This window comes from Mesorhizobium sp. WSM4846, from assembly GCF_055811415.1.
In genome coordinates this window covers 1-57,671 of sequence record NZ_JBVVPZ010000042.1, presented here as the reverse complement: position 1 = coordinate 57,671, position 57,671 = coordinate 1, and the positions used below count along the sequence as shown (strand labels likewise).

General features: G+C 61.8%; 48 protein-coding genes and 3 pseudogenes. 17 read left to right on the top strand and 34 right to left on the bottom strand.

Annotated elements, in window-relative coordinates; genetic code table 11:
• Window positions 1-138 precede the first annotated feature (138 nt).
• Both AC0L15_RS26740 and AC0L15_RS26735 read right to left on the bottom strand, forming a co-directional pair.
• On the bottom strand, window positions 139-438 hold the full coding sequence (locus tag AC0L15_RS26740) for a DUF1236 domain-containing protein (RefSeq protein WP_287066064.1): 300 nt from the start codon (window positions 436-438) through the stop codon (window positions 139-141).
• 504 nt (window positions 439-942) lie between these two features.
• Window positions 943-1,227: a DUF982 domain-containing protein gene (locus AC0L15_RS26735; protein ID WP_051505740.1), complete on the bottom strand. Its 285-nt coding sequence runs from the start codon at window positions 1,225-1,227 to the stop codon at window positions 943-945.
• A 99-nt stretch (window positions 1,228-1,326) separates the two neighbouring features.
• Between AC0L15_RS26735 and AC0L15_RS26730 the strand changes: the two genes are divergently transcribed.
• The gene (locus tag AC0L15_RS26730) at window positions 1,327-1,674 is read left to right on the top strand and encodes a hypothetical protein (protein WP_473497619.1); all 348 of its coding nucleotides are present in this window, start codon (window positions 1,327-1,329) and stop codon (window positions 1,672-1,674) included.
• A gap of 226 nt (window positions 1,675-1,900) precedes the next feature.
• Here AC0L15_RS26730 and AC0L15_RS26725 read toward each other — a convergent pair whose 3' ends face one another.
• Window positions 1,901-2,260, bottom strand: coding sequence for a hypothetical protein (locus AC0L15_RS26725; RefSeq protein ID WP_473497617.1), 360 nt, complete (start codon window positions 2,258-2,260; stop codon window positions 1,901-1,903).
• A 28-nt stretch (window positions 2,261-2,288) separates the two neighbouring features.
• Between AC0L15_RS26725 and AC0L15_RS26720 the strand changes: the two genes are divergently transcribed.
• Window positions 2,289-2,540 carry a hypothetical protein gene (locus tag AC0L15_RS26720; protein ID WP_023803162.1) on the top strand — a complete coding sequence of 84 codons (252 nt, stop codon included), beginning with the start codon at window positions 2,289-2,291 and terminating at the stop codon, window positions 2,538-2,540.
• On the opposite strand, the gene AC0L15_RS26715 is transcribed toward AC0L15_RS26720, so the two are convergent.
• The 6 genes and pseudogenes from AC0L15_RS26715 to AC0L15_RS26690 form a co-directional block, all read right to left on the bottom strand.
• Window positions 2,537-2,884, bottom strand: a complete 348-nt coding sequence (locus AC0L15_RS26715) for a hypothetical protein (RefSeq protein WP_287215795.1) — start codon at window positions 2,882-2,884, stop codon at window positions 2,537-2,539. The genes AC0L15_RS26720 and AC0L15_RS26715 overlap by 4 nt on opposite strands.
• 83 nt (window positions 2,885-2,967) lie before the next feature.
• Window positions 2,968-3,441, bottom strand: coding sequence for a hypothetical protein (locus tag AC0L15_RS26710; protein WP_287247640.1), 474 nt, complete (start codon window positions 3,439-3,441; stop codon window positions 2,968-2,970).
• A gap of 82 nt (window positions 3,442-3,523) precedes the next feature.
• Window positions 3,524-3,862, bottom strand: a pseudogene (locus AC0L15_RS26705) (low affinity iron permease family protein); the annotation flags it as partial.
• 67 nt (window positions 3,863-3,929) lie between these two features.
• The gene (locus AC0L15_RS26700) at window positions 3,930-4,193 is read right to left on the bottom strand and encodes a hypothetical protein (RefSeq protein ID WP_287247642.1); all 264 of its coding nucleotides are present in this window, start codon (window positions 4,191-4,193) and stop codon (window positions 3,930-3,932) included.
• Window positions 4,194-4,583: 390 nt separating this feature from the next.
• Entirely contained in the window at window positions 4,584-4,823 is a 240-nt protein-coding gene (locus tag AC0L15_RS26695; RefSeq protein ID WP_023803165.1) for a hypothetical protein, read from the bottom strand.
• The gene (locus tag AC0L15_RS26690; protein ID WP_287247644.1) at window positions 4,816-5,157 is read right to left on the bottom strand and encodes a hypothetical protein; all 342 of its coding nucleotides are present in this window, start codon (window positions 5,155-5,157) and stop codon (window positions 4,816-4,818) included. Before AC0L15_RS26690 ends, AC0L15_RS26695 begins: the two co-directional genes overlap by 8 nt.
• Window positions 5,158-6,033: 876 nt before the next feature.
• Here AC0L15_RS26690 and katE point away from each other — a divergent pair.
• The 4 genes from katE to AC0L15_RS26670 all read left to right on the top strand — a co-directional run bounded on the left by katE (window position 6,034) and on the right by AC0L15_RS26670 (window position 10,067).
• A complete protein-coding gene (katE, locus tag AC0L15_RS26685) occupies window positions 6,034-8,145 on the top strand; it encodes a catalase (protein ID WP_473497614.1) in 2,112 nt (703 codons plus the stop codon).
• 25 nt (window positions 8,146-8,170) lie between these two features.
• The gene (locus AC0L15_RS26680) at window positions 8,171-8,680 is read left to right on the top strand and encodes a DUF6894 family protein (protein WP_287247649.1); all 510 of its coding nucleotides are present in this window, start codon (window positions 8,171-8,173) and stop codon (window positions 8,678-8,680) included.
• Window positions 8,681-8,795: 115 nt separating this feature from the next.
• Window positions 8,796-9,404 carry a cysteine hydrolase family protein gene (locus tag AC0L15_RS26675; RefSeq protein ID WP_287247651.1) on the top strand — a complete coding sequence of 203 codons (609 nt, stop codon included), beginning with the start codon at window positions 8,796-8,798 and terminating at the stop codon, window positions 9,402-9,404.
• A gap of 24 nt (window positions 9,405-9,428) precedes the next feature.
• Window positions 9,429-10,067 (top strand): DUF6766 family protein, encoded by a 639-nt coding sequence (locus tag AC0L15_RS26670; protein WP_027153946.1) that lies wholly within the window; start codon window positions 9,429-9,431, stop codon window positions 10,065-10,067.
• Here AC0L15_RS26670 and AC0L15_RS26665 read toward each other — a convergent pair.
• From AC0L15_RS26665 to AC0L15_RS26645, 5 genes and pseudogenes are all read right to left on the bottom strand, one after another.
• Window positions 9,964-10,299, bottom strand: a complete 336-nt coding sequence (locus AC0L15_RS26665; protein WP_287247652.1) for a KTSC domain-containing protein — start codon at window positions 10,297-10,299, stop codon at window positions 9,964-9,966. The two genes, AC0L15_RS26670 and AC0L15_RS26665, sit on opposite strands and share 104 nt — an antisense overlap.
• 122 nt (window positions 10,300-10,421) lie before the next feature.
• Window positions 10,422-10,616: a hypothetical protein gene (locus AC0L15_RS26660; protein ID WP_287247653.1), complete on the bottom strand. Its 195-nt coding sequence runs from the start codon at window positions 10,614-10,616 to the stop codon at window positions 10,422-10,424.
• A 121-nt stretch (window positions 10,617-10,737) separates the two neighbouring features.
• Complete coding sequence (locus AC0L15_RS26655) at window positions 10,738-11,883, bottom strand: extracellular catalytic domain type 1 short-chain-length polyhydroxyalkanoate depolymerase (RefSeq protein WP_287247654.1); 1,146 nt, start codon at window positions 11,881-11,883, stop codon at window positions 10,738-10,740.
• A 149-nt stretch (window positions 11,884-12,032) separates the two neighbouring features.
• Window positions 12,033-12,960, bottom strand: a pseudogene (locus AC0L15_RS26650) (hypothetical protein).
• A 163-nt stretch (window positions 12,961-13,123) separates the two neighbouring features.
• Window positions 13,124-13,621 carry a YciE/YciF ferroxidase family protein gene (locus AC0L15_RS26645; RefSeq protein WP_287070630.1) on the bottom strand — a complete coding sequence of 166 codons (498 nt, stop codon included), beginning with the start codon at window positions 13,619-13,621 and terminating at the stop codon, window positions 13,124-13,126.
• 711 nt (window positions 13,622-14,332) lie between these two features.
• Between AC0L15_RS26645 and AC0L15_RS26640 the strand changes: the two are divergent.
• Together AC0L15_RS26640 and AC0L15_RS26635 are read left to right on the top strand one after the other, a co-directional pair.
• Window positions 14,333-14,713, top strand: a pseudogene (locus AC0L15_RS26640) (YihY/virulence factor BrkB family protein); the annotation flags it as partial.
• A 735-nt stretch (window positions 14,714-15,448) separates the two neighbouring features.
• Entirely contained in the window at window positions 15,449-16,531 is a 1,083-nt protein-coding gene (locus AC0L15_RS26635; protein WP_473480485.1) for a sensor histidine kinase, read from the top strand.
• A 167-nt stretch (window positions 16,532-16,698) separates the two neighbouring features.
• On the opposite strand, the gene AC0L15_RS26630 is transcribed toward AC0L15_RS26635, so the two are convergent.
• From AC0L15_RS26630 to AC0L15_RS26580, 11 genes are all read right to left on the bottom strand, one after another.
• Window positions 16,699-18,099 carry a phospholipase D family protein gene (locus tag AC0L15_RS26630; protein ID WP_287247655.1) on the bottom strand — a complete coding sequence of 467 codons (1,401 nt, stop codon included), beginning with the start codon at window positions 18,097-18,099 and terminating at the stop codon, window positions 16,699-16,701.
• A gap of 62 nt (window positions 18,100-18,161) precedes the next feature.
• Window positions 18,162-18,548 (bottom strand): endonuclease/exonuclease/phosphatase family protein, encoded by a 387-nt coding sequence (locus AC0L15_RS26625; RefSeq protein WP_353813080.1) that lies wholly within the window; start codon window positions 18,546-18,548, stop codon window positions 18,162-18,164.
• 14 nt (window positions 18,549-18,562) lie between these two features.
• On the bottom strand, window positions 18,563-18,976 hold the full coding sequence (locus AC0L15_RS26620) for a hypothetical protein (RefSeq protein WP_287247656.1): 414 nt from the start codon (window positions 18,974-18,976) through the stop codon (window positions 18,563-18,565).
• A complete protein-coding gene (locus tag AC0L15_RS26615; protein WP_287247657.1) occupies window positions 18,954-19,181 on the bottom strand; it encodes a hypothetical protein in 228 nt (75 codons plus the stop codon). Before AC0L15_RS26615 ends, AC0L15_RS26620 begins: the two co-directional genes overlap by 23 nt.
• Window positions 19,182-19,628: 447 nt before the next feature.
• Window positions 19,629-22,241, bottom strand: coding sequence for a bifunctional diguanylate cyclase/phosphodiesterase (locus AC0L15_RS26610; protein WP_473497621.1), 2,613 nt, complete (start codon window positions 22,239-22,241; stop codon window positions 19,629-19,631).
• A 365-nt stretch (window positions 22,242-22,606) separates the two neighbouring features.
• Window positions 22,607-23,473: a class I SAM-dependent methyltransferase gene (locus AC0L15_RS26605; RefSeq protein ID WP_023803186.1), complete on the bottom strand. Its 867-nt coding sequence runs from the start codon at window positions 23,471-23,473 to the stop codon at window positions 22,607-22,609.
• Between the two features lie 210 nt (window positions 23,474-23,683).
• The gene (locus tag AC0L15_RS26600) at window positions 23,684-24,121 is read right to left on the bottom strand and encodes a YybH family protein (RefSeq protein ID WP_473497610.1); all 438 of its coding nucleotides are present in this window, start codon (window positions 24,119-24,121) and stop codon (window positions 23,684-23,686) included.
• 97 nt (window positions 24,122-24,218) lie between these two features.
• On the bottom strand, window positions 24,219-28,028 hold the full coding sequence (gene metH, locus AC0L15_RS26595; RefSeq protein ID WP_287247659.1) for a methionine synthase: 3,810 nt from the start codon (window positions 28,026-28,028) through the stop codon (window positions 24,219-24,221).
• Window positions 28,029-28,142: 114 nt separating this feature from the next.
• Window positions 28,143-28,343: a hypothetical protein gene (locus AC0L15_RS26590; RefSeq protein ID WP_287247660.1), complete on the bottom strand. Its 201-nt coding sequence runs from the start codon at window positions 28,341-28,343 to the stop codon at window positions 28,143-28,145.
• A gap of 23 nt (window positions 28,344-28,366) precedes the next feature.
• Window positions 28,367-28,861 carry a hypothetical protein gene (locus AC0L15_RS26585; protein ID WP_287247663.1) on the bottom strand — a complete coding sequence of 165 codons (495 nt, stop codon included), beginning with the start codon at window positions 28,859-28,861 and terminating at the stop codon, window positions 28,367-28,369.
• Window positions 28,862-29,016: 155 nt separating this feature from the next.
• Window positions 29,017-29,799, bottom strand: coding sequence for a hypothetical protein (locus tag AC0L15_RS26580; RefSeq protein WP_287247665.1), 783 nt, complete (start codon window positions 29,797-29,799; stop codon window positions 29,017-29,019).
• Between the two features lie 150 nt (window positions 29,800-29,949).
• Here AC0L15_RS26580 and AC0L15_RS26575 point away from each other — a divergent pair, with 150 nt between their 5' ends.
• Genes AC0L15_RS26575 through AC0L15_RS26550 form a run of 6 tightly spaced genes read left to right on the top strand, consistent with a single transcriptional unit; the run spans window position 29,950 to window position 35,996 of the window.
• Window positions 29,950-30,576, top strand: a complete 627-nt coding sequence (locus AC0L15_RS26575) for a DUF4129 domain-containing protein (protein WP_287174317.1) — start codon at window positions 29,950-29,952, stop codon at window positions 30,574-30,576.
• On the top strand, window positions 30,573-31,865 hold the full coding sequence (locus AC0L15_RS26570; protein WP_353813076.1) for a DUF4350 domain-containing protein: 1,293 nt from the start codon (window positions 30,573-30,575) through the stop codon (window positions 31,863-31,865). The genes AC0L15_RS26575 and AC0L15_RS26570 overlap by 4 nt, the downstream gene beginning before the upstream one ends.
• Window positions 31,852-32,808, top strand: a complete 957-nt coding sequence (locus tag AC0L15_RS26565) for an AAA family ATPase (protein ID WP_287247668.1) — start codon at window positions 31,852-31,854, stop codon at window positions 32,806-32,808. Before AC0L15_RS26570 ends, AC0L15_RS26565 begins: the two co-directional genes overlap by 14 nt.
• Window positions 32,805-34,115 carry a DUF58 domain-containing protein gene (locus tag AC0L15_RS26560; RefSeq protein ID WP_287247669.1) on the top strand — a complete coding sequence of 437 codons (1,311 nt, stop codon included), beginning with the start codon at window positions 32,805-32,807 and terminating at the stop codon, window positions 34,113-34,115. The genes AC0L15_RS26565 and AC0L15_RS26560 overlap by 4 nt, the downstream gene beginning before the upstream one ends.
• Entirely contained in the window at window positions 34,112-35,143 is a 1,032-nt protein-coding gene (locus tag AC0L15_RS26555) for a stage II sporulation protein M (protein WP_287247670.1), read from the top strand. Before AC0L15_RS26560 ends, AC0L15_RS26555 begins: the two co-directional genes overlap by 4 nt.
• Window positions 35,130-35,996: an RDD family protein gene (locus AC0L15_RS26550; RefSeq protein ID WP_287247671.1), complete on the top strand. Its 867-nt coding sequence runs from the start codon at window positions 35,130-35,132 to the stop codon at window positions 35,994-35,996. Before AC0L15_RS26555 ends, AC0L15_RS26550 begins: the two co-directional genes overlap by 14 nt.
• A 15-nt stretch (window positions 35,997-36,011) precedes the next feature.
• Here AC0L15_RS26550 and AC0L15_RS26545 read toward each other — a convergent pair whose 3' ends face one another.
• Window positions 36,012-36,698: a D-lyxose/D-mannose family sugar isomerase gene (locus AC0L15_RS26545; protein ID WP_287055365.1), complete on the bottom strand. Its 687-nt coding sequence runs from the start codon at window positions 36,696-36,698 to the stop codon at window positions 36,012-36,014.
• A 146-nt stretch (window positions 36,699-36,844) separates the two neighbouring features.
• Between AC0L15_RS26545 and AC0L15_RS26540 the strand changes: the two genes are divergently transcribed.
• Window positions 36,845-37,903, top strand: coding sequence for a D-TA family PLP-dependent enzyme (locus AC0L15_RS26540; RefSeq protein ID WP_287247674.1), 1,059 nt, complete (start codon window positions 36,845-36,847; stop codon window positions 37,901-37,903).
• An 88-nt stretch (window positions 37,904-37,991) separates the two neighbouring features.
• Here the strand turns inward: AC0L15_RS26540 and AC0L15_RS26535 are convergent, their stop codons facing one another.
• The 8 genes from AC0L15_RS26535 to hutI all read right to left on the bottom strand — a co-directional run bounded on the left by AC0L15_RS26535 (window position 37,992) and on the right by hutI (window position 55,888).
• Complete coding sequence (locus tag AC0L15_RS26535; protein ID WP_287247676.1) at window positions 37,992-38,756, bottom strand: heme ABC transporter permease; 765 nt, start codon at window positions 38,754-38,756, stop codon at window positions 37,992-37,994.
• 247 nt (window positions 38,757-39,003) lie between these two features.
• On the bottom strand, window positions 39,004-40,776 hold the full coding sequence (locus AC0L15_RS26530) for a glucan ABC transporter ATP-binding protein/ permease (protein WP_287247677.1): 1,773 nt from the start codon (window positions 40,774-40,776) through the stop codon (window positions 39,004-39,006).
• 360 nt (window positions 40,777-41,136) lie between these two features.
• On the bottom strand, window positions 41,137-49,695 hold the full coding sequence (locus AC0L15_RS26525) for a glycoside hydrolase family 94 protein (protein WP_287247678.1): 8,559 nt from the start codon (window positions 49,693-49,695) through the stop codon (window positions 41,137-41,139).
• Between the two features lie 244 nt (window positions 49,696-49,939).
• Window positions 49,940-50,530, bottom strand: a complete 591-nt coding sequence (locus AC0L15_RS26520; RefSeq protein WP_128176929.1) for a HutD/Ves family protein — start codon at window positions 50,528-50,530, stop codon at window positions 49,940-49,942.
• An 8-nt stretch (window positions 50,531-50,538) separates the two neighbouring features.
• A complete protein-coding gene (gene hutU, locus AC0L15_RS26515) occupies window positions 50,539-52,209 on the bottom strand; it encodes a urocanate hydratase (RefSeq protein WP_287247679.1) in 1,671 nt (556 codons plus the stop codon).
• A gap of 40 nt (window positions 52,210-52,249) precedes the next feature.
• Window positions 52,250-53,068 carry an N-formylglutamate deformylase gene (hutG, locus tag AC0L15_RS26510; protein ID WP_287247680.1) on the bottom strand — a complete coding sequence of 273 codons (819 nt, stop codon included), beginning with the start codon at window positions 53,066-53,068 and terminating at the stop codon, window positions 52,250-52,252.
• Between the two features lie 52 nt (window positions 53,069-53,120).
• Window positions 53,121-54,656: a histidine ammonia-lyase gene (gene hutH, locus AC0L15_RS26505; protein ID WP_287247681.1), complete on the bottom strand. Its 1,536-nt coding sequence runs from the start codon at window positions 54,654-54,656 to the stop codon at window positions 53,121-53,123.
• Window positions 54,653-55,888: an imidazolonepropionase gene (gene hutI / locus AC0L15_RS26500; RefSeq protein ID WP_287247683.1), complete on the bottom strand. Its 1,236-nt coding sequence runs from the start codon at window positions 55,886-55,888 to the stop codon at window positions 54,653-54,655. Before hutI ends, hutH begins: the two co-directional genes overlap by 4 nt.
• A 99-nt stretch (window positions 55,889-55,987) precedes the next feature.
• Here hutI and AC0L15_RS26495 point away from each other — a divergent pair, with 99 nt between their 5' ends.
• A complete protein-coding gene (locus tag AC0L15_RS26495) occupies window positions 55,988-57,340 on the top strand; it encodes a formimidoylglutamate deiminase (RefSeq protein WP_287247684.1) in 1,353 nt (450 codons plus the stop codon).
• Window positions 57,337-57,671 (top strand): GntR family transcriptional regulator (locus AC0L15_RS26490; protein WP_473497604.1); only part of this gene is annotated, 335 nt, incomplete at its 3' end. The genes AC0L15_RS26495 and AC0L15_RS26490, both read left to right, overlap by 4 nt.

The following is a 57,671-nucleotide window of genomic DNA, read 5'->3' as shown; positions in this document are numbered from 1 at the left end:
GGCACGGGCTTGTCTTCATCCGGCGATACGGCGCCTTGTTGGCAACCCGAACCATTGTCCCCAGATCGCGTTCCTCCAGAAAAGAGAAAAGCCCGCCGCACCTTTCGGCACGGCGGGCTGTCCTCCCGGTCGCTTACGTCATTCGATAACTTTGACGATCTTACGCGTGCCCGGGTCAACGACAACGGTCCGGTTGTCGACGACAACGGTGCGGTATTTGGTGTTGGGGACTTCATGGAGCTCGACCGTCTCGGGCAGGGTTGAGCCGATGTTGAGCTCCACTCCAGGGATTTTCACCGATGCGAGCGGCTGCTTTTTCACGTATTCCCTGATGACCGTCTCCTGTTCAGGCTCGATGACTACGTCCTGAGCGGCAGCGGCACCGATGCCTGCCAGCAGCAGAAATCCCGCGGCTGCAGTGGAAAGATGCATTCTCATAACTGTCTCCTTCGTGAGGGCTGATGCGCTGAACGGGATCGCCTTAGCGCCCCAGGTATCCAACCTCAGGCAGCTGCATTTGTTCCCCTTGAGGGACTTTGGTCTGATGAGCGACAGGACCTAGTCTCGCCTGTTTTGGCGTAATAGGCCGGACATAGCGCCACCCGGAACCGCCGCTGCGCATAGTCGTTGCTCCCCTGCAAGTTCACGGGAAGGAGCCCATGGAAAATAGTGTCCACCAAGCCCGCTGGTTACTCGCTCCGGTCTTCGCAGTTTCGATCACATTCCTGGCGATTGGAATAATCGTTAGCTAGGGATCGTTAGCTAGGACCGACCGGACTTGACGATTGGACGGAGCGACGAACTGAGATCTGCGCAGCTAAGTCCCTTCCTGCGCTGATAAAGGACGACCCGCCATTCCTCGATTTGGCGGGTGGTCCGTGCGGCTGACCAAGTCCGCTCAGGAGGCGTGTCAGCGGTTTAAGGTCGCGAGGCACCATCACCTCACAGCAGGTCTTCGGCAACCCCGTCGAATTTCCTGAGGCCTATGCTTGGAGGCTTTCGCTTAAGAAGCCCCTGTTCACTTGCGGCCGCCTTGAAGGCATCGAACGCGGCTTGTTGGGTGCAGTGTCCAGCCAGGCATTCCTCGATCATTCGAATTGCTTCAAGTCGGGATGGCTTGTCCATGAATGGCCATGGTTGCTGAAGCGCCGTCTCAGCATCTGGGATCGACGCAATCAGCATCGATCTGTCATTCAGGTAGATTGTAATCGGAATAAACGCCGGCATCTTTGTCGCTCACCAGGATTGAAGGCGGCTAAACGCGAAGACAAGGCAGTGGTTGCATCGTTGTGAATTCAGAGCGCCGCTGTCCGATACGGGGGGACGATGGCGGACGAAGACGATGACTATGAACCGGTCCAAGCGAGAATTATCGGCATCGACGACCCTCTGAACGCGAGGATGATCCTGCGGCGTGTGTTTCCAGCCCTTCGTGATAGCTTCCGCCCTCACCGCGCCCTTGGCGATCGCCTGCTGAAATGCGATGTCTTTCGAAGCTCCAAGCGCGGCAAACGTCTCGTGCAGTCCAATCGTGTCGGCGCGGAGCTTCAAAAGGCTGTCGGAATATCGGCCAATGATCCGCGCCACCAGGTTTTAGGGATTGGTTTACCATCTCGGATCGCAGCTGTGATCGTGCCGTCGAAACGTTTGTCGCGTCACTTCCGATTCAGATAGGCCCGCAACTGGTCGGGCTCGCCGGAAAGCAGTTCATCGCGGGCTCGGGCAACATAGCCGCTCTGAACTGTGGTGAGCCCGATCACCCCACCTTCTCGGCGGCCAGTCACCCTGTTGACGCGGCCTACTACCTCCAATTCGGTCCTCGTTGGATTGGACCCACGGGCAAGGCGTTCAGAAAAAGCGGCACAGATCGCAACTTGTTGATCGGCAACAATGTTGGTGATCAGTCCGCCGAGTGCTCGCGCAACCAGGTCTCAGCCGTAAGATTGCGCACATCCCAACGAAGAGCGACCTGAAAGCCGCTCGGATCGCGCAGCGCCGGCATCTGTTCGACCGTGGCGACACCGCCGCCGTTGTAGGCCTGCCGGATGGCTTCTTCCAGCGGCCGAAACGCGGCCTCGTCGAGGTTCATGGCTGCAATGGCGTCCTTGACGTCGCCGCGCTCCAAGCTCTCCACCACACGGCGCAGAACGATGTTGGAGCGGATGTCGTCGATCGCCTCGAAAAACGCGGTCCGCAGCATCGGCTCATAGGTCGAGACAAGCTGTTCGAAACGATCACGGGGGGATAGGCGTTTGAGCATTCGTTCCGGACCTTAAAAGGAGACTGGTATGGATGTCTTGGCCCATCATTCGACGGAGCTTGTGGTGCTTCGCATCGCACTCATGGCAATTGCATCAATGGTTGCTGAGCAATCGGATGACCCAGATCGGGCATTGGCTGACATGGAAGAGCGGGCACTGTCCACGTTCGATCATATGGAGATCGATTTTTCCGGTTTCGAAGGGGACATCGCTGTTGCCAAGTCTCACATGCGGTCGTCGCTGGCGTCGCTCTTTTCTGGGATATCGCTCCGCGGCTAACCCGCCACGAAAGCGATATACGCGACCGGCGTCCCGGCCGGCGGGATCGGCCGTAGGTCCTTCATGACCAACTCGACGCCGTCGATGACGAGTGTGTCCGTCATGGCGGAGACGATCGAGGGTACTGCGAAAGTGATCTGGTTGTCGGTCGCCACAGTGAGGGTGCCGTCGACGTATTTCTGAGACACGCGGCGCATCACCGCATCGAGTGGATAGACCGTCGTCACTGGCTCGCCCGGTATCCATGGCGTCGACGGATCTGGCGGCGCTGTGACCGTGCGGGTTAGCATGACAACGCCCTGCTTGAACTCGCCGAGCATCTCGCTCGCGAACTCCTGATGCATCTCGTCATAAAAACCGGGCCATCAGACGACCAGAATATCGGGCAGGCCATACATCGCGCCGATCAGCGGCGCCAACAGCCCGTCTATGATAGTCGAGACGCATCCGGGGCAAAAATGTTGCCGTTGTCGCCGGGGTCAAAGAACTCCCGCTCGATGCCCTCAATACCTTCAGAGCCGAAGCGGTGTGTTTGCGGGCGAGATCGGAGAGTGTGGCCTTGGCCTGCTTCCTTGCCCGCGAGCGCGCTCCTGATGGCCTTCCAGCCCCTGTGCGCCGGCCGCCGCGCTGGTTGGTGGCCATGCTTTGATTTCCCTTTGATTTTCCGCCGTCTATTCAAACTCGCAGGCGAGATGAGCCGTATGTTGCCCATCCCGCCCCACGGTCTTTCGCTCGGGGTTATGCTTGCTGCCGAGATGGCCGCTTTGGCGCGGGTTCTCTGCTCGTCGTATTCAGCCCGTTCTGCGGCACCAACGGCCCGCTCACCTTCCTCTGACGCGCTAAGGCTTTCGTACGACTCCAGCAGCCATTCTAGCTCGGCTTTGATCTCAGCTCGGGTCATGCGGCCTTCCGCTTCTGCGCTTCCCGCTGCCAGTGCTTGGCAGCCGCTGGCGTAATTTGGCGCCAGCGACTCCCTCGTGCTTAGCTTCTTGATCAGCCGCCGCTGCCTCCCATTCAAGCCGCGCCAAATGGGCTTTGATCTCCTCAGGCTCGGCGTGCTCCAGCCCGACGACATTGTTCCTCGTTTCCTTCAATGCAACGATGATCTCGTCGAGCTTCGCATGGATGGCAGCGGTGTCGCGGTAACCCTGGATCAGTACGACCCCGGTAATCACTATCGCAGCTACAGAAAGCGCATAGGTGATTACGTTCGTGAGCCCGAAAGGAACCATCGCAGTGCACGCTATCATCGCGACGATCAGCACATAAAAACCGGGCGGACGGGATAGAAAGTCGGCGATCACAAAGAGAAATCGGTTCATGCGAATCCCCAATAAACCACGTAATCCCGATTGGGGCCGCATTTCGGGTGATCGTCAATGGCGCAAATCACGCAGCTTGATTGCGCCGCCGCGCCTCTTGCTGGCGTCGGCGCTCGTTGCGCTTGGCAGCCCAAGAGAAGTCGTCATGTTCCGATGAAAGGATCTTGGCGAACGCGCCGTCGGCGATCCACGAATTCAGGCTGTCCCGTTCGCCCGCATCTTCCGTGATCGTAGCCGAAACATCCCTGATTTCATGATGCAACAGGCTGATTTCGGCGCTTTCGCTATTCCGCGAGGCCCTGCGGGCGAGAATGATCGCGATTTGCTGCAAAGCCCGGTTTTTTATCCCGTCCGGTGTTCGGGTGGATGCCCTCCACCTTGAAGCACCAGCTGCGGAATGACTTGCCGCCGACCTTGGATCTGGCCCGGGCGAGGACGCTCGGCGTTCCTTCTCATTGCCAACGGCGAGCAGCCATTCGTTGCAGCGCCTCGAGCTCGCTGATCTCTTGTCCCGACGGCAGGGTGCCAATCCGGTTCCAGAACGCCCTTCGCTCCTACGATAGCGGGTCTGCCTTAGGGTCGAGCTTGTCGCCCACCTCTTTGCACCACCCGAGCTTATCGGTGTATGTGTGAACATAGGGCGGCTGCTGGGCCGGCCGGCCCGAAATGTTCATGGCTGGCGCGCTCGATCTCGGCCGCGCGGATGAAGCGCTCCGCGATTTCACCGATGTTCATGGCGCGCCTCTTTTTCCTGGCTGTTCTGCTCCTCGCCGCCGTCCGTCCGGTTGATTGTCACCGTGCACGTAATCAGGGTGTTCCAGTCCGGGCCGTGTTCAATGACGTTATGGAGCTCGGAAATTTCTTCCAAAAAGTGCTCGATCGTGATGGGGCCGTTCTGGTGGTCGTAGACGAGAACAGCTTTCCAGCGCTTGTCGCCATGAAGCGATACGACGTTACTCATGCCGAATTTCTCCTGCGGTCATCGAACAAATCCGGCTGGATGCTCGCGGGCCAAATGCCTTGACCACCCGCTCGTATAGCATACCGACAAATGCAAATATTAGTGGCACGACGCCGCGCAGATCCTGGGCAATGAACTGCAGCTCGCGGCCCTTGTTGTTGTCGGTCTCGGCCAAGGTCGAAAGCACCAGGCGCAAGTGCCCTTCCCCGTGCCGGCGTATGATGCGAGCCAGCGTCTCGACCGCGCGCGCCTCTCCCGGCTCCGGATAGCGATGCCGGTCGAAAATCTTGATGCCGAGCTCATCACATAGGGCTTGGACGCGCGGGTCGGTCAAAGCATCCCCGCTTCCTGAGCGCATGTTGCACCGTCGACGGATCACGATTGAACAGCAACCCTATCTGCCCCCTAGGCAAGCTCGGCTTCAGCACCATCACGGCGCACATGGCCGCGTCTCGCGTTGCCACGATACTATACTGACGCGACGGTCCTCTCATCTCGGCATACGTGCAGCCGTGCATGGCATACGTGCAGCCGTGCATGCGGGCCACGAGGTCGATGACATGCCGAGCCGTCACCAGCTTGACCACCGTTGCAAATCTCAGGCGTGGCCCCTGGAGCGGGTTCTGGCTTCAGCGGCTTGGGAAACGGCGCAGACCTTCATGCCCGCACCTTCCTGCGCTCGACGGCCACCTGCTTACCTTTGACAAACGCTTAAAAAGGACGCTCACAACGGAACACGAAATCCGCCGCATCCCGGGTGACTACTTAGTTGTTGCCTTGTCGGTTTTTCTTCGGTTTCGCTACCAATGCAGCAGGAGGAGCGGTTTCGGCCTTAAGTCGTTGCTCTCGCAGCCGAGCAGTCTTTGCATCTCGTGCTGCGCGCTCAATGTCTGTTAATGCCCTTGCAGCATCCGACGTGCGCTCCTGCCTATCGTATTTTTCTTGATGGGTTAAGCCTTGTCTTTCCCGCATTTCCTGTCCTCGATATGACGGTATGGCGCTCTGTTGGCGACCCGAACGATCGTCGCGAGATCGTGTTCCCCCAGACAACGAAAAAGCCCGCGCCTCTGGCGGAGCGCGGGCCCGATGTTCCGGCAGCCGAGTGCTATTCTTCGAAATGCGGGCCACGTGACACCCACCAGGAACTTAAATGGGTGTCCCAGCATTGAGGGAGACCTGAAGCCGCCCCTCCTTTTCAAGGAATTCAAGCATGGCCAAGACAACCAGACAGTCGTCGGGCAAGCCCGCGACGATCCATGATCAAAAGCTCGTGCGGGGGAACGGAGGCGAGCTTCACCAGATCGCCGAAGGCGACAGCGAGATCCTGACGACCGCCCAAGGCGGCCCAGTGGCCGATGACCAGAATACTTTAAGGATTGGCCAGCGCGGACCGTCACTAATCGAAGACTTCCACTTCCGTGAGAAGATTTTTCATTTCGATCACGAGCGCATTCCCGAGCGGGTCGTGCATGCACGCGGTTCTGGCGCGCACGGCTTCTTCGAGACCTATGAATCGCTGGCGGCCTACACCCGCGCGGATATTTTCCAGCGTGCCGGCGAGAAGACGCCGGTGTTCGTGCGGTTTTCCACGGTGGCCGGTTCGAAAGGCTCGTTCGACCTGGCGCGGGACGTGCGTGGGTTCGCCGTCAAATTCTACACCAACGAAGGCAATTGGGATCTCGTCGGCAACAACATCCCAGTTTTCTTTATTCAGGACGCAATCAAGTTTCCCGACGTCATTCATTCAGTGAAGCCGGAGCCTGATCGTGCCTTCCCGCAGGCGCAATCGGCACACGATAATTTCTGGGACTTCATCAGCCTGACGCCCGAATCGATGCATATGGTCATGTGGGTCATGTCGGATAGGGCGATACCTCGGTCCTTCCGGTTCATGCAGGGATTCGGCGTTCACACGTTCCGGCTGGTCAATGCGAAGGACGAATCCACCTTCGTCAAATTCATCTGGAAGCCGAAGCTCGGCATGCAGTCGGTCGTTTGGAACGAAGCGGTCAAGATCAACGGCGCTGACCCCGATTTTCATCGACGCGACCTCTGGAATGCCATCCAGTCTGGTGATTTCCCGGAATGGGAGCTCAACCTCCAGCTCTTCGATCAGGACTTCGCGGACAGTTTTGACTTCGACGTTCTGGATCCGACCAAGATCATTCCGGAAGAAATCCTCGCGCCGGTCCCGGTCGGCCGCTTGGTGCTCGATCGTATGCCCGACAATTTCTTCGCCGAGACCGAGCAGGTCGCGTTCATGACGCAGAACGTACCGCCCGGCGTCGACTTTTCCAACGATCCCCTGCTGCAGGGTCGAAACTTCTCCTACCTGGACACGCAACTGAAGCGTCTCGGCAGCCCCAATTTCACCCATATCCCGATCAACGCACCCAAATGCCCGTTCCACCACTTCCAGCAGGATGGCCTGATGGCGATGCGCAATCCGGTCGGCCGCGTGAACTACCAGCCGAATTCATTCGGCGAAGGCCCGCGGGAATCGCCGCAGCACGGTTTCCGGTCGTTCGCCGAGGCGGAGGAAGGCCAAAAAGTCCGTCTGCGCGCAGAGAGCTTCGCCGACCACTACAGCCAGGCGCGACAGTTCTTCAACAGCCAGACCGCGCCTGAGCAGAAGCATATCGCCATGGCGCTGTCCTTCGAGCTCTCCAAGGTCGAGACAACGGTTATCCGCGAGCGCATGGTGTCGCATCTCCTCAACATTGATGAAGGCTTGGCAGAAACTGTCGCTGACAAGCTTGGCATGAAGCAATTGCCCAAGCCCGCGGATGCGGCGGTCGCGCCGAGGGACGATCTCGAACCATCGCCGGCGCTCAGCATCATCCGGAACGGGCCTGACAGTTTTGCAGGGCGCAAAGTGGGTGTCCTTGTCAGCCCAGGCGCCGATGCAGCGCTGCTGAAGAACCTCCAGGCAGCGATCGAGAAGGAAGGCGCGGTGATGGAGGTCATAGCGCCCAAGGTGGGCGGCGTCGAGGCGGCGGATGGAAGTCTCATCGCTGCAAAGCACATGATCGACGGCGGGCCATCGGTCCTGTTCGACGCCGTCGCGCTGATCCTCTCCGAGGAAGGAGCGGAGCGCCTGGCGGGCGAGGCCGCCGCGCGCGATTTCGTTGCCGACGCTTTTGCTCATTGCAAATTCATCGGCTTCACGTCGGGCGCCGTCCCGCTGCTGCAGAAGGCCGGCGTCGACCCGGAAGCCGATGAAGGCATGATTGGTCTCGATGATCCCAAGGCGATTACCGGTTTTATCGAGGGCTGCCGCAAGCTGCGTCTCTGGAGCCGGGAAATGGCCGTCAGATTGTAGCGATGGTTGAGTGGCGGAGTTTCTTATGCAGATCATTCGAACCGAAGTCACCCAGGCAAGCGCCCCAACCGGACAGCCCATCCTGCGCGTGATCTTCTGCGGTGAAGGCGGTGACTGCGTTACCGTCGATATGGCACGCGTTGAAGGTGGAAACGATGAGGCCGCTATCGATCGAGCGAAGGCAATCCTGGTCCAGACCGCGACCTTCGACGTGGCGGCGAATGACTACGATGCCCGAAGCAACGGCAATTTTGACGAAGTCGCCGTCACTGCGGCCAACGACGAGAACGGCGGGGTGTACATCTTCGAATATCGCGATGGCGAAGCGGGCCATCAGGTTCCTCCGTCCAGGATGCCGAGCCTGGAAGCTGCGCGGGAGGAAGCGGTTCGATGCGCTATCGATCTTCTGGTCGACCTTCAGCCGGGCACGGACGATCTTTCAGGTTGGCTCGTGCGCCTGCGCGACGAGAACGGCGAACTGCTGTACGCCATCGACGTGCAGGAGGCGCAAGCGGCCCGCCTGACAAGACCATGAACCGGCAACGGCTAAAGGCGGATTGGCAGCGATGCGAGGCTACGGCGGGACCTCCCGGGCTACGCCCGCGCTCAGATAGAGACTATGCATCACCCCACCGCGGCCGCGGCTGATCATGGCCGCCCTAGGCCTGGTACACGGTCCGCTTGGTGAGAATTCCCTACATCTTTGCGTTGACATGCAGCGCCTGTTCGCGCCGGGCGGGCCTTGGGCCGTGCCGTGGGCGCAAAACGTGCTGCCGGTCATCGAGGAATTGACCGCAAGACATCCGCAGCAAACGCTGTTCACACGTTTTGTTCCGGCCGCTCGGCCTGGCGAAGGACCGGGCATGTGGGCGCGGTATTATCAGCGTTGGGCCGAGGTCACCCTTGCCAACATCGATGCCGGCCTCGTCGATCTGATGCATTCTCTGGCGCGGTTCGTGCCGCCGGCAAGAACGCTCGACAAGCATGTCTATTCGCCGTGGACTGAAGGCCGGCTCGACGCGATGCTCAATGGATCAGGGATCGACACGCTGGTCATCACCGGCGGCGAAACCGACGTCTGCGTGCTTGCCACGGTCCTCGGCGCCATCGACCGTGGTTTTCGTGTCGTCCTTGCGACCGATGCCATCTGCAGTTCGGTTGACCAGACGCATGACGCACTGTTGGAGCTCTACCGCTCTCGCTTCAGCGAGCAAGTCGAGGCGGTGATGATCGAAGAGGTTCTGGAGAACTGGCGTTAGCCGGAGCTGCCGAGGGAGACGACCATGAAAAGCTTTTTCCGGGACAATGGACTGACGATCGCCCTGGTGGCGATGTTCTTGTTCAGTGCGATTGGCATGATCTGGTCGGGTCATGCGGCCTACAATGAAGAGCTTCAGAACCACGGTTCGGCATCGATTGGGCTGCTCTCCTATCTTGCGAGCGGCGACTTCCTCTCGGCGCTGTTCGAGAACTGGGAAAGCGAATTCCTGCAGATGTCGGCCTATGTCATGCTGACTGCAATGCTGTTCCAGCGCGGTTCCGCCGAGTCTCGTGATCCCGATGATCCCAACCGGCCCGAGGACGAACTTCCGACCGCCACCCGCAGGCGCAACCCGATCCTGTCGTGGCTCTATTCATACTCGCTGGGCTTGGCGCTGGCCCTGCTGTTCATCATCTCATTTGCCTTGCATTGGTGGGCGAGCCTGGCGGCCGCGAACGAGGAGGCGCTTCGGCACGGCGGCGAGGTTCAATCCCTTGGAGACTATCTTCTCGACGCCCAGCTATGGTTCGAGTCCTTTCAGAACTGGCAGTCGGAATTCATGTCGACGGCCGTCCTGGTCCTGCTGTCGATTTTCCTACGCCACAAGGGCTCCCCGGAATCAAAGCCAGCCGGCGCGTCAAACTCCGAAACCGGCGCATGAGTCTCCGCGTGCAGGCAACGCTCGCTATGCTTCGGCCAATCGGGCGGTGCCGGCAACGGTCGCGAAAGTGGTCGTTGAAGAACCGGCCCTTTACGAAGGCGTTTCGGAACGCCGCATAGGTCTCCGGCGGCACAGCCTCGTAGTCATAACGCGTGCCGCTCGCGACGAACCACACCGAGAGAACCCTTGTCTCCGGATCGTACTCGGTCTTGCGGATTGACGTTGATGGCATGATATCGGCGCTCTATACGAGCGCCATTGGCATATAGCGGGCGATCACCGTGTCCTGCCGGAACCGCCGTTCTAGCTCGGCGCGCCGTTTGCGCCAGTCCGGCAGATCGACATCATCCACCATCACTTCGAAGATGACGTTTCATCTGTGCTGGACTGCTCGCCATCCTGCCACTGACCTTCCGCGGGCGCCTGCAGGTAGGCTGTGACGCCGTCGAAACGGCTGGCCAGGTCTTCCTTCACACGGTCGAAATCTTCCCGGCCAAATGGGCGACCGGTGTTGTCCGCGCGGGGAAGCAGGATCTGTACGAGGTGCATGGCGACCGCTCAATGAAAAGCGGTCACCGATTCCAAAGAACGACGCGTTCCCTTGCCTGGTCGGAGCCGCTTGACCTTCGCGGGCCGGCGAGACAGTCGGCGAGCGATTCGCGCCGTCCGCCTAGCGCATCAGGCCCGCCGCCCGCAGGGCATCTTCAATGATCTTCTTCACGCCGGGCTGGCGCGTTTGATGGATGGCAGTCGGCTGCGGGGGCTTCGTCTTCGCATTTTGTATACTTGGCGCCGGTGACTGGGGTAGTTGCCGTTGGCTGGCGGGCAATTGCGGCCTCGATTTCCGGGAGGCGCTATCCTCGGTTGCCGCGATCCCCCAAAACTGCGCGATCTCGCGTGTGGAGGCGATGCCGACATCAAGCATATAAGGTCCCGGAGCGCCGAGGCCGTTGCCGAGCGGCGTGCCGTGGCCCATCCCGGCGATCATGTTGATTTCGATCAAGGCATCTCCCGCCCCGTTACGCCAGACCTGCTTTGCGTGCGGTCCGGCAGCTTCCCGATGCGTCGGCGCTTTCTCAAGCCGGTGGACTCCCCGCCACTGGCCTGCGATCGCTTCCGCGTTGGAAGGCGAAACCGTGTGGTCAGCGGCACCGTGCCAAATCGAAATCCTCGGCCACGGTCCCCGATGATCCGATGCGCCGCGGAGGGCCCGTTGCAGATCCTGTTCCGAAGGACCGCCGTGGCCGCGCATGCGATCGAAGGCCTCCGGGATTGTCGTTGCGCTGCCGTAGGGCAGGCCGGCAATTAACGCACCGCCGGCAAACACTTCCGGATAGGTCGCCAGCATGGCCGCTGCCATTGCGCCTCCGGCCGAGAGGCCGGTGATGAAGATTCGCCTTCGGTCGAGACCGTGGGTGACGACCATCGTCTCGATCATCTGGCGAATCGAAAGCGCCTCGCCCGAACCACGCTTGGTGTCGCCAGGCTGGAACCAGTTGAAACAGAGGTTCGGATTGTTGCCGCGTTGCTGTTCGGGAAAGAGCAGCGCGAAGCCAGCCTCGTCGGCGAGTTGGGACCAGCCGGAATGATGGTCATAGCCGGCCGCGTTCTGGGTGCAGCCATGCAGCACGACGACGAGCGGGGTGCCCTTGGATAGTTCATTGGGAATGTAGAACTTCGCTTCCAACCCGCCAGGATTGGTACCGAAGTCGGCCAGCGTCCGGAGGTGGTCTGACGCACCGAGGTCGGCGGGATGTGCGGCATGTCGCGCCTGCAGCGCGGCAAGGCGGGCGATGGTATCAGAGATTTTTCGCAATGGAGCCGTCCCTGTTGTGACGCCCGGAATGGACGGCCATCTGTTCAACGCACGTGCAGCAATATCGTTGCTGCGTTGCACAAAAACAAGGGAGCGCGGCGGGAGATGGAGTCCGGCCGATCCTCTCGGTCGGCCGGGAGTAGACGTCTTCAGCTTCGACTGGCTGTGAGATGGAGCGCGTCTTCTTCGTCGTCGCGCTGCTTGCCGCCTAACGCTGCCGCTGCGCTGGCGATGAACGCACCGATCATGAGAGAAAGCGCGCCAACCAGCGCGAAGCTGGCGCCGGCCTTTCTAAGCTGTGTCGGCTGCTTCCTGTGCTTGGACTTTGGCCGCCTCGACCTGAGCAAGCACCGCATCAACCCGGGCAGTAGCATCCGCTTGCGACAAGCCAGTGCGAGCGGCCACGAGTTGGCCCAGATAAGTCTTGTCGTCGGCCGAGACTTCGCCGGCCGCCGCACTCGTAATGAGGATGCGGGAGGCCTGTGCGGCTGCTGTCGCATCGCCCTCCGCGCCCGGCGCCGCCAGCCTGGAAGGATCGTTCGGGCGGAAAAGCGCATCGACGAAATACGACGTCGCGCCGCTGCCTCCGTCGTTCCCGGCGTTTGCGGTCGCCCTTGCCGAGGCACCCATTGCTGCTCCCGAGGCCACTGTCGAGGCCGCCTTGACGCCGGTGCCGATTGCCGCGGACAGCGCCGAACCGAGCACGAACACGACCAGAAGCGTCGCCAGCGCCCAAACCATGAATCCGTGCGCAGTATCCCGGAAGAACGTCTCGTCCGTATGAATGCCGACCCATTTGGTGCGAAGGCGCCCGGTCAGGTAACCCCCGAGCCCGGATGACAACCATTGCACGATGACCAGCCAGATCGCAGTGGACACAGCGAAGGTGGTGACGCTGGCGCTTTCGTTGGACCATGGAGACACCATCGTGAGCCCGAGGCCGGACCCGAGAAGCATCAGGATGAACGTCAGGGTCGAGGCAGCGAAGGCGCCGGCGATGATCGGTCCCCAGTTGACTGCGGATGACGAGGACTCGACCGGCGCGGCGCCGTCGGTCGCCAGGATGGTCGATGCCATGGTTTCCTCCTACCGCATGAACAGCGCGAGAAGGATGATGATCGGAATAGGAACTCCGAGCAGCCAGAGTAGAATGCCACGACCCATGATTGTCTCCTATCGAAAGACGGATGTTGGAAGTAAAACAACCACCCCAACACAGTTGGGGGTGGCTGGTGTGTGATCAGGCGGCCTTGGCCATTTCGTTGGCCGAGGCATCCGCCAATCCTGTGAGCGCCTCGTCTGTCATAGACTCTTCGCCGAGCGTCAGTTCGAGCAGCTTGGCGGCGTCGCTCATGCCCAAGACCTCGGCCCAGCGCTTCAGCGTGCCATAGCGGGTTATCTCGTAGTGCTCGACAGCCTGGGCAGCGGAGATCAGACCGGCGTCCAGTGCGGGAGTTCCCTTGAACTCCTCCATAATCTCCTCGCCCTCCTCGATGATGCCGTCGATCGCGGGACACGTCTTGCCCTGTGCCCGCTTGCCAAAGAGCTCGAAAACCTGCTGCAGGCGCTCGACATGACCGTCGGTTTCGTCCTTGTGCTTCTCGAAGGCTGCCTTCAGATCGGCCGATGAGGCGGCGCGCGCCATCTTGGGGAGCGCCTTCAGGATCTTCTTTTCCGCGTAATAGATATCTTTAAGCGTATCGAGGAAGAGATCGTCCAATGTCTTTTCTTTCGCCATGGCGGATTTCCTTTTGGTTCCAGCGTTTTTTTGTTGTCGTTCACGGGGTTGTGAAACGCATGCTCAACAAGCGCACAACGCCGGAAAGGTTCCCTTGAGAGGTCTCGCTGCACGTCACTCTGACTTCGTGGGGTCAACCCCGGTTCAATTCACTTCCCGCTCCGCCAGCCATTTCGCTATCGAGGGATCGCATGATGCTCTGATACTTGGCGTCTCTATCTATCGAGCTTCTTGAGAATATTTTTGTCGGCGCAGCCATGAACGAGCGCGCCTGACCTTGGGGATGCTGCTCGCCAAAGTCGCCGGCGGCGAGACCAGCCCTTCCACCTAAAAGAATTCTCTGCGAGAACGACGTCTCCCGCCAATCGTGACGCCGCCTGGCCTCCGATCCGGTTGCTCCAGGCGGCCAACAATGCCCCCGGCGAAATAGACGTCCGGTCGTTTTTCGAATTGGCGCGCTGGGGAAGACCAAGGAACAACGACCAGCGGTGATGCCTGCGGGTCAACCGCGCGGTGGGCGCTCGCCGTCGCTTTCGCACAGGTAGTTGTGAATGTCGGTTGCAGCGACCGCTGCGTGCCCGAATGCGACCGCGAGCTGGTTGAAAGACACAGGAGGCGAATGGTGCTTCGCTTTCGATAGTGAGGGCGCATAGCCTGGCTTGATCCGGCGACGCGAGTCCGACGGCGAGGGATATCTATGAGGAAGCCCGGATGACGCTGATCTACCGCTACGGCCCCAGCCGCGAAAGGGCAAAGTGGCAATGGGCGACATGGGGCGCCTTCCTCGCGGCTGGGGTGTGGATCGCGGTCTCGATAGGGTTTTCCTATTACCTTGAAAACTTCGCCGACTACAACGCGACGTATGGAGCCCTGGGGGCAGTCATCGGCTTGATGATGTGGACCTGGATCTCTGTGATTGTCCTGATTGTGGGGGCGGAGCTGAATGCCGAGATGGAGCACCAGACAGCCAAGGACACCACCACAGGTGCGCAGCAGCCGATGGGTGCGCGAGGTGCCACGGTCGCCGACACGCTGGGCGGATCGGCCGATGCTGCCAACCAGCAGTCGCGTTCGGGCGAGCGCAACACCTAATGCGCAGATCTCGTGAGATCTCCGCGCAACTTCGCTTGGCGCAGATCACTGACATCGGCATTGGCGACGAAGTTGCAAAGACCTTGGGCAATGACAAGTCAGATCAGCGAGCAAATGAATACCTTCAGGCGCAGTCTCCATCCTGCTCAGGTTCGGCGAATGGCAAGCGCGACATGGCAGAGAATGGCGGCACATCAAGCTTCAGCCATGTCGGAATTCGCTTGCCATTCCCCCCTTTGCCTGCCGGCCGCGGTATCCCAGGCGATGACCCGATAGGTCCCGCGAGCCAACCCGGGCAACTCCAAGGCGGCCGGGACCGACGCAGCATACCGTTTCGCCCGATCGTGTCGCGGCGAAGCAGCCAGACCTGGATGAGCACATGCGGGGTGCGGTTTGGCCACCGCATGCCGCCACCGGCGCCGCCGCTGCCAGGTGAGCCCATTGCAAATGGCGGAAATGTTCTGTCGGCAGTTCCGGCGACGTGCAGATCGTCAATTTCGATTGGCAGAGACGGGATTTTGGTACAACGCTGTTGGAAAAAAGGTCGTGGCCGTGCAAAGTGACGCAAGGTTGACTGAACTCTCAGCAAGACGGCCTGTGTTGCCCATCGCTCTGCCGCTCCGTGACGCGGACTCGTCCTACTCCTGACATCGCGCAGCCGCTTCCAGCGGTGTCGGTGTCGAGCAAAGTGCATGACTGAGACTGAGGCTCCCACGCAAAGCACAGGCGACCAAGATGACATCAGATTCAGACAAGGCTGAGGCAGTTGAGCAATTGCTCGATACACCGGACCTTGCCACCGCGCTGGAAAGCGAGCAGTTCAAAAAATTTCTTGACCAGGTGCCGATCGCTATCGCCGTGTCGGACTTAGGCGCGAAGGAGCGCGTCGTCTATGCTAATCCAGAATTCGAAAAAGTGTCAGGCCTGAAGGCAGCCGAGCTTACCCGGCAAAACTGGGGAGCACTTTCCGGCATTGGCATCCACCAGCAGAAGGGCCGGCCTCTGCCCGAGGCCTTGGTCGAGGAAACCGATTTCGTCGGCACTTTCCGGCTGGAGCCCGTCGGGGCCAACCCGGCTCTTGTCGACGTTTATTCAAACATCATCGTGGACGATAACGGCACGAACTGCTTCCGACTGGTGGCTCTGGTCGACGTCTCATCCCATGGCGAATCTGAAGAAGCGCGCTTGGTGGAGGAGCGCGTCCGCGAGAAGGACACCCTGTTGCGCGAACTGCAGCACCGGGTGAAGAACAACTTACAGATGATCACCGCATTGATCCGTCTAGAAACCCGTAACGCGACCGAGCCCGACCAGAAAAGATTTGAGAGGCTCGCCGGCCGCGTCGACGCTCTGGCGATCCTCTACCAGACGCTATCGGCAGACGAGCAGAAGGATGAGGTCGATCTCGGCGTTTATCTTAGCCAGATCGCCTCCGCGGTGATGGGGTCGCATGCAGTTGAGGGGATCCGCCTCGACATGAAGGTGGATACCTATCCGGTATCGATCAACGTCGCCATGCCAACGGGACTGGTCGTGAACGAATTGCTCACAAATGCACTCAAGCATGCATTCCAAGGGCGTGAAGGCGGGACGATAACGCTGCACAGCATCGCCGATGGCGACGGATGCCTGGTGATAGTTGCGGACGACGGTATCGGCCTGCCGGAAGGGGAGACATGGCCCAAGCCAGGCAAGCTCGGAGCCCTGATCGCGCGCTCGCTGACAGAGAACGCCAAGGCAAAGTTCAACGTCGCCTCGAGCGCCAGCGAAGGGACGAAGGTCACCATCGTCTTCACGCGATCGGCGGCAGCAAGCTGACAATTGCCAGAGGGCGGATGCTTCATGCTCCCGGCCTTTCCACCGCGGCCCCGGGGCGCTGTGCTTGGCACATTCACGTCGCCGTTCTTCAGGTATGCCGTACCGCGCGCGGCAAGAACGCCGCGTCGATCCCGCCGTTAGCACCTATGCTATCTTAGTGGGTCTGGCTAAAGCTGAGACTCAACCGGAAGGTGGCGGACCAAGGCCGCCAGAACCCGGCGAAAAATTCCGGCCTCTGGTTCGTGTGTGTATTCTTGGAGTTTGCCTTCTTCGCATCCATGCCAGTGCAGCACATTGTTCTTTAGTTCCAGCCGATAGCTGGTTTCTAGTGATATCTCCGCTTGAAAAAAGCGCCGAAGTTCACCGACTAATTCGGCATCCTCAAAGAGCACGCCCATCTCCGAGTTCAAAGACACTGACCGGGGATCAAAATTGAAGGAACCGACGAACCCAGCCCTGTCGTCAACCGTGAACGATTTGGTGTGCAGACTGGCACCCTTCGAGCCAAACACCGAAATTCCCTGACCGCGAGTGAAGGGCTGGAGCTCGAACAGTCTTACGCCATTCCTCAGCAATCGCTTGCGATAGTTTGCATAAGCCCCATGAACCGCGGCGACGTCTGTAGCGGCCAAGGAATTGGTCAAAACGGAAACGTCAACCCCATTGCTGACGAGGTCCATCAGGACCGCGGAGCCCCTTTTGCCAGGGATGAAATAGGGAGATACAATTTCCAGATTGTTGCGCGCCGACTTTATGAGGGGAAGCAACTCCTTGGTAAGCCAGCTGCGACGTCTCCAACCTCTCACCTTCTCTGGAGGATCGGAAATCACGCGAACTCGATCCACCCAATGCACGTCGTTGCTGGCCGCGATGAACTCTGCGATGGACCCTCGGTCACCGATCCCGTTCAAAAGCATTGATTCGGTTTCGAGATCGCTTCCTGAAAACAAATCGGAATGCTCGTTCCCCGCGGCTGGACCCAGGACACTGATTGATTTCGCGTCCTCGCAAGCCCAGAATGCCTCAAATATTTCGGCGGTTTGCTGCACGGCAGGACCGAGGAGCAGCACGTCTAAGTCGCGAAAATTGGTTTCTGCTGCGTCGAAATAGGCATCGCCAACGTTGCGCCCGCCTACGATAGCAACGTTGTCGTCAGCGATCCATGCCTTGTTGTGCATCCTCCGGGTCAACGCAAATAGTCGCAACACAATTTCCACAGCGCGCATGACGCTGCGTTGCCTGACGCCGCTCGGATTAAACAACTTCAACCCGATGTTTGGATGATTGCTCAAGGCCAGATAGGCCGCATCGTTCTTTCGCGGATTGGCGTCATCAAGGAGCATGCGAACTCGCACGCCGCGCTCAGCGGCCCGGAAAACTTCCTGCAAGAGCAAGCGGCCAGTGTGGTCATCGTGCCAAAGGTAGTACATGAGATCGAGATTGCGAACGGCACTCCTTGCCGCCAGAACGCGCCCGGCGAAGGCGTCATAATTGTCCGGAACCAGCAGCAAGCCGCTCTTGCCTGCTTTGATGTTGTCGTGTGCAATCCGCGTAATGGATACTTCCATAAAATTTTCTACCCTTCAGCGATAGAAACCCGGCCTTGCTCAAAATTTGTAGCAAGAACCGTTCAAAGGTAATCTGGTTGCAAATGTAGCTGTCGAATCCCCTGGAGATTTAATCGTGCCATGATCGGTAGATGATCGGAGGCGATCCGAGATAGCGATGTATGGTGCACTTCGAGGCTGGAAATCAGACTTGGTGGTTTGGCCACGATCCGATCGAGCGCAAGCAAACGGAATCGCGAAGGGAAACTGGACAGCACGGTGTGAATTGGACCAAAATGCGGCAGTAGCGCCAGCAACGAGGATCTGCTGTGCACCCGCCATTCGTTGAGATCGCCAAGCAAAATGGTTGGCCTTAGGACCGAACGCGTCGCCTCAAGCAGTGCGTTGGCTTGCTTGGTGCGCGACCGCCGGAGTGCCGAACCGATCGTCCTATATGCCCGAGGCGGCACGTCGACGGGCCGGATCAATCCGTGCGAACTCCGTCAGCGCTGGTGGGATCGATCTTCGTCAACCGCGACCTGGCCTCAATTACGCGCTGTTGCGCAGCCCGTATCCTGCTGCACAGCGCGATATTGATCCCAACACCGCAGTCATCATCCAGCATCTCGTTCGCACGCTCAAGGGAGCGCTCGGCCCGATTAAGCCGCTGTCGGGCTCGCGCCAGTTCCATATCTAAAAGTTCCATTATTCCGAATCCCTTGCGGTCCCTTTGATTGGTAAACCGCTTGTGGTCGCCGTTGGTTCCGGCTGTTCGCGAGCGTGCAGCCCAGACGTAGATGTGGCTGGCAAAGTTCTGGAGGGAGAGTGGTGGGCCGGTGGCCTGAAGGGCGCGACGAATGAAACGCCGGCCCAGTTCAACCCGCGCGATGTCCTTCAAAGCTGGGGGGATCGATCTTCACCAAGCGGTCTGCGGCCTCGACCGCAGTTCGTATCCTGTTGCGCAGCGCGAGGTTCTCGGCCAGCATTTCTTCAGTACGTTGAAGCGCGAGCTCGGTCCGGTGGATGCGCTGCCTGGCATTGGCAACTTCCGATGTCAAAATGTCGGCCACCGTCCCGTGGCCCTGGGGTTCCAAAGTGTCCATGGATTTCTAACACATGGGGGCCGATATCGTTCCCTGGTCAGTGACAAGTGCACTTCGGCCTGCTTCGCCGGCCGCTGCCGATTGCGGTGCGATCGGCAACGACGTCCGGCAGAAGAGCCGGACATTTCACATCCCCCTAATGTTGGGACAGCGCCCCTTCGCAACCGGCGAGCAGCATCGCGACTAGTTCCCAGTTAATCCGGTAGATCATCGATCGTCTGCCGACATATCCGCGCCATTGCCTGGACAACCGCCAAGGCTGCCATTGTGCGTTTGGTCCTGCCTCCGTTGCCGGGCCGATGCCGAGATAGGGGTCGCCGATCAGCTTGTCCGGCGCCAGGTCTCATCGGGTGCATAGGCCCCCAGAACTTCGCTGCCGTGATCGGCCAATCTCCAAATCCTAAGACTCAAAGCGAAGCGCTACTCTGTGACGTGAGGCTTATGCGCTTATACTCTACCCAACCGGAGCGGTTCATCTAAAACCCGTTCCGTGCGCAGACGCCGAGATCGAACGAAGGCCTTTAGTCCGTCGGCATCCAACGCATGCCCGAAGGCATAACCCTGCAGTATGTCGCAGCCCAAGCTCTTGAGTGTCTGTGCGTGCTCCATCGTCTCGACACCCTCGGCTACGACCTCGATACCCAGGGATTTGCCGATTTCAATGATCGATGAGACGACCTGCCTTCGTTGCGGCGATTTGACAATAGGAATGACCAATTGGCGATCTATCTTCAACCGGCGAGGCTGCAGCTTGAGCAAGCTGACTATAGAGGCGTAGCCCGTGCCAAAATCGTCTATTTCTATGTCAATGCCGAGCTCTTTTATCTGCTCAAGATTCCAGGTAACAAAATCATCATTTTCGTCAAGGAAAATTGACTCAACGAGCTCGAAGGCAACTGTTCCGTTCTTGATATTTAGTTCCCTAAGACTCTTTATGAGTTCCTCATCCTGAAGGCGGCGTGCCGAAACATTGACTGACACCCGCGGAATATGGAGACTCGCAGCAGACCACCCTTCGAGATCCAAAAGCGATTGCTCTAATATGTTTCGATCGATGATCGAGACGACATTCAATTCTTCCGCAATCCTTAGGAAGACGTCGGGCGCCAAAATGCCCTTCTCCGGATGCCGCCATCGCGCCAGCGCCTCAACCCCAACAATTTCAAGCGTTTTTGCGTCAAATTGCGGCTGGTAAAAGGGAATGAACTCGTTGCGCTCAAGGCCGCCGAGAATTTCGTCGGCAATCCGTTTTGTCTCGACGATCTCGCTTTGCATTGCCTCGGTGAAGAACTCGTATCGATTGCGCCCACGACTCTTTGCTCGGTAAAGCGCGATGTCAGCGTTGACCAGCAGGTGTTTGGCTTCGACATCTTTTCCGTTATCGACTGCAATTCCCACGCTCACGCCAAAACGGCATCGATGGCCCTGATAGTAGACCGGTTCCCGCATCTGGCTGATGACGCGGTCAGCGAGCAGCGCCAGTTGCTCGATATCGTCATGCACCACGCACAGGACGATGAATTCGTCTCCTCCGATGCGAGCGACGAATCCCTCGCCATCGACCTTGGATCGGAGGACGGTCGAGGCGTGAACAAGCATTGCGTCGCCTGCGGCGTGGCCAAGCGTATCGTTAATGTGCTTGAACCGATCGAGATCAATGTGGAGCAGTGCCGCATACCCGCCGGTCCGCCTGGCGTTTGCCGCGTAATCTTCCAGCACCTGGTCGAGGTAACGCCGGTTGGGCAAACCGGTCAGCGAATCGTGGAGCGCAATGTGCTCTATGCGCGCCTTGGCCGATTCGAGTTCTGCATTTTTCGACTCGGAAAGCTGTTTTGCGCGAACCAGGTCCTTGTTCAGCAGGACGTCGGCTGTCACATCCCATTCGGCGCCAATCATTTTTGGGGTGTCGTTTGCGTGCCGGTAAATTATCGCCTTGGATCGGACATGGCGTATCTCGCCATCCGGCCGAATAATCCGGTATTCCGACAAATATGGCCCGCCGTCGGCCATCGCGCGGTCGAAATCGGCGTTGGCGCCAGCCAAATCATCCGGGTGGATTGCTCCCGCCCAGTCCAGGTAGCCGCGGTGCTCCCCAACTGGTTTGCCGTATATTTCATTGACGCGTTCGTCCCACGCCAGTTCGTTGGTCGCGAGATCGTGTTCCCAAACGCCAATAGCCGACGCTTCCAGAGCGAGTTCCAGGCGCCTCGACAATCGACTCAGTTCCGCATAGTTGCGCTGTCTCTCGCCAATCAGGCGACCGGTAACCAGGAATGGGATCACAACCAACGCCCCGGCCACCGCCATGATGGCGCGCAAGAACCACGCGTTGTCGGGCGTCGAAGGCCAGCCGTTTTTGGGAATGGCTGCGATCTGCCACGAACCGGACGGAAGCAGGACGTCGGCTGTCACCGGATTGCTCTTGGCGACGCGCTCATTGCCGAAGAATTGCTCTCCGCCTGGACCGAGGGCGTCCTTACCGATCAGCGCTATGTCAATCCCGAGATCATCGTCGAGCAGGCCGCTCGCCTTATAAAGGCGCTGAACGTCGACAACCGCCGAAATGATGCCCCAGAACCTTTCGGTGTTGCCCGCACTGCGTACAAAGACCGGAATACGGCCGACGAAGCCTTGCCCTCCCTGCCTCAAGTCGACGGGACCGGCAAGAATTAGCTCGCGCTTGTCTCGCGCCCTTAGCGCGGCCAGACGCTGCCGCTCGTCCTTGCGGTAATCGAGGCCTATCGCCTTGTCGTTGCCATTCATCGGGTACATCAGAGAAATGACCAGATCGGGCGCGCCGGCAATATTCTTCAATTGCGAGCCCCTGCCAAACAGGTTGCTCGCCAGCGAGGCGAAGCGTTGCTGTCCCATATAGGGCTCAGTCACGACCGCCGCGACCAGTCCCTGCACCAGTTGAAGGTTTCCGTTGATGTTGCCTTCAAGCTTGGCGCGGATAAGATTGACCTTGGCCAGGACATCCGCTCGAGCGGCTTGATCCGAGACGACTTTGTTCTGGTGGTCCGCGAACGCTGCGCCAACGGCAATAACGATCACCGCCATTGCCGCCGGGATATTTGCCGACGAGAAAACGGCCTTCTTGATACCGCCGAACCTAGCGCGGAAAGGAGCCAATAGGCGATTCCTCAGATACTATTCAGGTTCTGGGCCAACCCGACCAAGGTATATTAGCTATCAATGTTTAATTTTGACCTTCACGGGCCCTAAAAATTTTTGCACCCTCCAACCCCCTGAGGTGGCCGGAGTGGCTGACACGGACCTGCGGCTCCGGCTGACGACTTAAAGCGCGTCGCGGCTGAATGGATTGATGCGACGCGCTTCAAGTTTTGTTTTATGCATGTCGTTACCGCAGAACCGCTGTGCACCCTCGGGTCAGGCCCCGAGGGCACGCTTTTGCGCGACATGCATTAGTGGCCCTCAATCGCCTTGGCGGTAACCAGGTAGGGTATCTTGCCGACGCTACGTTTCGTCGCGCCAATGGAATAGGCCATTGGGATCTTGGGAGAGTTCTCTGGCAGGCCGTACATATCCTTGCCGGCCCTCACGGCAAATGAAAAGTGCTGCCACGAAACCGTGTCATGCTCATTGAGAAAATCCAGCGTCAGCCCAGCTGAAATCAGCGCGTTCACCACGTCGCTGACCGGATGAATCCACTCATAGTAGCGCGGATGTTTCAAGATGCGGTCGTCGCCGGTATAGGTGAGTTCCTCGTTCCATGCGAGTGGTCGAGCTATCGGCGTTCGCCAGTCATGCTTGAACTCCAGCGCCGCAGCCTTGCGGTCACACTGGAACATCAACGGATGGCCCTCGGCGAGATAGAGCCGGCCGCCGGGCCGCAGGAGATCGGCAACCACCCGCGCCCAACGGAACACGTCGTCAAGCCAGTTTACCGAACCCCAGGTAACGTAAGCGATGTCAAAGGTCCGGCCAAGCGCTTCGACTGCCTCGAACAGTGGCGCCTCCACGAAGCGGACGTCAGTGCCTGCCTTTGCAGCGAAATCACGCGCCGCTGCGATCGCCGTCGGTGAAAAGTCGAGGCCGGTCACGCTGCCCGCGCCCAGATTCTTCAAGCTGATCGTGTCGAGCCCGATATGGCATTGCAAATGAACGATATCCTTGCCGACAATATCACCGACCTCGCGCGTTTCCAGCTCATAGAGATTGGATCCGCCAGCCAGCACATTTTCTATGTGGTAGCTGCCCGTCGTGTCGGTCGAATGCAGTTCGGCTCGATCATCCCAATTAAGGCGGTTCGCGCCCAGAAACGGTTCCAAATTGCCCCCTCAAGTCCCTGCCGAGACCAATATATATGGTAAACAGAACGTTAATATACCTTGCAGCTAAAGTGTCGCGCGTCAATCCGTGGCGGTACGGCACACCACCGGGGCTGATCGATTGGTCAGCGAATTCGGCAAGCGTCTTCGCGAGGTCGGTCGACGGGCAGCGCCGGAAGAAATTTGTTGTCGTGCGAAACGTCCGCGCAGCTACGACTGAAACTCCGGCTGTGCCTGCATTGTCCGGAGATCGATCGGCATGGACATGTGTTCGTGCGTGATCATCCAGCGGTCGCTCATCTTCCGCAAACCCGATGTCACCCGCACCCAATAGTCGGACTTCTCCCCGTTGGTTCTTTTGCTTCTGACGTGGCACAGACTATGGCAGAACGCCACGTCGTCCCTGACTGTGACGAGCAGCTCGTGCACCTCATAATCGATCGGGCCGTCAACCGAGGCAAACCACGCCTCGAAATTCTTGCGGTAGGCATCGGCGCTCTCGATCCGGAGCGGCGGCCTGATGTCGAATACGAGAGTAGCCGCGGCATAGTGTGCCATCAGGGCTTCTATGTCCTTGGCCCGCAATGCCTGCACCAGGTCATCCAGGCCTTTGCGGATTTCCATTTCTTCTGCAGTCGGGGTCTGCATAGGGCTCTCCTTTCATCGCTTGATGAGCGGGCCAGGCCGTTGCTCTCGAAGCGATGCACTTGGTCATCGACCGCGATGCCAGGTCAAAGCTGCTGCCTTACTGCGCGGCTTCGGCGAAGGGGGTCGGCACATAGTTGAGTATAGGGCCGAGCCAGCGCTCGACCTCGGCTAGCGGCATGGCCTTGCGGCGCGCATAGTCCTCGACCTGGTCGCGCTCGACCTTGGCCACGCCGAAATAATAGCTTTCGGGATGCGACAGGTAGATGCCGGACACGGAGGAGCCCGGCCACATCGCAAAGCTCTCGGTCAGGCTGACGCCGGCGTTGCGCTCGCCGTCGAGCAGGCGGAACAGCGTCGCTTTCTCGGTGTGGTCGGGCTGCGCCGGATAGCCGGGCGCCGGGCGAATACCGCGATAGGGTTCGCCGATCAGCTCGTCCGGCGCCAGATCCTCATCCGGCGCATAGGCCCAGAACTCCTTGCGCACCTTCTCGTGCAGGCGTTCGGCGAAGGCTTCGGCGAAACGGTCGGCCAGCGCCTTGACCATGATCGACGAGTAGTCGTCATTGGCACGTTCGAAGCGCTCGGCGATCGCCGCTTCCTCGATGCCGGCGGTGACGATGAAGCCGCCGAGATAGTCGGCCTTGCCGCTGTCCAACGGCGCGACGAAATCCGACAGCGCGACGTTCGCCTTGCCGTCGCGCTTGGTCAGCTGCTGGCGCAGCGTGAAGAAGGTCGCCAGCTCCCGCGACCTGGCATCGTCGGTGAACAGCCTGATGTCGTCGCCGACGGTATTCGCTGGCCAGAAGCCGATGACGCCCCTCGGCGCGAACCATTTTTCCGCGATGATCATTTTCAGCATCGCCTGGGCGTCGTCGAAGAGCTGGCGTGCCGCCGGCCCTTGCGCCTCGTCGTCGAGGATTTTGGGAAAACGCCCCTTCAGCTCCCAGGTCTGGAAGAAGGGCGTCCAGTCGATATAGCGCGCGAGCTCGGCCAGATCCCAGGCTTCGAAGGTTTTCAGGCCGAGGAAGGACGGTTTTGGCGGCACGTAGGCCGACCAGTCGATCCGGTGGGCGTTGGCCCGCGCCTTGGCCAGCGGCAGGCGCTGCTTGTCGGCTTCGCTGCGCGCATGCGCATCGGCGACCTTCTTGTATTCGGCGCGAACGTTGTCGACATAACCGCCCCTGGTCTCGTTCGACAGAAGTGCCGACACCACGCCGACCGCGCGGCTGGCATCGGCGACATAGACCGTCTGGCCACTGATATAGCGCGGATGGATCTTTACTGCGGTATGCACGCGGCTGGTCGTAGCACCGCCGATCAACAGCGGAATGTCAAAACCCTCGCGCTCCATCTCGGCGGCCATGTGCGCCATCTCGTCGAGCGAGGGCGTGATCAGGCCGGACAGGCCGATGATGTCGACCTTCAGCTCGCGCGCCGTCTGCAGGATCTTTGCCGCCGGCACCATGACGCCGAGGTCGATGATCTCGTAATTGTTGCAGGCCAGAACCACGCCGACGATGTTCTTGCCGATGTCGTGGACATCGCCCTTCACCGTCGCCATCAGTATCTTGCCGGCGATCTGGCGCTCGCCGGTGTCGACGCCTTTGGCGGCATTCGCCAGCTTCTCCGCCTCCATGTGCGGCAGCAGGCCGGCGACGGCCTGTTTCATGACGCGGGCGGATTTCACCACTTGCGGCAGGAACATCTTTCCCGCGCCGAACAGATCGCCAACGACGTTCATGCCGGCCATCAGCGGACCTTCGATGACATGCAGCGGACGCAGGGCGGCGCGCCGCGCCTCGTCCGTGTCCTGGTCGATGAATTCGGTGATGCCGTTGACCAATGCGTGCGAAATGCGCGGCTCGACCGGCCAGTCGCGCCAAGCGAGATCGCGTTCCTGCGCTTCCTTGCCCGCCGTGCCCCTAAAACGTTCGGCGAGTTCCAGTATGCGTTCGGTCGCGCTGCCGCCGCCCTTCGGCTGACGGTTGTTGACGACGTCCTCGCAGGCTTCGCGCAGTTCGGGATCGATGGTGTCATAGACGGCAAGCTGTCCGGCGTTGACGATGCCCATGTCCATGCCGGCCTGGATGGCATGGTAGAGGAACACGGCATGCATGGCCTCGCGCACCGGCTCGTTGCCGCGAAACGAGAAGGAGAGGTTCGACACGCCGCCCGATATGTGGACATGCGGAAGCGTCGCGGTGATCTGCCTGGCGGCTTCGATGAAGTCGACGCCGTAATTGTCATGCTCGTCGATGCCGGTGGCGATGGCGAAGATGTTCGGATCGAAAACGATGTCCTCGGGCGGGAATCCGGCCTGCTCGGTCAACAGTCTGTAGGCGCGGGTGCAGATTTCGACCTTGCGCGCCTGGGTGTCGGCCTGACCATCCTCGTCGAAGGCCATGACGACCACCGCCGCGCCATAGGCGCGGACGAGCTTCGCATGGTGCAGAAAAGCCTCCTCGCCCTCCTTCATTGAGATGGAATTGACCAGCGGCTTGCCCTGCACGCATTTCAGGCCGGCTTCGATGATCTCCCATTTGGAACTGTCGATCATCACGGGAACGCGGGCGATGTCAGGCTCGGCGGCGATCAGGTTGAGATAACAGACCATTGCCTGCTTCGAATCGATCAGGCCTTCGTCCATGTTGATGTCGATGATCTGCGCGCCGTTGGCGACCTGGTCGCGGGCGATTTCGAGCGCCGCGGCATAGTCGCCCGCGGTGATCAGCTTCCTGAATTTCGCCGAGCCGGTGACATTGGTGCGCTCGCCGACATTGACGAACGGAATCTCGTCGGTCAGCGTGAACGGCTCGAGCCCCGAAAGGCGCATCTGCGGCTCGATGTCGGGAACAGCGCGCGGCGGATATTTCTTCACGGCCTGTGCGATGGCGCGGATGTGGTCGGGCGTCGAGCCGCAGCAGCCACCGACGATATTGACCAGGCCGTCGCGGGCGAAATCCTCGATCTGCGCAGCCATGAACTCCGGGCTTTCGTCATATTGGCCGAATTCGTTGGGCAGGCCGGCATTCGGATAGGCGCAAACAAAGGTGTCGGCGACGCCGGATATTTCGTCCAGATGCGCGCGCATGGCTTTGGCGCCCAGCGCGCAATTGAGGCCTATCGTGAACGGGTTGGCGTGGCGGACCGAATGCCAGAAAGCCGTCGGCGTCTGGCCCGACAGCGTGCGGCCGGACAGGTCGGTGATCGTGCCGGAAATCATCACCGGCAGACGCACGTCCTTCTCGAGGAAGATCTCTTCAGCCGCGAAGATTGCCGCCTTGGCGTTCAGCGTATCAAAAATGGTCTCGATCAGGATGATGTCGGCGCCGCCGTCAATGAGACCGTGCAGCTGCTCGCGATAGGCAAGGCGCAAGTCGTCGAAGGTCACGGCGCGGTAGCCGGGATTGTTGACATCGGGCGACATCGAGGTGGTGCGGTTGGTCGGCCCCAGCGCACCGGCGACGAAACGACGCTTGCCGTCCTCCTGCTCAGCCCTTGCCGCTGCCCTGCGCACCAGCCGTGCACCGTCGCGGTTCAGCGCGTATACCGCATCCTCCATGCCGTAATCCGCCTGGGCGATGGAGGTCGAGGAGAAGGTGTTGGTTTCAAGGATGTCCGCCCCGGCGATGGCGTATTGATAGTGAATCTCCTCGATCGCCTTGGGCTGCGTCAGGATCAGCAGGTCGTTGTTGCCCTGCTGATGGCAGGCGCACTCGGCGAATTTGTCGCCACGGAAGTGGTTCTCGTCGAAGCCCAGGCCCTGGATCTGCGTGCCCATGGCGCCATCGAGGATGAGGATGCGTTCGCGCGCCGCCGCCGTCAGCGCAGCAAGCACTTCCGAACCGTCGGGCTTGGCCGCGACGGGGCCGAACAGGTCGTCCAGCGACGATGGGTTTTGCGACATATTTCGTCCTCAGGGCGACGGTCGCGCTTAAGCGACATAAAGACATCTTTATGTGAGTATACGGGATTTGTCTGCTGCTGTCACCCCTGCCGCCGGGAATGCTACCCGCCGGCACTACAACGCCGGCTGCGCAGTCTTCGCTGATGCCGCCCTGAGCAGCATCCCGAACAGGTCGCTCGGCTCGTCGGGGTCATTTCCGACAGCAGCACCGGGTAATCGTTGTGGACATCGGCGAGAGAGGGCGCGGCCATCGTCGATCAGGCAATCGCCGACGTGAGCGCCGGCAAGGTCTCCGACGCGGATCGATTCGTTCATGATGTGGTAGGCGACCTCTCGCGTCAGGAGAAGATCTCCGCCAGTTCGTCGACGCTGGTGCCTTCCCTAACCTGCCGCAGCTCGACATAGCTGACTGCGGTGGCGATCGACATCACCATAGACGTTACACTCGTCACCAATGCATCCACCACCGCACCCACTATCCCCCTCCAAACAGCGCGGTTGCAGTGCCGAGCGCCAACTCGATGGCAATGGCGATAATGATCAGGATAATGAACAGGCCGAACAGCGCCCAGCGGCTTCCCCTTGGTCAGATCGTGGCTGCGGGCCATCGAGCCGAATACGCCGAGCCGCTCTTGCACCAGTGCCGGCACCGCGACCGACCAACGGAGCGCCAACATGATGCCAGGCACAATCAGCAGGATAAAACCGAGGCCCACGCCTAAACCAACCAACAGGGCAATGGCGAACGTCGGCAGGAGGAAGGAGACTGCTCTCGCGATGCAGTCACCGAACGAAGGCTGCTTGCCGTTCAGGTCCTCGATGGTGGCGCGCACCAGTGACGCCTGAACGGCGTTACGGCCGATGACGGCAAGCTGTCGTTGAAAACCCTGCCGATGCGAAACTTGTCCGGTCGTTCCAGTGTCGTTGAAGACATGATGTAACCCGTCCAGTCCAGGCGGATCCTGATGCGATGAACGCGGCCTTGCCGCTATGAGAAGATTTCCGCCAGTTCGTCGACGCTGGTGCCTTCCTTGACCTGACGCAGTTCGACATAGCTGACCGCCGTGGCTACCGACAGCACCATAGAAGCCACGGTCGACAGCATGGTTGCCGCCACATCGGCGACGATTCCGTCTAGCAGGAGAACGATACCCGCCATCACCGACTGAATGACCATCGTGATGATCATAAGGATAAGGAAAAGACCAAATAGCGCCCAGCGGCTGCCCTTGGTCAGGACGCGGCTGCGCGACATGCTGCCGAGCACACCTAGGCGCTCCTGTATCAGAACTGGAATAGCCACCGACCAACCAAGCCACAATATGATTCCGGGGACCAGCAGAGCTAATGAAGCAAGGCCCGCCCCCAGCACTACGAGCAGGCCGATCCCCAGGGTTGGGAGCAAATAGCGGATGGCTATCTGGATGCAGTCGCCAAAGGACGGCCGTTTGCCGTTCAAATCCTCGATCGTCGCCCGCACGAGTGCCGACTGGAGCAGCAGCGACAGGATAAAGGATACTAATCCGGCGGCAATGCCGACGGAAGAATTCCAAAACATCATACTAGGATCGGCCACCGCGGTCGGGTCGCCCAGTGCAGTCCCGCTCAAGGTCGATTCGGTCCAGAGTCGGAGAACTGTCGCCGGCAGACCTGAGAACAGCAGCGCGAGTCCAAGGTACAGACCGATATTGCGGCTGATGACAGCAAAGCTGTTGTTGAAAACCCTGCCGATGCGAAACTTGTCCGGCCGTTCCAATGTCGTTGAAACCATGATGCGTCCCCCGCTTAATCACCGCATATCGGCTGGTGATCCCCGCATCAAATGTGCCAACATTGGAGATCGACGTCTAGCCCACTTGCAATTGCCGTTGTGCATTGCCAGTGTCGACTGGGGACCACAGGTTGCAGGGGACAGTTGGCAGTGGCACAGCCAGGCACAGCGGAAGCCGAATGGCTGGCAAGAGCGCATGAGCAGTTGATCTCGGATAAGTCGATCCAGTTCGACCTGCCGGCCTATGTACCGCCTCAGCCGCCTGACTGGCTGAAGCCGCTGCTGGACCTGTTGTCGTCGCTCGGTCCCTATATGATCTATCTGTTCTGGGGCGCGGTGCTATCAGGTGTCGCGATTATCCTGCTCCTGGTCTTCCTCGAGATGAAAGGTATCGCCTGGCGCCTGCCTTGGCAGCGCGCACGGCGCGAAACCGACGCGGAGGAAGCATGGCGTCCCGACGCCGGCGCCGCGCAGATCCTGCTGTCGGAAGCCGACGCGCTGGCCGCGCGAGGCGACTATGACGAAGCGGTTCATCTCCTGCTTCGCCGCAGTGTCGCCGATATTGCCGGCCGGCTGCCGGATTTTTTGCGCCCGTCGCTCACGGCGCGCGACATCGCCGCTGCTGCTTCGGTTCCCGCCAAGGCCCGCGCGGCGTTTGCCGAGATCGCACGCATCGTTGAAGCCGCATTGTTCGCGCGCCGGCCGGTCGGCGCCGAAGGCTGGCGGCAAGCACGCGGCGCCTATGAGCGGTTCGTCTTCCGGGATGCCTGGATATGAGCGCTGCGACGGTCGAACCAGCGGCACAGGAACCGTTCAATCGAAGAACGCTGTTTTGGGGCATTTTCGCCAGCCTGCTTGCGGCAGCGGGTTTCTTCCTGCTGTCCACCTATGCGCCCGACTTCCGGCAACCCGGCAATGGCAGCGCCACGCCGCTGTCGAAAAGCGGCGTCGGCTATGCCGGCCTGGCGGAATGGTTGCGGCTCACCGGCGAGACGCCAGCCATGGCGCGGACCGATCAGGATCTCGGCACCGACATGCTGCTGATCGTCACCATTTCGCCAGAGAGCGATCCCGCCGCGCTCGACCACATCCTCGAACTTCGGCAGGACCTGAATACCCTCTTCGTGCTGCCGAAATGGCAAACCCTGCCGCTGGAAGAGCACGAAGGTTGGAAGATGAAATTCGGGCGATTGCCCGATCCCGTGGTGAACCAATGGCTCGGCCGGATCGCCAATGCAAAGATCGGCGTCGGCCAAAGCACGGTGCAGCAACTCGACATCGAGGGCCAGCTTGTTGCCGCCCCCGATGAATTGCAGTGGGTGGCGGACGAGCATCCAATCATAGCAGCCGGCAACAACAAGGCTGTGCTCACCGAAGTGGACGGCAAGCCCTTTTATGTCCTGACTGACCCCGACCTGATCAACAACGCCGCGATTGGGAATCCCGACAAGGCGGCAGCCGCGCTCGAACTGATCAGCCGGCTTCAATCCGGAATCAGTCCGTCCTGGTCCAATTTCAAACTGCCCGACCCTGACCAACTCGGCGACGCCGCATCCGAAAATCCAGATAAGAGAGCCCGCGCACAGCCGGTCATGTTCGATCTCACGCTGCATGGCGTGGGGCGGAAATACGACCTTGCCAAGCTGCTGGTCGAACCGCCGTTCCTGGCGCTGACACTGACGATCCTGGCCGCGACGGCGCTGGCTTTCCTGCGCGGCCTCGGCCGTTTCGGCCCGCCGCGCGCCGAGCAGCGCGCCATTGCCTTCGGCAAGCGTGCGCTGGTGGATACGACGGCCATGCTGTTGCGGCGCGCCGGGCGGCTCGAGGAACTGGGAGGCCGTTACGCGGCCTTGATGCGGGTGCGCGCCGGCGCACTGCTGGGAGCGCCGCAGGGGCTGCAAGGCGAAGCGCTCGACCGCTGGCTCGATTCTCGCGATAAGGACGAAGTCAGCGGATTCACCGCGCGGGCGCAAGCCGCCGGCGAGGCGAAAAACCTGACACAAATGCACGAGGCAGCCGAGCGGCTGCACGATTGGACGGCAAGGAGGCTCGGTGAACGTCGGTGATGTGAAGGCCCTGGCGACACGGATCAGGGAAGAAGTGGCCAAGGCGATCACCGGACAGCACGACACGGTCGACCTGATGCTGACCGCCCTGTTCGCCGGCGGGCATATCCTGCTGGAAGGTCCTCCGGGCACGGCCAAGACAATGACCGCGCGCTGCTTCGCGCAGGCTCTGGGTGTCGCCTACGGGCGCATCCAGTTCACGCCGGACCTGATGCCTGGCGATATCGTCGGATCGAACATCTACAATTTCCAGACTGGACAGTTCACCCTGACGCGCGGTCCGATCTTCTGCGATCTTTTGCTTGCCGACGAGATCAACCGCACGCCGCCCAAGACACAGGCAGCACTTCTGGAGGCGATGCAGGAGCATGCGGTCACCTTCGACGGCACCACGCATTCGCTGGGCCGCAACTTCATGGTGGTCGCGACCCAGAACCCGATCGAGCATCAGGGTGTCTATCCCCTGCCCGAAGCACAGCTCGACCGCTTCCTGTTCAAGCACCGGGTCAGCTACCCCGGTCTCGAGGAGGAACGGGCCATCATCATCCATCATGGCGGCGGCTCCGCCTCGCACGACATCGCGCAATATGGCATCAAGGCCCAGACGGATCGCAAGACACTGGAGAAGGCACTCGAAACCGTCGGCTCCGTCACCCTCGTCGACGACGTCGTCGGCTACATCGCGGCGCTGGTGCGCGCCACACGCGACACCGCCGATTTGGAGGTTGGCGCCAGTCCACGCGCGGGCGCCATGCTGGCCAGGGCGGCGCGGGCGCGGGCAGCGCTCGACGGCCGCGCTTATGTGATCCCAGACGACGTCAAGGCGCTGGCGGTGCCGGCGCTGCGCCATCGCGTCATCCTGTCGCCGGCCGCGCAGATCGATGGCCGGCTGGTCGAGCAGATCGTCTCCGACCTGGTCGACCAGACGGAAGCGCCGCGTTGATCTATCCCAGCGGCCGAGCGGTATGGACGGCTGCGGCAGGCGCGGTGCCGGCCTTCCTGGTCGCGCTGGCGCTGCCGTCATTGTGGTATCTCGGATTGTTCTGGATCTGCCTGCTGCTGGCCTTCCTGGCGGTGGACGCCGCGGCCGGACGCGGGCGGGAATCGTTGGCCGCCAGCCTCCAAGCGCCACCGCAGGTCGGTGTCGGCGGCCAGTTCAGTGTCCATGTCGTCGCCCGTTTTCCAGGCCGGACGCCGACCCTGGAGGCGCGCGTCGGTCATGATGAGCGCCTGGCGCCGATCGGCGGAACCGGCGGACCCCTGGCTGCCACAAAGGATGGCGGATCGCTCGACCTGCGGTTCCAGGCGCTGCGGCGCGGCATCGCCAGCTTCGATCGTCTGTGGCTGCGCTGGCGCGGGCCGTTCGGACTGGTCTGGAACCAGGTCGTCCTGCCGATGGAAAGCAAGGTGGCAGTGTTGCCCGACGTCCGCAGCGCCCGCGACCAGGCGATCACGCTGCTGCAGCGCAACGCCCTGCCCGACGGGCATGCGCAGCGCCGGGCCGGCCCGGGTCGGGAATTCGAGGCGCTCAAGGATTATCAGCCCGGCATGGGCCGGCGGATGATCGACTGGAAGCGCAGCGCTCGCCACGGCAGGCTTCTGGCGCGCGAGTTCCGTATCGAGGAGAACAACAATATCGTGCTGGCGATCGACAGCGGACGCCTGATGTGCGAGCCGGTCGACGGCCTGCCGAAGGTGGACCGGGCGGTGGCGGCAGCCTTGCTGTCGGCGTTCATTGCTCTCAAGGGCGGCGACATGGTCAGCCTGTTCAGCTTCGATGCGCGGCCGCGCGTCGCCAGCGGCGCGGTGCGCGGCTCGGCCAGCTTCGCGATGATCCAAAAGCGGGCGGTTGAGATCGACTATTCCAACGAGGAGACCAATTTCACCCTGGCGCTGACCACACTTGCGGCGCGGCTCGACCGGCGCTCGCTGGTCATCATCTTCACCGACTTCGTCGATCCGATCAGCGCGGAATTGATGCTGCGCACCGTCGGCCGGCTCACCGAACGGCATCTGGTGCTGTTCATGATGATCAGGGATGTCGAATTGGAGAGCTTGGCCGACATGCCACCTTCATCAGGCGAGGATGTCGCCCGCGCCGTCGTCGCCGGCGGGCTTTTGCGCGAAAGGCAGGTCGTCATCGGCCGGTTGCGGCTGCTCGGCGCGCATGTGATCGAAGCCGACCATCAAAGGCTGGGGCCGGCGCTGGTCGAGCGCTACCTGCAGTTCAAGCGCGAGGATTTGTTGTGACTGCGCCAGTTCCCGGCGATGCTCGACGCGGCGATGCCGTACGCCAGTCGCTGGCCAGCTTCCGTCGGGAGCGCGAGGCCGACTGGAAGGCGTTCGAGGCGCTTCTCGCCCGCGTCGAGAAAAACGCGCCCCGAACACTGTCGGAAGAAGAGTTGCTGTCGCTGCCGCTGCTCTACCGTTCGGCATTGTCTTCGCTTTCGGTGGCGAGAGCGACATCCCTCGACAGCGCACTGATCGCCTATCTCGAATCCCTGTCGCTGCGGGGATATTTTTATCTCTATGGGGCACGCCGCGGACTACCGCAGCGTGTTGGCGATTTCTTCCTGCACGACTGGCCCGGTGCCATCCGCGATTTGTGGCGCGAGACGCTGGTGTCGGTGGCGCTGATGTTTATCGGCATCGGCGCCGGCGCCTGGCTGGTAGCGTCCGACAAGGGCTGGTTCGACGCGATCATCCCGTCGGGCCTGGCCGCCGGCCGTGGCCCCGACGCTTCGGCCGAGATGCTGCGCAGCATGCTTTATGATGGCGACAATGGCTTTCTCTCAGGCTTTGCCGCTTATCTTTTCACCCACAACGTCCAGGTCGCAATCCTCGCCTTCGCCCTTGGGTTTGCTTTCGCCGTGCCGACGGTGCTGCTGATGCTGTTCAACGGTTGCATGCTGGGTGCGATGTTCCAGGTCTATTGGGCAAAGGGGCTTGGCATGGAACTTGGCGGCTGGCTGGCCATTCACGGCACCACCGAATTGTTCGCCATCGCACTGGCCGGCGCTGCCGGCATGCGGATCGGCACGCGCATCGCCTTTCCCGACGAGTTGACCCGCATGACGGCAGCCGCCCATGCCGGACGCATCGCAGCGACCGCGATGGTCGGCGTTTCGGTCATGCTGCTGTTTGCCGGACTGCTCGAGGGCATCGGCAGGCAGACGATCACCAGCGACGTCACCCGCTATGCCATTGGCAGCGGCATGCTCGCACTGTGGATCGGCTACTTCTACCTGTTCCAGGTGGTGCGCAATGGCGACCGCTAGACGCGCTGCGCTGGCGACAATGCGCTCGCTGATCACGCCTGAAGGTGTCGACCTTCAGATCAAGCTGGCCGACGCCGGCACACGGGCGGCCGCTTTCCTGCTCGATGTCGTGTTTATCGCCACGGCTGCAATCGCCGTCACGATTGTTGCGATCTTTGGAGTAACCGGTTTCGGCACTGATAGATTGCAGCCGCTTTTCATCGTCTGGATCATCGCGATCTTTTTTCTGCGAAACGTCTATTTCATCGCCTTCGAGGCGGGCCGGCGCGCGTCGACCCCCGGCAAGCGGATCATCGGCATCAGGGTAGCGTCACGCAACGGAGCCGGCCTGTCGGTCGATCAGGTCATCGCCCGCAATCTGATGCGCGAGATCGAGGTCTTTCTGCCGCTGTCGATTATCGCCGGACGCGGTGGAATGGGCGTCGCCGATACGCTGACGACAGTTTTTGGGCTGGTATGGGCGCTGCTGTTCGCCTTGTTCCCGCTTTTCAATCGCGACCGGTTGCGGATTGGCGACCTCCTGGCGGGAACCTGGGTCGTCGAGGCCCCTAAGCGCACGCTGATGGAGGATCTGTCGGCACGAAAAGATCCGGTCGCCAGAACTTTTCAGTTCAGCCACGCGCAGCTCGATGCCTATGGCATCGCCGAACTGCACAAGCTGGAGGAGGTGCTGCGCCGCGACGACTATTTCGCGCTGCGGGCGGTGGCTGAGACGATCGGACGCAAGATCGGCGCAACGCCGCAGGCGTATGATGCCCGCCCGTTCCTGACCGCGTATTACGGCGACCTGCGAGCCCATCTCGAGCGAAAGCTGCTGCTGGGCAAGCGAAAGGAAGACAAGCATCAGCGTTAGGACCGAAGGGCTGCCTTACCCCACCCACTTCTCGTAGTCCGACACCAGGAGGTGCAGCGGCGCGACGTCCTCGTCGACGTCGGCGAAGCGGCCGATCGGCTCGCGGAAGACATTGTCGGTGAGATCGTCGTTGACGGTTGAAACCTCGCCGATCAGCACGTCCTTGCCCTCGGCCCAGAAGGCGTGCCAGACGCCCGGCAGCAGCGTGACGCTCTCGCCCGGATCGAGCTTCAAGAGCCCGCCCGCCGGCAGCCGGTGGATGGTCCCGTCGACCGGCACCGATACTTCCGCCTTCGGATCGATGCCGCCATCGCGATCGTGCATGAACAGCTCCAGCACCAGCTTGCCGCCGCCGCGGTTGATGATGTCCTCGGCCTTGATGTTGTGACGATGCATCGGCGACAGCTGATCCTTGCGCGAGATCATGATCTTCTCGGCATAGAGCATGCCCATGCCCTTCTTCATGTCCTCGTAGCGACCGTTGCGAACGGTGAACAGGAAGAGGCCGAGCTCGTCGAACTTGCCCTGGCCGTAATCGGTGATGTCCCAGCCGAGCCGCGAGGAGAAGATGGCCGACGAATCCTGCCGGCGCGCCTTCATCTGTTCCGGGGTCCAATAGGCGAAGGGCGGCATGATGTAGCCGAACGAACGGATGAAGGCATCGGCGTCGCGGATGATGTCGTTGATAGCGGAGCGTTTCATGGTTGTGGTTCCTTCCCATCGGCTTGGGCGATCTCCAAACCGAATAGCCGAACACCGATCCGGTGTCGACGTAAACCGCGTGCTGGCCTCATGACATCCGGGCCGATCAAGGCCATAAGTCCAGGCAAATCCCAGGGTGAAAATCCATGCCGAGCATAGACGACCTCGATACACCGGCGATCCTGATCGATGTCGACCGCGCCGAAGCCAACATCGCGCGGGCGCAGGCGCACGCCGACCGCCACGGGCTGAAGCTCAGGCCGCACATCAAGACCCACAAACTGCCTTACTGGGCCAAGAAGCAGATCGCAGCAGGTGCGGTCGGCATCACCTGCCAGAAGATCGGTGAAGCCGAGGTGATGGCCGATGCCGGGCTCACCGACATTTTTCTGCCTTACAATATTCTCGGCCGCGCCAAGCTGGAGCGTCTCAAGGCGCTGCATGGCCGCGTGACGCTGTCGGTGACATCAGACAGCATGGAGACGTTTGCGGGTCTCGCCGCCACCTTCACCGATCCAGGCCGGCCGCTACAGGTGCTGGTGGAGTGCGATACCGGCATGGGCCGCTGCGGCGTCCAGTCGGCCAGCGAGGCTGTCGCGCTGGCCAGGGAGATCGACAAGGCCAGGGGGCTCGCCTTCGGCGGGCTGATGACCTATCCGGCGGCAGGCCGCGCCGCCGAGGCCGAGACTTGGCTCGCCGATGCGCGCCAGGCGCTCGCCGCATCCGGCCTCGCCTGCGAACGCATCTCCAGCGGCGGCACGCCGGATTTGTGGCGCGCAAGCGAGGCTTCCGTCGTCACCGAGTACCGCCCTGGCACCTACATCTATCTCGACCGCTACCAGGTCGCCAAGGGCGTCGGCAGCCTCGACGATTGCGCGCTGACGGTGCTGTCGACGGTGGTCAGCCATCCGACGCCGACACGGGCCATCCTCGATGCCGGCAGCAAGGCCTTGTCCAGCGATACGCTGGGGCTGCCCGATTTCGGCGAATTGCTGGGTACTCCCGGCGCCACCGTCACCAGCCTCAGTGAGGAGCACGGCAACGTCACGCTTTCCGGCGACGCCAGGCTGCGTATCGGCGAGCGCGTGCGCATCGTGCCCGACCATTGCTGCGTTGTCACCAATCTGTTCGACGAAGTTCACTTGATCGCCGGAGAACAGGTGTTGGAGACGCTGCCGGTGGCGGCGCGCGGCCGCATGGGATGAGAAGCGGTCCGCGGAGCGGACGGAAAGCCAATTGCTTGGCTTTCGAGCTTTGACCCCCTGAGCCTGCGAGGGGCAAAGCTGAAGTGAGTCAGGCTGATTGCCGTTCGGCCTGCCGTGCCGCGACGCGGCGCATGGCAATGACCCGGCGACGCAGGATTTCCGTGCGCATCGCCATCAGATGCAGCGCGAAGAACAGCACGGTAAAGCCCAGAGCCATCACCAGCAACGGCCGCAACAGGCTGGGATCGATGGTCGGCCCACCGAGCCGGATCACCGAAGCCGGCTGATGCAGCGTGTTCCACCAGTCGACCGAGAATTTGATGATCGGGATGTTGATGAAGCCGACCAGGGTGATGATTGCGGCGGCCCAGGCCGCGCGTGCTGCATCGTCGAGGGCCCGCGTCAGCGCGATGATGCCGAGATACATCAGGAACAGCACGAACACTGAGGTCAGCCGCGCGTCCCACACCCACCAGGTGCCCCACATCGGCTTGCCCCAGATCGAACCAGTGATCAGCGCGAGCGCTGTAAAGACGGCGCCGATGGGTGCCGCCGATTTCAGCGCGACATCGGCCAGCGGATGGCGCCATACAAGCGTGCCCAATGCGGAAACCGCCATCAGCGTGAAACACATCATGGCCAGCCAGGCGAAGGGCACATGGATGTACATGATACGTACGGTGATGCCTTGCTTGAAATCTTCCGGCGCCGTGAAGCTCATGTAGAGCCCGGCGGCCAGGAGGAGTGTGGCGATGGTTGCCAGCCACGGCACCACCTTGTCGGCCAACCCGACAAACCGCGTCGGGTTGGCGAAATCCATCCAGCCGCTGAGGCGTGAAGTCAGGTCACTCATGCGGCTTTACATAAACCGGTGATGGGCTTGGGGCAACTACAGCACCGTGTCGCAGGCGCGCGTTCCCTTCTCCCCCTGTGGGGCCCGAAGGGCGGGCGAGGCCCGTGACTCGCCCCGGGCGGTGGATCGGCGCAGCGCCGAGCCGGATGAGGAGTGCTGGACGGAGTGAGGCCGGCGCCAAGCGAGCACCCCTCATCCGTCGCCTTCGGCGACGCCTTCTCCCACAACAAGGGGAGAAGGCAAGAACTCAGGCGGCCGCGTCCGTGATGGTGCGGCTGAGGCGGCGGACTTCCTCGTCGTTGAGCAGGCCGCCGGCGCGCAGCAGGCTGGCGAAGCGGCCATTGCGCATCGACAATTCGGCAAAGCCGCCCATTTCGACCACCTTGCCCTTGTCCATGAAGACGACCAGATCGGCATCGCGAACAGTGGTCAGGCGGTGCGCGATGATGAAGGTGGTGCGTCCGCGCCGCAATTCGTCGATCGCTTCCTTGACGCGGTCTTCCGTCTCGACGTCGAGCGCGCTGGTCGCTTCGTCGAGCACCAGGATGGGTGAATCCTTCAGCACGGCGCGCGCGATTGCGATACGCTGGCGCTCGCCGCCCGAAAGTTGTCCACCGCGTTCGCCGACGACCGTATCGTAGCCGTTGCTCTTCGACAGGATGAAATCCTGCGCGGCAGCGGCATTGGCGGCGGCGTGGACCTCATCATAGGTCGCCTCGGCGCGCCCGACGCGGATATTGTCCTCGATCGAGCGGTTGAGCAGGCCGGCATCCTGGAACACGGTGGCGATCGAGTGGCGCAGCGACTTGCGGGTCACCGTGCGGGTATCGATACCGTCGATCAGGATACGGCCGCTGGACGGCGAAAAGACCCGCTGCAGGAGATTGATCAGCGTGGTCTTGCCTGCGCCCGTCGGGCCGACGATGGCCACGGTCTGGCCGGCATGGACCTCGAACGAGACATCGTTCACGCCCTGCCCCGAATTGGCGAATTCGAAGTTGACGTTTTCGAAACGCACATGACCAGTGACGTTGACCAGGTCACGCAACCCGTCCGGCTCGGCGGCCTCGGCCGCGGAGTCCTCAAGGCGATAAAATTCCTCGAGCTTGGCCCTGGCTTCCGAAATCTGGTTGGCGAAGGCCGACATCTGGTCGAGCCGGGCGATCAGCAGCGTGGCAAAGCCGGTAAACGCGATGACGTCACCGATACGCAATTGGCCCTGCATGACCAGATAGGAGCCGATCAACAGCACGACCATCATCGAAATGGTCGACGACAGACGGTGCAGGGCGTTGGCCAACGCCCACCAGTCGAGCACCGGATACTGCGCATCAAGCAGATTCTTGACATAGCGCTTCAAGGCGTCGGTCTCGTGGCCGATGCGATTGTAGCTCTGCAGCACGGCGACATTGCTGACCGAGTCGCTCACATGCGCGAACACCCGGTGAAAGTGCCGCTCCACGGACGCCTGGCCTTCCTTGGTGCGACGCATCACCAGCCGGCCGATTCCGACGTAGAGCGCGCCCAGCGCCAGCAGGACCATCGACATGCGAATGTCCATGCTGAGCGCCGTCGGCACCAGCAGAACCAGCGCGACAACCGTGGACAAATGCTGCCTCATGAACTCGAGCCAGAGGCTGAACAAGGTCTCGACCGCGCGCAGAAGCGTATGCAGGGAATTGGAGGTGCCGCGCTGATGATGCCAGGCAAGCGGCATGGTGATCACGCGCTCGAATGATTGGCAAAGAACCTCGCTGCGCCGCGCATGGGCAAAACGGTCCGCGCCGCGCGCCACCAGGACGAAGGCGATGACGTTGAAGACGCCGATACCGGCCCATAGGCCGAGCGTCGAAAAGACCGAGCCACTATCCGAAATGGCATCGATTACCCGTCCGAACATGATCGGCTCAAGGATGGCGATAATCGCAAGCGCGACATTCGCCCCACAGATAAACGCGACGCGTTTTCTGTCGGCAGCGAGATAACCGAGCGCTCTCCAGTAGATTTGCAGAAGGGACACTTCAGCTACTCCGGCAAATTGTTATTGTGCACTGCATCATTTTCTGACTCGTACTCGTTGACGTGTCGCGAAACAATGCCCTCGTACCCCTTCAGTTCCCAATTCGCGAACAAAAGATGGCGACGCTGCGAAATCTGTCGTGATCACGTAACGGTTTGAGAAGAAAGGTAAAATGTCAGCCTTGCGGCAAAATCGTGGCAGGTAGGAAGCACTGCCGAAATTTTAATCAGCAACTTGGCATGTACGAATCCCAAAAGCCTGCATCGGCTTTTGGGAAATCTCATGCGCAATAGAATTGCTCGAGCAACTTTAAATAACGCACATCCTCAAGATGCACAAAGACGCTCCAAATCCTTGAAGCTACGCCGATATCCTGACGACCAGATCGGCCTTGTCGCCGGCTTTCGGTTCGAAAGACGAAGCCTTCGTCTTTTTACCATTTACCTCGAGCGAGACGGCTTTGGCCTTCTTGTCGCGGACAACCTGAACCCTGAGCTCGGCCCCTAGCACCTTGAGCGTTGCCGCATAGCCATCCCAATGGCTGGGCAGTTTCGGCCTGAACTGGATGCGCTCGCCCCTGCGCTCGATGCCGAGGATGCCTTCAACCGCCGCGCGATAAAGCCAGCCGGCCGAGCCGGTATACCAGGTCCAGCCGCCGCGGCCGCCCTTGCCTTGCCCGGCGTAGACGTCTGCCGCGACGACGTAAGGCTCGACGCGGTAGTGCTCGGCAGCGGCTTCGTCGGGTGCATGGTTGACCGGGTTTAGCATCGAGAAGCAGCGGTAGGCGTCGTCGACGCGCCCCATTTCGGCGAGCGCAATGACGAACCATGTCGCCGCGTGGGTGTATTGGCCGCCGTTTTCACGGACACCCGGCGGGTAGCTTTTGATGTAGCCTGGGTTCTGTTCCGTCCTGGAGAAGGGCGGCGTGAAAAGCTTGACGATGTTGAGCTCGTCGTCGACGAGCATTTTCATCGCCTGCTGCATCGCCGTCGTCGATCGCGCCGGATCGCCCTCGCCCGACAGCACGCTCCACGACTGGGCAATCGAGTCGATCTTGCATTCCTGCGAGCTGCGCGACCCCAGCGGCGTGCCGTCGTCGAAGCTGCCGCGACGGTACCATTCACCGTCCCAGGCCGTGCTTTCAAGCGCCCGCTTCAGCACACCCGCGTGTTTTGTCCAGGCTTGCGCGCGCTTGGCGTCGCCTTCCGCCTTGGCGACAGCTGCAAAGTCGCCCAGCGTCTTCAGCAGGAACCAACCCAGCCAGACGCTCTCGCCCTTACCTTGCTCGCCGACACGGTTCATGCCGTCGTTCCAGTCACCGCCGAGGATCAGCGGCAGTCCGGCGGGGCTGCTGCGCTTGATGGCAAGGTCAAGTGCGCGCGCGCAATGATCGTAGAGTGAAGCGGTCTTCTTCGATATCTCCGGCGTGAAAAAGGCGTCGTGCTCGCCTTCTTCCAGCGACGGCCCTTCGATGAAGGGCAATTGTTCCCTGAGGATCGCGGTATCGCCGGTCACCAGCAAGTAGTGTGCCGTGGCGTGGGCGAGCCAGACCACGTCGTCGGAAATCATGGTGCGGACGCCTGCCTCGGTTCGCGGCAGCCACCAATGCTGCACGTCGCCTTCGGGGAATTGCCGCCGCGCCGCGTTGAGGATCTGGTCGCGCGCCAGTTTCGGATCATGGAGAAGCAGGGCCAGCGTGTCCTGCAACTGGTCGCGGAAGCCAAAGGCGCCGCTCGCCTGGTAAAACGCCGAGCGGGCGCGGATGCGGCAGGCAAGGCTCTGATAGGGCAGCCAGTGGTTGACCATCGCGTTGAGCGCCCTGTCCGGCGTCTCGACCTGGATGGTGTCGAGAAACCCTCGCCACGTGCGTTCATTGTCAGTCAGCCGCTGATCGAAATCCTTGCTGCAGTGATGCCGTACCAGCGCGCTGGCTTCCTCGGCAGAGGCTGCATCGCCGAGCAGCCAGAGCAGCGTCACGTCGCCGCCGGCAGGGATCTCGACATCGCGTGCAATTGCCGCACAAGGATCGTCGCCCGCCTCGACGCGGCCCGACAGGCTTGCGCCGCTGAGCACGGCTTGCGGGAGTTCGCTGGTGCCGTGGCGGCCAATGAACTCGCCGCGGTCGGCCGTCACCGAGTGTGCCGCGCCGTCGGCGGCCAGGAAGGCGACCCGCTCGCTGAAATCGAGCCCGTAGGGATTTTGCGCCAGCAACGCGCCCGTCGCGGCATCCCTGGACGGAACGATGGTCGCCGCCGTGCGCGAACGATGGCTGCCAAGAACCCATTCCGCATAGGCATAGACGCGCAGTCGCGCCGGCGCCGAACCGGAATTCTGGATGCGCAACCTGGAGATTTTCACCGGATCGACGGAATCCACCACATGGGTAAGGTCCATCGACAGCGGCCCGCGCTTCGAACGGAAGGTCGAAAACCCCTGCCCGTGCCATGTTTCGTAGGTCATGGCGGGATCGCGGACGACGGCGGCCAGCGGCGAGAACGCCCGGCCGCTGGCATGGTCGTAGATATAGATGCCCTCGCCTGGCCGGTTGGTGACCGGGTCGTTCGCCCACGGCGTCAGTTGATAGTCGCGGCTGTTTCGGCTCCAGGTGAAGGCAGCGCCTTCAGCCGAAACGTGGAAACCGAACGAGGCGTTGGAGACGACGTTGATCCAGGGCTGCGGCGTCGTGCGGCGGCCAGCAAGGCGCACGACATAGTGGCGTCCGTCGCCCTCGAAACCGCCAAAACCGTTCCACTGGTTGAGCCCGCTGCCGTCGGCACTGCCGTCGAACGAGGCTTGGGCCCACGTCTGTGGCGCCGGCGGAGACGGTTCACGAAGCGCTGCTGCACCCGCCGGCTGCAAGGCGTCCCGCGCTTGCAGCGCAGCGGCCTCGGCGCGCTCGATCTGATCGAAGATGGTGCCGTTGCGCGTGTGCAGAACGACGCGAGCAGTGGCCAGCAGCGTCTTGTAGGTCGCCTCGTCCATGAGGTCGCGGCGCACCGCGAAGATGTGCTGGCGGGGTCCTAGCTCCTTGCCGCGCAGGCGGCTGTTTTCGCACAGCGTCTCGACCGCCCGTTGCAGGTCCTGCACGTAGGACGAAGCCTGCTCGTTGATGACGACAAAGTCGATCATCATGCCTCGGGCGCGCATGTATTCCTGGAAGCGGAGCGCCTGGGCAACGATTTCGAGATCGGCGACATCGCCGATCCTGACCAGGAAAATCGGAAAGTCGCCGGATATGCTGGTCGGCCATAGGCCCGATTGCCTACCGAGCCCGGAAGCGATCGATTCGGCCGGAAGCCGCAGGAACGGATCCGGATAGATCAGGTAGCGCGCCAGATTCTGCACATTGGCGGCATCGGCAAGGCTGAGACCGAGATGCCGGGTCTGCACCTGTGAGCGGGTCCAGGCGAGCATCGCCTGGCGCGCGAAGGCTTCCGGATGATCAAGCCGCGCAATGGCTTCTTCGAGATCGGCACGGTTGGCGCCGACGGCAGTCCAGAAGGTCAGCGCTATCTTCTTGTTGGCCGGCACGCGCACCTGTCGGCGAAGTGCCGCGACCGGATCCAGCGTGAAGCCGGAATGGCCGCCAAGCTTGGCGCCGGGATCGAATGCGGCGGCCTCGGTAATGGTGCGGCCGCGGCCTATGAAAGCGCGCCGGTCGGTTTCGGCCTCGGCGTCGCGCGTCGACCCAGACGGGTCGGTGACGAAATGCACCATGGCGACATCAGGCTCGTCCGTTTCCCGCTTACGTCTGGTGGCGAAGATCGCTGCGTTATTCGCAGCGATTTCGGTTTCCACGAACATTTTCGAGAACGCCGGATGCGCGTTGTCGGATGCTTCGGAGCCCAGCACCAGTTCAGCGAACGAGGTCACTTCGATATGCCGGTCGACCGGGCCGTCATTGTAGAGCGTCACCCGCCGGCCTTCGCCATTTCCTTCCGAAATGACGATGCATTCGACCTCCGAACGCAGTGATCCCACTGACTTGACGAAGCTCGCCTTGTCGTCGGAGAACAGCGTCCGCACCTCTTCGTGGGTGGCACGCTTCGGCTCGGCGGTGGCCGACCACCAGTCGCCGGTGCCGGAGTCGCGCAGGAAGATGTAGGAGCCAAGCCGATCCTCGGTCGGGTCCGGCTGCCAGCGCGTGACGGCAAGCTCGCCCCAGCGACTATAGCCGGAGCCGGTCGCGGTAACCATGACCGAGTAGCGGCCATTGGACATGACGCTGGTCGAACGCAGCGCCTTGAGCGGGTTGAGCACGATGCGCGTATCGGGGCTCTCGGCTTCCGTTTCGTCCTTAGACCGTTCGTCGGCCTCGGTCCTGACAGTGGCGGTCGGGATGTCGCGCGGCGCTCTTTCCTGCAGCAGCAACTCGGCCGACTCGATCACCGGATCGCTGTGGAAGCGGTCGCGCAGGCGTCCTTCGAAGATGGCGTCGGCGACGGCGGCGATCGACATGCCGGAATGGTGGGCCATGTAGTTCAGCACGACGACATGGTCGGTGCCCTCCGGCACGCGTTGCGGCGTGAAATCGACCGCATCGTAGAAGCCGTGCCGGCCAAGGGCGCCGAGCCGCCGCAGCCTGGCCAGGTTCTGCACCGATTCACGCGGGGTGAACTGCGCCGCCAGCACGGTCGCATAAGGGGCAATCACCGTGTTCTGGCCGAGACCTCGCTTCAGGCCCAGCCCGGGCACCCCGAAGTTGGTGTACTGGTAGGTCAATTCGCGATCGCGGGCGTTGTAGGCCGCTTCCGAAATCCCCCAGGGCACGTCCTTCGAGCGGCCGTACTGGATCTGGCGCTTGATGATGAGCTTGCTGGTCTGGTTGAGGATGCTGCCTTGCGGCTCCTTCATCACCAGCGGCGGCATCAAATACTCGAACATCGAGCCGGACCAGGACATCAGCGCGCCCTTGAACCCGATCTCGACGATCGGCCGGCCGAGGTGGAACCAGTGCTCCGTCGGCAGATCGCCCTTGGCTATGGCGAACAGGCTGGTCAGCCGCGCCTCGGAAGCCAGCAGGTCGTAGCAGCTTTCGTCGAGCTGATGCTCCTCGACCCGGTAGCCGATCGACAGAAGCTTGCGTTCCTTGCGCATGAGGAAGGAGAAATCCATCTCGAAGGCAAAGCGGCGCGTACGCTCGCGCAACGACAGAAGCTTGGCCCGCAGCGCCTCGACGGCAGTGTCGTCGCTATGCGCGTCATGGACATGCGCTTCGCAGGTGGCTTCCAGTCTTGCCGCCCAGTCGGCGATGGTGTCGCTCTGCGTCGATGCGGCCTCAGTATGGATGGCGATGGCGAGCTTGCGGATCTCGCCGGCCAGAACGGCCAGGTTGATGGTGCGGATTGACGCCATCTCCGGCTGTGCCTTGATCGATTCGACCGCGCGTCGCATGCCCTCGAGGCGATCGGCAAGTCGCTGGCGCAACGGCCGCAACTGGCGGCGGTCGTCAGGCAACTCCGCCAGGCTTTCGTCGAGGATCGTCACCGTATCAAGGATACCCTCGAAGTCGCCCTGAAGGTGGACTGCAGGCGCTTCCGCCCATTCGGCACAGGCTGCCGCCACCGCCACCAGATGGCCGGCGAGATTGCCGCTATCGACGGCGGAAATGTACAGCGGATAGAGCGGCTTCAGCGTCGTCGTGTCATACCAGTTGAAGAGATGGCCGCGCTCACGCGGCATGCTCTCGATCGTCGACATCGTCGCGTCGATGCGGGTGGCGGCGTCGGACAGGCTGATCCAGCCGAAATCGCGCGCCGAAACCACTGACAGGAGATAGACGCCGATATTGGTCGGCGAGGTGCGGGGGGCCACGACAGGCGCCGGGCTTTCCTGGAAATTGTCGGGCGGCAGATTGTGATGCTCGGCCGTCACGAAGGTCTCGAAATAATGCCATGTGCGCCGCGCAATCGTGCGCAGCACATGGATGTCCGCCGCCGATATGCGCAAACGGTCCTCGGTTTCGGCCGAGCGGCTGATAAAGAAGGCGAAAGCCGGCGAGCCGATCCAGAACAGCGCGAAGAAGAAGGCGACGAAAGCTCCGGTGGAATCGGCCACAACAGGGATGGCGAGGCCAACGACGCCGACGATCACTGCACCGTACATCATGCCGTAATAGGAGCCGAGATCGTTGTCGCCGATCTTGTGAGCCTGCGAGGCAGTGCGCCATTCGAGCAGGTTCTTCCGGCTGACGAACAGGCGGTAGAGCGTGCGAATGATGGCATCGCCCATCATCCAGGCCAGATGCGCCATCAGCACGATCTTCAGAGCCACCAAGGCGGTGCCGAAGACGACGTCGCGCGCCAGCGCCGAGAAATGACCGCGCGGCGTCTGGTCGCCGCTTTTCGGCAGGATGGCGTGGACGATGTCGAATGTGGGCGCCATGAAAAGTGTGAGGATCAGCAGCGCCTGCCATTGCGCGGCCTGGGTGAAGGGCAGCAGCGTCCAGCCGGCGATCGCGGCCATCACCCAGAAGATCGGCGTCAGCGACCGGCGCAGATTGTCGACCATCTTCCAGCGCGACAGCGCCGGCACGCCGGAACGCGGATTGAGAATGAAGCCCAGAAGCTGCCAGTCGCCCCGCGCCCAGCGATGGTGGCGCGACGCGTCGACCGAATAGCGGGTCGGATAGTCCTCGACCAGCTCGACGTCGGTGACCAGCGCCGCGCGCGCCAAGGCGCCTTCGAGCAGATCGTGGCTGAGGACGGTGTTTTCTTCGATGCGGCCCTTCAGCGCCGCCTCGAAGGCGTCGACGTGATAGAGCCCCTTGCCGGTGAAGGAGCCGTCGCCGAAGACGTCCTGGTAGATGTCCGAGACGGCAAATACGTAGGGATCGAGGCCGCGATTGGCAGAAAAGACCCGCTGGAAGAAGGATGCGTCGTCGCCGCTGGTCAGCGAAGCGGTGATGCGCGGCTGCAGGATGGTGTAGCCGGCGGTGACGACGCGCTTTGCCGCATCGCAATGCGGGCGGTTGAGCGGATGGCAAAGCTTTCCAGCCAAACTGGCGACGGCATCGCGGGTGGTGCGCGTATCGGCATCCAGCGTCATCACATGGATGACCTTTTCCGGCAACGGCACGTCCAGCGGCAGAAAGGTGGTGTCGCTGTCGCCACGCAGCAGAAGATTCAGTTCGTGGAGCTTGCCGCGCTTGCGTTCCCAGCCCATCCAGGCGCCCTGGGATTCATTGTAGAGCCGCCGGCGGTGCAGGACATAGAAACGCGGCGCGCCTTCGCTGGGATAGCGGGCGTTCAGCCGCGCGATCTCGTCGCGAGCATATTGGAGGATCTCGATATCCGCCGCATCGATTTCGGTTTTGCTGTCCGGCCAGTCCGAAAGCAGAGCGAAATGGATTTCGTCCGCCGTGTTGGCCAGGTGGTGCACTTCGATGTTGCGGATGTTCTCCTCGACGTCGTCGCGCGAGCCGATCAGCGACGGCACCACCACCAGCGTGCGCGCCTCGGGCGGCATGCCGCGTTTATAGTCGTAGCCGACGAGGCGCGTCGGCTTCAGGAACAACGATACGACGGTGTTGAAGAAGGCAAGCGCGCCTTCGCTGGCCGGCACGGCAAACAGCGCCAGCATCAGGACGATCGACGGTATGGACAGGCCGAGACTGGCAAGGGCGTTGCCGGAGAGGACAAGAAGCAGGACCGTCAGCGCGAACACCGGCACGACAATGCCCAGCCATCCGGTCTTGCGGAACGCCCGTTTGATCGTGACGCTGACCGTCGGCCGATAGCCGATCGCCTTTTCCAGTTCCAGCCGGCGCGGGCCGACCAGAAAGAACCCGACATCGGTGTGAGCGGCCGGACCGGTGACGGTGGTATCGGCGACAGCGGCATGGCCGGCGAGTTCGATCGCCTTTTCAGCAACGCGGAATTCGGAACGATCGGAGCGGCGCGCCATTTCCTCGATCGCGGTCCGGTACTGGTCGCGCGAGAAGAAATCGAGCGCGGCAAAATCGGTGCGCTCGCGCAGCAAGGTGTCGATGCGGCTGACATCTTCGAACCAAACCGTCCAGTCGATATCGTTGATGAGCCTGAGGCCGCGGATGATGTTGCCGGTGGTTACGTTGCCGCTGGACAACGTGCGATGCTCGCTGATGATGATTTCCTCGGCGTCGGAGCCGGACCGTTCAAGCTCGCCCTCCAGCCATTCCAGCGCCCTGCCGGCATTTTGCGACCCGTCGCGCAGACGGTAGAGCAATTGAGTGGCAAAGGTGGTGTCTTGTGCATGGGCGACGTAGTTCGACAGGATCGCCTGACGGTCGGCGGTTTCATCGAGTGCCAGCACGCGGTCTGCGACCTCGTTGGCAATCTGGCGCATCTGCCGGGTACGACTGACCCGAACCGCGATCCGGCGAAGATTTTCGATCAGAACGAAGCGCAGCAGCGATGGCAGCGCCCAGAGCTCGCCGATCTTCAGCGGCTCGACGGCCTGAAAGCCTTCGACGATCGCCTTGAACATGGTCGCCGAGACCGAACTGTCCGAATGGGCGACATAGGTCCAGGCCAGCGCAAGGGCGCGCGGCACGCTGGCGCCGTCGGACAGTTTCAGGGTCGGCAACTGACGATAGAAGCGGCGTGGCAGGTCGCGCTTGATCTGGAAGATGGTTTCTTCGACCAGATAGTTGTTGTCGAGCAGCCATTGCGCCGCCGGCGTGATCGTCTCGCCTCTCGCCTGCGCGGCATTGGTCGAACGGTAGACTTCGAGGATCTTGCTGGCGCTGTCGCGGACGCGTGGCTGGAAATCGAACGGCTCCAGGCCGAACAGATCCTTGACGTCGCCCTTGGCGAGGCTTGCACCCAGCGTGCGCAGGCGCTCTTCCGGCAGGAAATTGGAGCGTATCGGCTCTTCCGTGATGGCCGGAAAGCTCGCGCTCGTCTTTTCCATTTGGGTGGGGTCTGTCTGGATATTCATTGAAAATTCCGCATGGGGGACGCGTTAGCGGCGTCACCGCCACGGCAATGTCCTAGAACCGATTGAAATGGAATTAGTTGCATCGAAACAAGGGCCGAAAGTTTATTTTCGCACCAAGACCTGCAGACGAACCACTTCCCTCCCGCCGGGAGTTGATCGACGGAAGGATTCAGGCTTTTTCGTGATCTGGGCTTGAGCTTACGGCATATTTCGCCGGTGTTGTGATCATGTTTCGAAACAGGCGTTAATCGTTTGCCGAAACGCGATCGATGCGGATCACGAACAGCGTCGCTGGTCGCGCAGGCTCCAGGCGCTGTGACAGAGCGTCGTCCGGCCCGAGCAACAGGGCGTCGCGCGGTCCGATGTGGACAGGCGCCGCGCCGGCCACCGAGATCTCGCCGTCAACACACAGGATGAGGGTCGCATCGGCGGCTGACTGGATGTCCGTCGCGGCTGAAATCACCAGGCGTTCGACGGCATGGGTCATCCGTCCACGCCGTGTCATGACGTTGAGATCGGCGATCGGACCGGCGATCAGCGCCGCTTGCGTCGGCACATCGGCCGGAAAGGAAAGCGGGGCGGACGTTTTGGTCACCGTAGCTGCCGGGCGGCCGGCCAAATCAAGGATGATCCCTTCGCCTTCCAGCACGGCCAAGCTCCGGTCGACTCCGGCAAATTCGGAGAATGACCCACCGCTTTCGACGCGCGCCATGGAGACGCGCCAGTCGAAATCGTCGAGCGCAGCACCTGCGGGCGAGACGGCGATTTCCGTCGTCACCCCGCCGCCGTTCTTCCACGGCATGGACCGGTATTCGGCTGCCCGGAGGATGCGCAAGGCGCGGTTCAGCCGAGGATGCCTGGCAGGTTGAGCTGGTGCTCCCTGGCGCAGTCGATGGCGAGGTCATAGCCGGCATCGGCGTGGCGCATGACGCCGGTTGCGGGGTCATTCCATAGCACCCGCTCCAGGCGTTTGGCCGCTTCGCGTGTGCCGTCGGCAACGATGACCATGCCGGCATGTTGCGAAAAGCCCATGCCGACGCCACCGCCATGATGCAGCGATACCCAGGTTGCGCCGGAGGCGGTGTTGAGCAGCGCATTGAGCAGCGGCCAGTCGGAAACGGCGTCCGAGCCGTCCTTCATCGATTCCGTCTCGCGGTTCGGCGAGGCAACCGAGCCTGAATCGAGATGATCGCGGCCGATGACCACCGGCGCCTTGAGCTCGCCTTTCGCCACCATCTCGTTGAAGGCGAGGCCGAGCCGGTGGCGGTCGCCGAGACCAACCCAGCAGATGCGCGCCGGCAGACCCTGGAAAGCGATGCGCTCACGCGCCATGTCGAGCCACTTGTGCAGGTGGGTGTTGCCGGGCGTCAGCTCGCGCACCTTGGCGTCGGTCTTGTAGATGTCCTCGGCATCGCCGGAGAGGGCTGCCCAGCGAAACGGACCGATCCCGCGACAAAACAGTGGCCGGATATAGGCCGGCACGAAACCCGGGAAGGCAAAGGCATTGTCGAGCCCTTCCTCCTTCGCCACCTGGCGGATGTTGTTGCCATAGTCGAGCGTCGGCACGCCGGCATTCCAGAACGCCACCATCGCCTCGACATGTTCGCGCATCGACGCGCGCGCCGCCTTTTCGACCGCCTTCGGGTCGCTGGTGCGCTTCTCGCGCCATTCGGCGAGCGACCAGCCCTTGGGAAGATAGCCGTTGAGCGGATCATGCGCCGACGTCTGGTCGGTGACCAGGTCGGGGCGCACGCCACGCCGCACCAGTTCCGGCACGATGTCTGCGGTGTTGCCGACCAGGCCGACCGATTTCGCCTCGCCGGCCCTGGTCCAGCGCTCGATCCTTTCCAGTGCCTCGTCGAGCGTGTCGGCGCGTTCGTCGACATAGCGAGTGCGCAGCCGGAAATCGATGCGGTCGGGATCGCATTCGATCGCCAGGCAGCAGGCGCCGGCCATCACCGCGGCCAACGGCTGGGCGCCGCCCATGCCGCCGAGGCCGCCGGTCAGGAGCCATTTGCCCCTGAGATTGCCGTCGTAATGCTGGCGGCCAGCCTCGACGAAGGTCTCGTAGGTGCCCTGCACGATGCCTTGGGTGCCGATGTAGATCCACGAGCCGGCCGTCATCTGGCCGTACATCATCAGGCCCTTCTTATCGAGCTCGTTGAATTTCTCCCATGTCGCCCAGTGCGGCACGAGGTTGGAATTGGCGATCAGCACGCGCGGCGCATCGGTGTGGGTACGAAACACGCCGACCGGCTTGCCCGACTGCACCAGCAGCGTCTCGTCGTCTCCAAGCGTCTTCAGAGAGGCGACGATGCGGTCAAAGTCGTTCCAGGTGCGCGCCGCGCGGCCGATGCCGCCATAGACGACCAGTTCGTTGGGGTTTTCGGCGACGTCGGGATCGAGATTGTTCATCAGCATGCGCAACGGCGCTTCAGTCAGCCATGTGCGGGCATTGAGCTCGCTGCCGCGCGGGCTGCGGACTTCGCGGATGTTGTGGCGAGGATGGGTCATGGCGTCACTTTTCCTTTCGAATGAGCTGCGCGGCGATGCGTCAGCGCCCGGCCCAGGCAATCGCGCTTTCCAGGATCCGCTTCAGCGTGGCGCGGATCGGCGCGGCGAATGCCGGGTCGTAAGGCACGGGCCAATTGTCGGGCGTACCTTTGCCCTCGGGCTCGCGCATATAGCCGCGGTTAGACAGTTCCATCTGCAGCGCATGAACGCCGTTTTGCGGCTGGCCGAAATGGCGCGTGATCCAGCCGCCTTTGAAGCGGCCGTTGACGACAAAACTCTCGCCAGTCTCGGCGAGGATCTGGCCGACCATTGCCTGCAAGCCCGGATCGGCGCTTTTGCCGTCATTGGTGCCGAGGTTGAACACCGGCAGAGTGCCTTCGAACAGCCGCGGCAGCATCGAGCGGATCGAATGGCAGTCATAGAGGACGATCTTCCGGTGCACGGCACGCAGTCTGTCGATCTCGGCCTGCATCGCGGCATGGTAAGCCACAAAGTACTTTTCGCGGCGCTCGTCGACCTCCGAGGCATCAGGCTCTTCCCCGACACGATAGAGCGGATCGCCGTCGAAGGTCTCGGTCGGGCACAGGCCGGTGGTTGCCTGGCCGGGATAGAGCGAGACGCCAGACGGATCGCGATTGACGTCGATGACGGTGCGCGAGATCGCGGTATGCACCACCGTCGCGCCGAGGTCTTCGGCAAAGTCATACAGCTTGTCGATCCACCAGTCGGCGTCGCGGCGGCCGAGCCAAGTCGACACCAGCCGGTTCTCGAGGCCGGCGAGATCGATTCCGGTGTGCGGGATCGAGACCAGCAGGGGGGCGGTGCCGCGCTTTACAGTGAGCCAGGAGGGCACGTTCATGAATGGTCTCCCTGCGCTGGCACTTTGCGGCGACCTATAGAGGCGCACATCCTCACGACGCGATTCCCGGCAGCGCCACCGCGCCCGCTGCCTTCACGGCAGCGCCGCTGCGCACCATGGCGATGGCCTTTTCCATGTCGGGGTGGAAATGCCGGTCATTGTCGAGATGCGGCACTTCGGCCCTGACCAGCCTGCGTACCGCTTCGAGCGGCGCACTCGATGCCAGCGGCGCATGGAAATCGCAGCCCTGCGTGGCGGCCAGCAATTCGATACCGATGACGGCCGTCGCATTCTCGATCATGCCGATCAGCCGGCGCGCGCCATGTGCCGCCATCGAGACGTGGTCTTCCTGATTGGCCGAGGTCGGGATCGAATCGACACTGGCCGGATAGGCCTTTTGCTTGTTTTCCGAGACGAGTGCCGCCGCCGTCACTTGCGGGATCATGAAGCCGGAATTCAAGCCTGGCTTCGGCGTCAGGAAGGCCGGCATGCCCGACAGCGCCGGATCGACCAGCATGGCGATGCGCCGTTCCGACAGCGAGCCGACCTCGCAGACGGCGAGCGCGATCATGTCGGCGGCGAAGGCGACCGGCTCGGCGTGGAAATTGCCACCGGAAAGTGCTGTGTCGTCCTCGGCGAAGATCAGCGGATTGTCGGTGACGCCGTTGGCCTCGGTGCCCAGCGTGCCGGCGGCCTGGCGCAGCACGCTGAGCGCTGCACCCATCACCTGCGGCTGGCAGCGCAAGCAGTACGGGTCCTGCACGCGTTCGTCTCCGACCCGGTGCGATTCACGGATGGCACTGCCGGCCATCAGGTTGCGCAGCGCCTCTGCCGTCTCGATCTGGCCAGGATGCCTCCTGAGCAGGTGGATGCGCGGATCGAAGGGGGCGTCGGAACCCTTGGCGGCATCGGTCGAGAGCGCACCGGCGACCAGCGCCGACTGGTAGAGCACTTCGGCGTCGAACAAGGCGGCCAACGCGTAGGCGGTCGAAAACTGTGTGCCGTTGAGCAGCGCCAACCCTTCTTTGGCGCCAAGCGTGACCGGCTCCAGCCCGTGCGAGACAAAGGCGACCTTGGCCGGGAACCGGCCATGCGGGGTAAAACATTCGCCGACGCCGATCATCACCGCCGTCATGTGCGACAGTGGCGCAAGGTCGCCGGATGCGCCGACCGAGCCTTGCGCCGGCACCACCGGAATGACGTCGTTGGCGAGCATCGCTTCGAGCAGCTCAATGGTCTGCGGGCGCACGCCGGAGGCGCCCTGCGCCAGGCTGGCCAGCTTCAGTGCCATCATCAGCCGGCAAACAGCGACCGGCATCGGTTCGCCGACGCCGGCGGCATGCGACAGCACGATGTTGCGTTGCAGCGTCTCGAGATCGGCGGCGGGGATACGGACGCTGGCCAATTTGCCGAAACCGGTGTTGATGCCATAGACCGGCTCACCCTTGGCGACGATGCGTGCAACGGCCTCGGCGCTGGCCTTGATCTTTGGCCAGCAGGCCGCGTCCAGCTTCGGCATCGCGCCACGATAGATTTCGCGCCAGTCGGCCAGCGTCGTGTTGCCCGGCTTGAGTTTGAGTTCACTCATCGTCCCCTCCAGATGCGGGCATGCAGCGGGTTGAAGCCCATGCGGTAGACGAGCTCGGCCGGGCGCTCGATGTCCCAGATCGCCAGGTCGGCCGATTTTCCAGCCTCCAGCGTGCCGGTGCTTCCGAGCCGCCCGAGCGCGCGGGCGGCCTCGCGGGTGACACCGGCAAGGCATTCGTCAACAGTCAGACCAAACAAGGTCGCCGCCATGTTCATGGTCAGCAGCAGCGAGGTCAGCGGTGAGGTGCCGGGATTGCAGTCGGTGGCGACCGCCATTTTGACGCCATGCTGGCGAAAAAGGCCGATCGGCGGCTTCTTGGTCTCACGGATGAAATAGTAGGCGCCGGGCAGGATCGTCGCCACGGTTCCGGCCCTCGCCATCGCCGCCGCACCCGCCTCGTCAGTGTATTCGAGATGGTCGGCCGACAGGGCGCCATAGCGCGCCGCAAGTTCTGCGCCGTGCAGGTTGGACAATTGGTCAGCGTGGAGTTTTACCGGCAGGCCTGCTGCTTTCGCCGCGTCGAACACGCGAGAAATCTGCTCGGGCGAAAAGGCGATGCCTTCGCAAAAACCATCGACCGCGTCGGCCAAGTCCTCGGCAGTGACGGCCGGCAAAATCTCGTTTGCGACCAGATCGATAAAAGCGTCCTTGTCGCCTTTCGCTTCAGGCGGCAGGGCATGCGCGCCGAGGAAGCTCGTTGTTACCGTTACTGGACGGTTTTCGCCAAGAAGCCGCGCGGCGCGCAGCGATTTCTTCTCGTTTTCGAGATCGAGCCCGTAGCCCGACTTGACCTCGATGGTGGTGAGGCCTTCAGCGATCAGCGCGTCGAGGCGCGGCAGCGACTGCGCAACCAATTCCTGTTGGCTGGCAGCGCGCAGCGCCTTGACCGACGAGACGATGCCGCCGCCGGCCCTGGTGACCTCTTCATAGGTGGCGCCGGCCAGCCGCATCTCGAATTCATTGGCGCGATTGCCGGCGTGGATCAGATGAGTATGGCAGTCGATCAGGCCGGGTGTGATCCAGCGGCCTTCGCAATCGACAATCTCGGCGTTCTGGCTGAAGGCTGCCGGCATGTCGGCTTCCTGGCCGGCATAGACGATCAGACCATCGCGCGCGACGATCGCGCCGTCTTCGACGATACCCAGTCCGGCGGCGCTGTCGGCCATGGTCGCCAGTCGCGCATTGTGCCAGAGGCGGATCTCCCCTGCCCGGCTTTTGCTCTCTCCAGCCATCATCTTTTCCGTTTCAATCGGCGGTGGTTATGTATATACATATCGAAACGCACTGCAAGTGGTATCATTGCACGGGACAAAGGGAATCGGAGAGAAAACGTGACTGCGATCTTTGCGGAACAGGCGCTTCTGCCCGACGGCTGGCATTCGAATGCCCGGATCGTCGTCAGTGATGGCCACATCGCCACGGTCGAGCCGAACACCGCATCCCAGCCCGGCGACGAACGCCATGCCATTCTGCTGCCAGGCATGCCGAACCTGCACAGCCACGCCTTCCAGCGCGGCATGGCCGGTCTAGCCGAGCTGCGCGGCCCTTCAGCCGACAGTTTCTGGAGCTGGCGCGAGGTGATGTATCGCTTCGCGCTGTCGATGACGCCGGATCAGGTCGAGGCGGTCGCCGCACAGCTCTATGTCGAGATGCTGGAGGCTGGGTTTTCACGCGTCGGCGAGTTTCACTATCTGCATCACGACCGCGACGGCCAGCCCTACGCCAACGTCGCCGAAATGGCCGACCGCATCACCGCCGCGGCTGCCGACACCGGCATCGGGCTGACGCTGCTGCCGGTCTTCTATGCACATTCCTCTTTCGGCGGCGCAGCGCCGAATGAGGGCCAGCGGCGATTCATCAACGATATGAATCGGTTCTCGCGGCTTGTTGAGAAATGTCACGAAACCGTTCGCACCTTGAATCACGCGGTCGTCGGCATCGCCCCGCACAGTCTGCGCGCCGTGACACCGGAGCAGTTGGAAAACATCGCGACAATGGCACCCGGCGGACCGATCCACATCCACATCGCCGAGCAAGTGAAGGAGGTCGAGGACTGCCTTGCCTGGTCCGGGGCGCGGCCGGTCGAATGGCTGCTCGCCAATGCCAGGGTCGACAGTCGCTGGTGCCTGATCCACGCCACCCACATGACCGAGACCGAGACGGCGGCCATGGCGAAAAGCGGAGCAATCGCCGGCCTCTGCCCGATCACCGAGGCCAATCTCGGCGACGGCACCTTTGCAGCACCTTTGTTCAAACAGCATGGCGGCCGCTTCGGCGTCGGCTCCGACTCCAACGTGCTGATCGGCCTGCCGGACGAATTGCGGCAGCTCGAATATTCGCAGCGCCTCGCCCACCGTGCCCGCAACCTGCTGGCGGTCGCCGGCGGTTCGACCGGGCGCGCACTGTTCGATGCCGCGCTCGTCGGCGGCAGCGCAGCGCTCGGCGCAAGTCCCTCGCGGATCGCCGCTGGCGCCCCAGCCGATTTCATCTCGCTCGATGGCAAGCACCCGTCGCTTGCCGGCAAGACGGGCGATGCAGTGCTCGACACCTGGATCTTCGCCAACGGTTCCAAGGTCGATTGTGTCTGGATGGATGGCAAGAAACTGGTCAGCAGTGGCAGGCACGCAAGGCGCGATTTTATTGCCGAGCGTTTTCGCAAGGTGATGACGGCGCTTTCGGCATGAGCATGATCCAGACAATGGATGCGGACGGCGGCGAGCCCCTCTCGCTGCATCAACGCATCCTGTCCGACATCAGCGAACGAATCCTGTCCGGCGCCTGGGCGCCCGGCCACCGCATCCCGTTCGAGCACGAGCTGACGGCCGAGTACAAATGTTCGCGCATGACGGTGAACAAGGCGCTGTCGCAGCTTGCCAAGGCGGGGCTGATAGAGCGCCGCCGCCGCTCTGGCAGCTTTGTCCGGCGGCCGCAGTCGCAAGCTGCGGTGTTGGAAATCCATGACATCAGGATCGAGGTCGAGGCGCTCGGCCTGCCCTATCGCTACGAGCGTGTGGC

Excerpts from the sequence above, each read along its gene's own strand:
- AC0L15_RS26740 (WP_287066064.1), bottom strand. The coding sequence starts at position 438 with ATGAGAATGCATCTTTCCACTGCAGCCGCGGGATTTCTGCTGCTGGCA.
- AC0L15_RS26735 (WP_051505740.1), bottom strand. The coding sequence starts at position 1,227 with ATGCCGGCGTTTATTCCGATTACAATCTACCTGAATGACAGATCGATG.
- AC0L15_RS26730 (WP_473497619.1), top strand. The coding sequence starts at position 1,327 with ATGGCGGACGAAGACGATGACTATGAACCGGTCCAAGCGAGAATTATC.
- AC0L15_RS26725 (WP_473497617.1), bottom strand. The coding sequence starts at position 2,260 with ATGCTCAAACGCCTATCCCCCCGTGATCGTTTCGAACAGCTTGTCTCG.
- AC0L15_RS26720 (WP_023803162.1), top strand. The coding sequence starts at position 2,289 with ATGGATGTCTTGGCCCATCATTCGACGGAGCTTGTGGTGCTTCGCATC.
- AC0L15_RS26715 (WP_287215795.1), bottom strand. The coding sequence starts at position 2,884 with ATGCATCAGGAGTTCGCGAGCGAGATGCTCGGCGAGTTCAAGCAGGGC.
- AC0L15_RS26710 (WP_287247640.1), bottom strand. The coding sequence starts at position 3,441 with ATGACCCGAGCTGAGATCAAAGCCGAGCTAGAATGGCTGCTGGAGTCG.
- AC0L15_RS26695 (WP_023803165.1), bottom strand. The coding sequence starts at position 4,823 with ATGAGTAACGTCGTATCGCTTCATGGCGACAAGCGCTGGAAAGCTGTT.
- katE (WP_473497614.1), top strand. The coding sequence starts at position 6,034 with ATGGCCAAGACAACCAGACAGTCGTCGGGCAAGCCCGCGACGATCCAT.
- AC0L15_RS26680 (WP_287247649.1), top strand. The coding sequence starts at position 8,171 with ATGCAGATCATTCGAACCGAAGTCACCCAGGCAAGCGCCCCAACCGGA.
- AC0L15_RS26675 (WP_287247651.1), top strand. The coding sequence starts at position 8,796 with ATGGCCGCCCTAGGCCTGGTACACGGTCCGCTTGGTGAGAATTCCCTA.
- AC0L15_RS26670 (WP_027153946.1), top strand. The coding sequence starts at position 9,429 with ATGAAAAGCTTTTTCCGGGACAATGGACTGACGATCGCCCTGGTGGCG.
- AC0L15_RS26665 (WP_287247652.1), bottom strand. The coding sequence starts at position 10,299 with ATGCCATCAACGTCAATCCGCAAGACCGAGTACGATCCGGAGACAAGG.
- AC0L15_RS26660 (WP_287247653.1), bottom strand. The coding sequence starts at position 10,616 with ATGCACCTCGTACAGATCCTGCTTCCCCGCGCGGACAACACCGGTCGC.
- AC0L15_RS26645 (WP_287070630.1), bottom strand. The coding sequence starts at position 13,621 with ATGGCGAAAGAAAAGACATTGGACGATCTCTTCCTCGATACGCTTAAA.
- AC0L15_RS26635 (WP_473480485.1), top strand. The coding sequence starts at position 15,449 with ATGACATCAGATTCAGACAAGGCTGAGGCAGTTGAGCAATTGCTCGAT.
- AC0L15_RS26630 (WP_287247655.1), bottom strand. The coding sequence starts at position 18,099 with ATGGAAGTATCCATTACGCGGATTGCACACGACAACATCAAAGCAGGC.
- AC0L15_RS26615 (WP_287247657.1), bottom strand. The coding sequence starts at position 19,181 with ATGGACACTTTGGAACCCCAGGGCCACGGGACGGTGGCCGACATTTTG.
- AC0L15_RS26610 (WP_473497621.1), bottom strand. The coding sequence starts at position 22,241 with ATGGCGGTGATCGTTATTGCCGTTGGCGCAGCGTTCGCGGACCACCAG.
- AC0L15_RS26600 (WP_473497610.1), bottom strand. The coding sequence starts at position 24,121 with ATGCAGACCCCGACTGCAGAAGAAATGGAAATCCGCAAAGGCCTGGAT.
- metH (WP_287247659.1), bottom strand. The coding sequence starts at position 28,028 with ATGTCGCAAAACCCATCGTCGCTGGACGACCTGTTCGGCCCCGTCGCG.
- AC0L15_RS26590 (WP_287247660.1), bottom strand. The coding sequence starts at position 28,343 with ATGAACGAATCGATCCGCGTCGGAGACCTTGCCGGCGCTCACGTCGGC.
- AC0L15_RS26580 (WP_287247665.1), bottom strand. The coding sequence starts at position 29,799 with ATGGTTTCAACGACATTGGAACGGCCGGACAAGTTTCGCATCGGCAGG.
- AC0L15_RS26570 (WP_353813076.1), top strand. The coding sequence starts at position 30,573 with ATGAGCGCTGCGACGGTCGAACCAGCGGCACAGGAACCGTTCAATCGA.
- AC0L15_RS26550 (WP_287247671.1), top strand. The coding sequence starts at position 35,130 with ATGGCGACCGCTAGACGCGCTGCGCTGGCGACAATGCGCTCGCTGATC.
- AC0L15_RS26545 (WP_287055365.1), bottom strand. The coding sequence starts at position 36,698 with ATGAAACGCTCCGCTATCAACGACATCATCCGCGACGCCGATGCCTTC.
- AC0L15_RS26540 (WP_287247674.1), top strand. The coding sequence starts at position 36,845 with ATGCCGAGCATAGACGACCTCGATACACCGGCGATCCTGATCGATGTC.
- AC0L15_RS26535 (WP_287247676.1), bottom strand. The coding sequence starts at position 38,756 with ATGAGTGACCTGACTTCACGCCTCAGCGGCTGGATGGATTTCGCCAAC.
- AC0L15_RS26525 (WP_287247678.1), bottom strand. The coding sequence starts at position 49,695 with ATGAATATCCAGACAGACCCCACCCAAATGGAAAAGACGAGCGCGAGC.
- hutU (WP_287247679.1), bottom strand. The coding sequence starts at position 52,209 with ATGACCCATCCTCGCCACAACATCCGCGAAGTCCGCAGCCCGCGCGGC.
- hutG (WP_287247680.1), bottom strand. The coding sequence starts at position 53,068 with ATGAACGTGCCCTCCTGGCTCACTGTAAAGCGCGGCACCGCCCCCCTG.
- hutH (WP_287247681.1), bottom strand. The coding sequence starts at position 54,656 with ATGAGTGAACTCAAACTCAAGCCGGGCAACACGACGCTGGCCGACTGG.
- hutI (WP_287247683.1), bottom strand. The coding sequence starts at position 55,888 with ATGGCTGGAGAGAGCAAAAGCCGGGCAGGGGAGATCCGCCTCTGGCAC.